The organism is Pseudomonas syringae CC1557 (genome assembly GCF_000452705.1).
GTDB lineage: Bacteria > Pseudomonadota > Gammaproteobacteria > Pseudomonadales > Pseudomonadaceae > Aquipseudomonas > Aquipseudomonas syringae_F.
Genome location: NZ_CP007014.1, coordinates 4,692,690 through 4,737,500 on the forward strand (window position 1 = coordinate 4,692,690; position 44,811 = coordinate 4,737,500).

At 58.0% G+C, this 44,811-nt stretch carries 35 protein-coding genes, 2 rRNA genes and 2 pseudogenes (2 of these 39 running past the window's edge); 15 read left to right on the plus strand and 24 right to left on the minus strand.

Translation table 11 applies throughout. The features are described from left to right. From N018_RS20780 to N018_RS20830, 11 genes are all read right to left on the minus strand, one after another. Window positions 1-715: the start of a cellulose biosynthesis protein BcsC gene (locus N018_RS20780; RefSeq protein ID WP_025390635.1), read on the minus strand. The gene continues 3,161 nt to the left of window position 1, outside the view; the window shows 715 of its 3,876 coding nt (coding positions 1-715); it begins with the start codon at window positions 713-715; its stop codon lies beyond the left edge, outside the window. After that, window positions 691-1,902 (minus strand): cellulose synthase complex periplasmic endoglucanase BcsZ, encoded by a 1,212-nt coding sequence (gene bcsZ, locus N018_RS20785; RefSeq protein ID WP_025390636.1) that lies wholly within the window; start codon window positions 1,900-1,902, stop codon window positions 691-693. Before bcsZ ends, N018_RS20780 begins: the two co-directional genes overlap by 25 nt. A 3-nt stretch (window positions 1,903-1,905) precedes the next feature. Continuing rightward, the gene (gene bcsB / locus N018_RS20790) at window positions 1,906-4,161 is read right to left on the minus strand and encodes a cellulose biosynthesis cyclic di-GMP-binding regulatory protein BcsB (protein WP_025390637.1); all 2,256 of its coding nucleotides are present in this window, start codon (window positions 4,159-4,161) and stop codon (window positions 1,906-1,908) included. Between the two features lie 14 nt (window positions 4,162-4,175). Then, window positions 4,176-6,395 (minus strand): UDP-forming cellulose synthase catalytic subunit, encoded by a 2,220-nt coding sequence (gene bcsA / locus N018_RS20795; protein WP_024644862.1) that lies wholly within the window; start codon window positions 6,393-6,395, stop codon window positions 4,176-4,178. Further along, window positions 6,392-7,516 carry a cellulose biosynthesis protein BcsQ gene (gene bcsQ / locus N018_RS20800; protein WP_024644861.1) on the minus strand — a complete coding sequence of 375 codons (1,125 nt, stop codon included), beginning with the start codon at window positions 7,514-7,516 and terminating at the stop codon, window positions 6,392-6,394. The genes bcsA and bcsQ overlap by 4 nt, the downstream gene beginning before the upstream one ends. A gap of 285 nt (window positions 7,517-7,801) precedes the next feature. Continuing rightward, complete coding sequence (mltA, locus tag N018_RS20805) at window positions 7,802-8,992, minus strand: murein transglycosylase A (protein WP_038401495.1); 1,191 nt, start codon at window positions 8,990-8,992, stop codon at window positions 7,802-7,804. A gap of 127 nt (window positions 8,993-9,119) precedes the next feature. Further along, complete coding sequence (locus N018_RS20810; RefSeq protein ID WP_025390639.1) at window positions 9,120-10,361, minus strand: phospholipase D-like domain-containing protein; 1,242 nt, start codon at window positions 10,359-10,361, stop codon at window positions 9,120-9,122. A 64-nt stretch (window positions 10,362-10,425) separates the two neighbouring features. Next, on the minus strand, window positions 10,426-11,076 hold the full coding sequence (locus tag N018_RS20815; RefSeq protein ID WP_003365740.1) for a MotA/TolQ/ExbB proton channel family protein: 651 nt from the start codon (window positions 11,074-11,076) through the stop codon (window positions 10,426-10,428). A 25-nt stretch (window positions 11,077-11,101) separates the two neighbouring features. Further along, window positions 11,102-13,384: a TonB-dependent receptor gene (locus N018_RS20820; RefSeq protein WP_025390640.1), complete on the minus strand. Its 2,283-nt coding sequence runs from the start codon at window positions 13,382-13,384 to the stop codon at window positions 11,102-11,104. Window positions 13,385-13,404: 20 nt separating this feature from the next. Then, the gene (locus N018_RS20825) at window positions 13,405-14,175 is read right to left on the minus strand and encodes an energy transducer TonB family protein (protein WP_025390641.1); all 771 of its coding nucleotides are present in this window, start codon (window positions 14,173-14,175) and stop codon (window positions 13,405-13,407) included. Between the two features lie 2 nt (window positions 14,176-14,177). Then, complete coding sequence (locus tag N018_RS20830; protein ID WP_024644856.1) at window positions 14,178-14,585, minus strand: ExbD/TolR family protein; 408 nt, start codon at window positions 14,583-14,585, stop codon at window positions 14,178-14,180. Window positions 14,586-14,787: 202 nt separating this feature from the next. Here N018_RS20830 and N018_RS20835 point away from each other — a divergent pair, with 202 nt between their 5' ends. Further along, a complete protein-coding gene (locus N018_RS20835) occupies window positions 14,788-15,351 on the plus strand; it encodes a GNAT family N-acetyltransferase (RefSeq protein WP_025390642.1) in 564 nt (187 codons plus the stop codon). Continuing rightward, complete coding sequence (locus N018_RS20840) at window positions 15,348-16,919, plus strand: alkaline phosphatase D family protein (protein WP_025390643.1); 1,572 nt, start codon at window positions 15,348-15,350, stop codon at window positions 16,917-16,919. The genes N018_RS20835 and N018_RS20840 overlap by 4 nt, the downstream gene beginning before the upstream one ends. A gap of 190 nt (window positions 16,920-17,109) precedes the next feature. Here the strand turns inward: N018_RS20840 and N018_RS20845 are convergent, their stop codons facing one another. From N018_RS20845 to N018_RS28810, 4 genes and pseudogenes are all read right to left on the minus strand, one after another. Further along, window positions 17,110-17,970, minus strand: coding sequence for an SH3 domain-containing protein (locus N018_RS20845; protein ID WP_025390644.1), 861 nt, complete (start codon window positions 17,968-17,970; stop codon window positions 17,110-17,112). A gap of 25 nt (window positions 17,971-17,995) precedes the next feature. Then, window positions 17,996-19,264 carry a hypothetical protein gene (locus tag N018_RS20850; protein WP_025390645.1) on the minus strand — a complete coding sequence of 423 codons (1,269 nt, stop codon included), beginning with the start codon at window positions 19,262-19,264 and terminating at the stop codon, window positions 17,996-17,998. Window positions 19,265-19,439: 175 nt separating this feature from the next. Next, complete coding sequence (locus N018_RS28805; RefSeq protein WP_438826901.1) at window positions 19,440-19,946, minus strand: methyl-accepting chemotaxis protein; 507 nt, start codon at window positions 19,944-19,946, stop codon at window positions 19,440-19,442. Window positions 19,947-20,027: 81 nt separating this feature from the next. Beyond that, window positions 20,028-20,792 (minus strand): annotated as a pseudogene (locus N018_RS28810) (PAS domain-containing protein); the annotation flags it as partial. A gap of 221 nt (window positions 20,793-21,013) precedes the next feature. Here N018_RS28810 and N018_RS20860 point away from each other — a divergent pair. Continuing rightward, window positions 21,014-21,973 (plus strand): GDP-mannose 4,6-dehydratase, encoded by a 960-nt coding sequence (locus tag N018_RS20860; RefSeq protein WP_025390647.1) that lies wholly within the window; start codon window positions 21,014-21,016, stop codon window positions 21,971-21,973. A gap of 77 nt (window positions 21,974-22,050) precedes the next feature. On the opposite strand, the gene gmd is transcribed toward N018_RS20860, so the two are convergent. After that, window positions 22,051-23,097, minus strand: coding sequence for a GDP-mannose 4,6-dehydratase (gene gmd / locus N018_RS20865; RefSeq protein WP_024644849.1), 1,047 nt, complete (start codon window positions 23,095-23,097; stop codon window positions 22,051-22,053). A gap of 414 nt (window positions 23,098-23,511) precedes the next feature. Here gmd and N018_RS20870 point away from each other — a divergent pair, with 414 nt between their 5' ends. From N018_RS20870 to pcsA, 4 genes are all read left to right on the plus strand, one after another. Then, window positions 23,512-24,732, plus strand: a complete 1,221-nt coding sequence (locus tag N018_RS20870; RefSeq protein ID WP_025390648.1) for a GGDEF domain-containing protein — start codon at window positions 23,512-23,514, stop codon at window positions 24,730-24,732. Window positions 24,733-24,995: 263 nt separating this feature from the next. Next, window positions 24,996-25,433, plus strand: a complete 438-nt coding sequence (locus tag N018_RS20875) for a GNAT family N-acetyltransferase (RefSeq protein WP_024644847.1) — start codon at window positions 24,996-24,998, stop codon at window positions 25,431-25,433. Window positions 25,434-25,697: 264 nt separating this feature from the next. Further along, window positions 25,698-27,710 (plus strand): alkaline phosphatase D family protein, encoded by a 2,013-nt coding sequence (locus tag N018_RS20880; RefSeq protein ID WP_025390649.1) that lies wholly within the window; start codon window positions 25,698-25,700, stop codon window positions 27,708-27,710. A gap of 87 nt (window positions 27,711-27,797) precedes the next feature. Then, on the plus strand, window positions 27,798-28,517 hold the full coding sequence (pcsA, locus tag N018_RS20885) for a phosphatidylcholine synthase (RefSeq protein WP_024644845.1): 720 nt from the start codon (window positions 27,798-27,800) through the stop codon (window positions 28,515-28,517). 65 nt (window positions 28,518-28,582) lie between these two features. Here the strand turns inward: pcsA and N018_RS20890 are convergent, their stop codons facing one another. The 3 genes from N018_RS20890 to N018_RS20900 form a co-directional block, all read right to left on the minus strand. After that, window positions 28,583-29,803 (minus strand): sugar transporter, encoded by a 1,221-nt coding sequence (locus N018_RS20890; RefSeq protein ID WP_025390650.1) that lies wholly within the window; start codon window positions 29,801-29,803, stop codon window positions 28,583-28,585. 268 nt (window positions 29,804-30,071) lie between these two features. Further along, the gene (locus N018_RS20895) at window positions 30,072-30,503 is read right to left on the minus strand and encodes a thiol-disulfide oxidoreductase DCC family protein (protein ID WP_024644843.1); all 432 of its coding nucleotides are present in this window, start codon (window positions 30,501-30,503) and stop codon (window positions 30,072-30,074) included. Between the two features lie 130 nt (window positions 30,504-30,633). Continuing rightward, window positions 30,634-30,975, minus strand: a complete 342-nt coding sequence (locus N018_RS20900) for a zinc ribbon domain-containing protein YjdM (RefSeq protein ID WP_024644842.1) — start codon at window positions 30,973-30,975, stop codon at window positions 30,634-30,636. 153 nt (window positions 30,976-31,128) lie between these two features. Here N018_RS20900 and N018_RS20905 point away from each other — a divergent pair, with 153 nt between their 5' ends. The 3 genes and pseudogenes from N018_RS20905 to N018_RS28720 all read left to right on the plus strand — a co-directional run bounded on the left by N018_RS20905 (window position 31,129) and on the right by N018_RS28720 (window position 33,569). Beyond that, the gene (locus tag N018_RS20905) at window positions 31,129-31,788 is read left to right on the plus strand and encodes an HD domain-containing protein (RefSeq protein WP_025390651.1); all 660 of its coding nucleotides are present in this window, start codon (window positions 31,129-31,131) and stop codon (window positions 31,786-31,788) included. Between the two features lie 149 nt (window positions 31,789-31,937). Further along, window positions 31,938-32,486 (plus strand): annotated as a pseudogene (locus tag N018_RS28715) (MCP four helix bundle domain-containing protein); the annotation flags it as partial. Between the two features lie 378 nt (window positions 32,487-32,864). Next, entirely contained in the window at window positions 32,865-33,569 is a 705-nt protein-coding gene (locus tag N018_RS28720) for a methyl-accepting chemotaxis protein (protein WP_418903490.1), read from the plus strand. 57 nt (window positions 33,570-33,626) lie between these two features. On the opposite strand, the gene can is transcribed toward N018_RS28720, so the two are convergent. Further along, entirely contained in the window at window positions 33,627-34,265 is a 639-nt protein-coding gene (can, locus tag N018_RS20915; RefSeq protein WP_003345939.1) for a carbonate dehydratase, read from the minus strand. A gap of 131 nt (window positions 34,266-34,396) precedes the next feature. Here can and N018_RS20920 point away from each other — a divergent pair, with 131 nt between their 5' ends. After that, complete coding sequence (locus N018_RS20920; RefSeq protein ID WP_025390653.1) at window positions 34,397-34,801, plus strand: hypothetical protein; 405 nt, start codon at window positions 34,397-34,399, stop codon at window positions 34,799-34,801. A 9-nt stretch (window positions 34,802-34,810) separates the two neighbouring features. Here the strand turns inward: N018_RS20920 and rimI are convergent, their stop codons facing one another. Beyond that, the gene (rimI, locus tag N018_RS20925) at window positions 34,811-35,266 is read right to left on the minus strand and encodes a ribosomal protein S18-alanine N-acetyltransferase (RefSeq protein WP_025390654.1); all 456 of its coding nucleotides are present in this window, start codon (window positions 35,264-35,266) and stop codon (window positions 34,811-34,813) included. Continuing rightward, window positions 35,259-36,065: a hypothetical protein gene (locus N018_RS20930; RefSeq protein ID WP_025390655.1), complete on the minus strand. Its 807-nt coding sequence runs from the start codon at window positions 36,063-36,065 to the stop codon at window positions 35,259-35,261. The genes rimI and N018_RS20930 overlap by 8 nt, the downstream gene beginning before the upstream one ends. Before the next feature lie 144 nt (window positions 36,066-36,209). Between N018_RS20930 and mksB the strand changes: the two genes are divergently transcribed. The 4 genes from mksB to N018_RS20950 all read left to right on the plus strand — a co-directional run bounded on the left by mksB (window position 36,210) and on the right by N018_RS20950 (window position 42,420). Further along, window positions 36,210-37,487, plus strand: a complete 1,278-nt coding sequence (gene mksB, locus N018_RS20935) for an Mks condensin complex protein MksB (protein ID WP_024644836.1) — start codon at window positions 36,210-36,212, stop codon at window positions 37,485-37,487. Continuing rightward, window positions 37,477-38,184: an Mks condensin complex protein MksE gene (gene mksE / locus N018_RS20940; protein WP_024644835.1), complete on the plus strand. Its 708-nt coding sequence runs from the start codon at window positions 37,477-37,479 to the stop codon at window positions 38,182-38,184. The genes mksB and mksE overlap by 11 nt, the downstream gene beginning before the upstream one ends. Next, window positions 38,181-41,000: an Mks condensin complex protein MksF gene (mksF, locus tag N018_RS20945; protein ID WP_025390656.1), complete on the plus strand. Its 2,820-nt coding sequence runs from the start codon at window positions 38,181-38,183 to the stop codon at window positions 40,998-41,000. Before mksE ends, mksF begins: the two co-directional genes overlap by 4 nt. 172 nt (window positions 41,001-41,172) lie before the next feature. After that, entirely contained in the window at window positions 41,173-42,420 is a 1,248-nt protein-coding gene (locus N018_RS20950) for a right-handed parallel beta-helix repeat-containing protein (protein ID WP_025390657.1), read from the plus strand. A gap of 77 nt (window positions 42,421-42,497) precedes the next feature. Here the strand turns inward: N018_RS20950 and rrf are convergent. Then, window positions 42,498-42,613 (minus strand): 5S ribosomal RNA (rrf, locus tag N018_RS20955). A gap of 156 nt (window positions 42,614-42,769) precedes the next feature. Then, window positions 42,770-44,811 (minus strand): 23S ribosomal RNA (locus N018_RS20960); it runs 852 nt beyond the window's last position.

The window sequence follows — 44,811 nt, forward strand, 5'->3', positions numbered from 1 at the left end:
GCAACTGCGCCGCCGTGGGCGGTCCGGTCCAGACCAGCGCCATGCGCCAGCTCTGATCGGCGTCACCAGCGATGTCCGGATGAGTGCTCAAGCGCGCCAATGCGGCGATACCTTCGGCGCGACTGTCTTCGCGACGCGCCAGATGCTTGGCAAAAAACAGTGCAAGGATCGAGTCGTCCGGGTTCTGCCGCATCAGGCGCTCAAAGCCTTTACGCGCCTCGGGCCAGTCTGCATTGTTAAAGCCCAGGTTGGTGTAATACTCGCGCCCCACGCTGCCTTCGGGCAAACGGCCGTTGAACAGCTTGCGAAATACTCCGGTCGCCTTGTCGCGCTCACCGGCATCGGCGAGGCGTCGGGCCTCATCGAGCAGCGCCTGATTCTGAGGTTGGCTCAGGGCGATGTCTTGTTCCAGTTGGACGGCTTGCCAAGGCAACGGCGACAGTGACTTCAGCCGAGCCAGATAGGTCTGTGCCTGTTGCGGTGTGTTCTGTCTGACGCCGATCAAGCCCATGCCATACAAGGCGTGTACTTGATAGGGGTCAATCTGCAGTACTTTCTGCCAGATCTCGGTGGCGCGAGCGGCGTTCGAGCGAGCCTGCCAGTATTGGCCCTGCTCGATGAGCTGCGCCTCCACAGCATTGTCTTGAGCATGAGCGACGCTGGCTGCGATAGCGGCAACCAGTCCGATGACTAACGTATGGCGGCGCGCGGGCATGACGTCTCCCAGGACAATGTGAGGGTTCCGTCTTCACGGAACTGATAGCGTTTTTCGACCCAGCCCAACGCAAACAGGCTGAGCATAAGGTTGTAATAAGCGGGTTCGGTGCGGTCTTTCGGATCGCGGGCGAGCGCCTTGCTGACACCGCTTTCAACCCGGCGCTGTTGCTGGTCTACCAGCCAGGTCTGGCCCTTGGCCTGGAAGTACGGCAGCAGCGCGGCTGAATACCCAAACGGTCCCCGGCCCTGGCTCGTACCACCGATGACCTGGACTTTTTCCGGCGGCACACCTTTGGAAGCGGTGCTGCTCGACATCCCGTCGAGACGCGCCAGCACGCGCGCAGCCAGCGGGTCGGAGGCAGGCGTCATGCCCGCCCAGAGGTAGACGCGAATTGCGTCGTAGCTGCCTAGTTCGCCCGTGGCCGGGTCGACCACGAACAGGCCGGTTTTCGGCGAAGTGCCGCGATAACCTACCCAGTCAGCGATAAAGCCTTTCGGGCTCGACGCCTCGATCAGCTTCGCGGTGTTCTCGGCGACTTCCCGCCACGGGCCGTTGGGCACTTCCTTGCTCAGCCGTCGTAACAACGGCATGGGCAGGTAGCTGGGGTTAAGACGCCACAAGTGATCAGGTTGCGCGAAACCTTCAGGACCGGGCAGGAGCATTTTGCCCAGCCCCGGCAGGTTGACGATAAGCCTCGACTCGACGGTCTTGAGCAGCGCCAGCGCATCGTTTCGATACGCCGGGTGCTGCCAGATGCGCGCGGCTTCCAGCAGCGCGTAAATGATCCACAGGTCGGCATCCGAGGCTGAGTTGGCATCCTGAAGTTTCCAGCTGCCATCCGCGCCCTGCCCCCATAGCCAGCCCGGCAGTCGGGTCTTGGGCTCTGCGCCCATCATGTTCGCGACCGTCCACGTCCAGAGCTTGTCGAAGCGCTCGCGGTCATTGGCGACCAAGGCGAACAACATGCCGTAGGACTGGCCTTCCGAAGTACTGTGGTTGGCTTGCAGGCTGGATTCCAGCATGCGCCCGTCCGGCTGCACATAACGCGTTGCATAGTCCTGCCAGAATGGCCAGGCCGGACTGTTGCACGCGGCGGATGCCAGCGCAGGCGTCAGGGTTGCCGACGCCAGCAGACCGGTTATCCAGCCTGCGGCACGGCGCAGGTTCATGGTTAAGACCGGCATGGCTTATTCATGCTCCAGACGACGCTTGGCAAGCGAACGCAGGGTCAGGTAGGCAACGCCGGTGACCAGGACTACGCCAATGGCCATGACCAGCAACAGCCACAACACGTTGCGCGACATCAGCCACTGCAAGCGCTTTAGCGGACCAAGATCACCGACGAAATAGGTTTGTTCGGCAACCAGCGCATCGACCGAGTCGCCATGCACCACTACCAGACTACCCTGCACCTTGTCGCTGCTGCTCAACGCCTTGGCCACATCGGTCAGCCCGCCGGGCTGACCGGCAGAGATCAACACGACGCTGCGGCCTTTGTGCAACGGTGATTCAAAACCGGTCAGGAAGGTGCTGTGTGCGTCGCTGGAAAAGGCAATTTTGACTTTGGCGCGGCGCTGGTTTTCATCCGGGTCCGGACTCATCCAGTCACGCAGGCGGAAGGACAGATCGGAAAGCTCGAAGCCCTGCTGCTGACCATTATCAGAGGTTGGCAAGCGATCGGCCCATTGCTTGAGCAACGGCTGATCGGAGCCCGAGGACATGACCAGAATGTCCTTGTCGGCGGCAGTGGCAATCTGCGCAGCCTGAATCACTGAAACGCCAGTCGCCGGATACCCGGTCGACTCACCGAAACGCCCCAGCACATTGAGGTAAGCGCTGATATCGGCAGCGCTCGGCTGGTCAGCCAGCACAACAGCGGTCTGCGACAGGTCTGCCATGCGGGTGAACGGGAAACCCGAGTCCTTGAACACGCCCAGGTTCGGCATCGCCATGAAGTGGTCGTAACCGCTGAGATCCAGCGTCGATTCCGGGTCGATACTGCCACGCATGTTATCGATTATGATGTCGCCGCACTCGCCCTGCTTGAGGTAATCGAACATGTAGCGCAGTTGCAGGCGAGATTGCAGGGCTACGGCGTTAAGCGGCAGATACACCCGCGCTTCACGGCTGACCGAGTCGTTGCCACCGGTGAGGCGGGACAGAATCGAATTGCTCAGATTATCAATGGACGGCAGCGGCTCGGCCTTGATCAGGGTGTCGTTGAGGCTGACCATGATCGACGAGTTGTTGGAGCGCTCTTGTGGCGTGTAGCTGTATTTGAGTTTCAGCGGCACGCCATCTTCGCGCCAGCTGAACAGATCAGGCGGCAGGTTCAGCGGTACGGTGATATCGCCAGGATCGTAGCCGGAGACGTTCAGCTTGTTGGCAGGCATCAGTTCGCCGAGCTTGACCGGTCGATCACTGGGCAACCAGTTCGGCGCGTCGTAGGGCTTGCGTGGCTGGAGCATGTCGACACGCTCGATCAGTGCGCTGCTGCCGACCAGGCTTTGCCCGCCGACCACCAGTGCATTGACCGCACGTTTGAGCTCGGCCGAATTGCGCCCGGTAATGACCAGCAGTTTGCCGTTCGGGTCATTGGGATGGGTCACCATTGTCAGGCTCGGGCCCTTGGGGGCGGGCATCGTCAGCGCACCGAGTTGCAGCGGCCCGTCGCCCGTGAGCAGTACCAACGCGTTGCCTTTGGCCGGCAGCTCATTGAAATGCGCCGGGAAGCTGGCCATACGCGAGCGGGTCTTGGCTGCACCGATCCAGGAGGCCAGCGCACCCGCAGCTTCCATCGTGGCGTTGTCGGGAGCAGCACCCATCACCACCGGCAGGCTCACGTCACGGTCATCACGGCGGTCGAAAAACGGCAGCGGCAGAATCGACAGATCGTTTGGCAATGCGAATGGCGTAACCCGTATATCCAGACGCGTCTCGTTATTGATTCGCGCCCAGAGACTGGAGTGCTTCGGGTCTTCGCAGCTCATCGTATAGTGACCGATGAACTGCAAGCTCAGGCGGTTGAACTCGGTAATCATTTGTGGAGGAAGCTCGATCACCTGAGTCTGCGGCTTGCCCGCACCGTCCTTGGGCAGCGGTAGGGTCGCGGCCACTTCGTCGTTGATCATGACGTTGATCTGCGACAGATCTGCCAGCAGCGACGGTGAATAGCTGTAGCTCAGGGTCAGGCTTGCGCCGGTCACCACCTGATCGGCACGCACGTTGAAGTTGACGCTGTCGGTGGCATCGACGCCGCGCAGGTTCATCGGGTAATTGCGCCCCAATTGCTGCAGCGTCACGCTGTAGCCGTCGTTTGTGGTTGCCGGTTGAGCAGCTGCTGCAACACCACCCGTGGAGAGAACGGACAACGCACAGGCCAACAGCGCCCATGAGCGGCGAACGGCGAACCGCTCGGCACCGAGAAAATACCGTTTAGTCATGACTATTCAATCCATCAGTTTGCAGGAGGTGGGGAAGGTCTTTTGCGTGTTGGCAATAACCGGCTGAAATCCTTGTGAGTAGCCTTGAGCAACTCGATGACGCCGCGGACACCGATATGACTGACTTCGCGCAGCGCAGCCAGGGGTGAATCCGGTTTGCCATGCCCCCAGGTAGAGGCCCAGGTGTCGGCACGGCCGAATGTAAGGCGTACCAGCTCGCTTTGCTGTCGCAGCGACAAATCACCGAAATGTGTGCCCAGGTAGCCATCTCGGCAGAACATCACCGTGGCCGGGAACTCATTGACCTGCGCACCGCGATACAGCGCCACAGTGATGTGGTCGCCAGCGCCAATACCCGAGTCGGCAGGCAGCAAAAGGCCCAGACCGGTCTGCGAAAAATCCTGGGTCACGGCGTTGAACATCACACCGTCGGTACGGGTGACGCGAATCGGCAGTTTTGCCTGTACCCGGGGCTCAGTGCGCACCTGGCGAATCTCGCTGGCTACTGCAATGGCGGCACTGGTGATAATGATGTTGTAGAGCGTCCAGGCCATGTTGATCACGATGGTCAGAGTGATCGCATCATTGTTCCAACCCAACTGATACAGGCTGTAGATACCGAGCACAAAAACCACAGCGTTCAGCGTCAGCAACACGATATAAGGCCGCGCCAGCGCCCAGTCGAAAAATTTCTCTTCGACCACACCGCCCTTGTCGGTGACGTTGAAACCACCGAATTTCGGGTTGATCATCGCCATCAGCACCGGCCCCATGATGTACCAGGCCAGCACTGCCTCGTAGACCTCGTTCCAGAACGAATGCCGGAAGCGGCCCTGTATCTTCGAGTTGGTCAGGCTGGCGTGTGCAAGGTGTGGCAACACATAGGCAGTGATCATCAGCGCCGATGCGTGCATGACTTCGGCACCAAACAGCAGGTAGGCCAGCGGCGCGGTGAGGAACACCAGACGCGGCAGGCCATAAAAGAAGTGCAACATGGAGTTGGCGTAGCACAACCGCTGGCCGATCGACAGGCCCTTGCCGAGCAGCGGATTGTCGGTGCGGAAAATCTGCGCCATGCCCCGCGCCCAGCGAATGCGCTGGGCCACATGGCGCGACAGGCTTTCGGTGGCCAGACCTGCGGCCTGCGGGATAGCCAGATAGGCCGTGTTGTAACCCGCACGGTTGAGCTTGAGCGCAGTGTGCGCGTCTTCGGTCACGGTTTCGGTGGCAACACCGCCGACTTCCAGCAACGAGGAGCGACGCAGCACCGCACAGGAGCCACAAAAGAACGTCGCGTTCCACAGGTCATTGCCATCCTGCAGCAAGCCGTAAAACAGTTCACCTTCGTTGGGCACACTGCGGAACGTGTCGAGGTTCTTTTCAAACGGGTCCGGCGAAAAGAAAAAGTGCGGCGTCTGCAACATCGCCAGCTTCGCATCCTTGATAAACCAGCCCATGGCGACTTGCAGAAAAGAACGGGTCGGAACGTGATCGGCATCAAACATGGCGATGTATTCGCCGTCGGTGCTCTTGAGCGCCTCGTTGAGGTTGCCGGCCTTGGCGTGACGATTATTGTCGCGCGTCAGGTAGCCCACTCCGATCTGCTCACAGAACTCACGGAAGTCTTCGCGACGGCCATCATCAAGCACATAGACCCGCAGCTTGTCGCGTGGCCAGTCGATGGACTGTGCAGCAAAAATGGTCAGCTTCACGATGCTCAGCGCTTCGTTGTACGACGGGATGAACACATCCACGGTCGGCCACTGGCTGGAATCACTCGGCATGATCACCGGCTTGCGGTGCAACGGCCAGGCTGTCTGTACATAACCCAGTACGATCACGATCAGCGTATAGCACTCGGCAACGATCAGCCCGTAACCCAGCAGGCTGTCCAGCCAGTTCTCGAAATCCAGGGTCGACGTCAGGCGCCAGTACATGTAACGAAACGAGGCCAGCAGCGAAAGCGTCACCAGTGCCAGCACTGACAGACGTCCCGGTATCTTGCGAATCAACAGCATTGCGGCAAAGCATGCCAGGGCAAAAAAGCACTGCGCGGTGAGGTCGAGTGGCGCGGTGACGACCAGCGCCATCAGCAGTAAGCCGACCACAATCGAGGTGATTTTCAGAACCCGGCGCAAGGTCTTTGGCAGGCCGTCGAACCCTGCCGTTAAAGCATTCAGCCACGACGATGTGCGCGTCCGGGGTACGGACGCGTCGAGCGACAGGTTGGTCATGACAATTGAGTCTCTTTTACTTCCTGAGCCAGCAGTCGGGCAATCAGTACATGACTCATCGCGCGCAGGTCCTGAGTACCGGGTGAGGCACTTGGCACCTGAACCGGGTTATGCCCGTAAGCCAGGGCTTCTGCGAGCGCATCATCCTTGCGTATGACGCCCAGCAGGCGCTTGCCCAGGCGCCGCTTCAGCACGTCATGCATGTCGCAACTGAACGTGCGCGATGCATCGAACTGATTGATGACGTAATGACAGACTGGCGGTTGCGGGCGTGCCAGCACCGGCGCGAGCCAACCCTGCAGTTGATCCAGCGTCAGGTAACACGCCGCATCGGCGGTGAGCACGGCCAGCACCTGGTCGGCGGCATTCAATGCCTGCTGGAGCATTTGCAGATCGCCGCACGGCACGTCAAGAATCACCACATCACGCGGATTCAACTGCATGCGGGCGATCTGGCGAACCAGCCAGTTTGTGTCGTTTTCCTGAAAGCGCTGAAGAGAGTGGCGTTCATCCGGCTGCAGCGCGTCATAGGGCAGCAACTGCGTGTCGGCAGACCCACTCAGCAGCAGTGCGCGCCAGTTTTCACCGAAGAGACTGGCACCACCAGGACCTGCTACATCCGGGCTGGCGTTGAGGTGATGCTGCAAGGCGTTCTGAGGGTCGAGGTCGATGGCCAGTGTCTGCCCGCCGGGTACTCTGACCAGACTGGCAAGTGCCGCACTCAGGGTACTTTTACCGACCCCGCCCTTGGCGGATATCACCGCGATGACATGCGCCGGAGTCCTTGATGGTTGATCCTTGCCCTTCGATTGAACCAGCGCTTCGTTGTTGCGTACCAGCGCTTCAGTCTGTCGCGCCGTGGCCGCCTCGGCGAGCAGATTCCCCAGTGGACCCGATGTCGTACGTTTGGCCACCAGACTCAAGGCTGGATCAGACTGAACAGGCAGCTCTGTAAAAAGCTGCTCAACACTCGGTTGAAGAATCACGCTGTGCAGCGCAACAGGGGTCTTACCGGAAGCCGACGATTCCTGGTAATCCAGGCTGCTGTCCATTTCCAGATAACCTTCAGAACTTGCGCCAAAATGTCGAAACAAATTAGCTACGTCGTCAGTTCGGTTCATCCTTTACGACCTCAGATAGGGGCCGTAACGCACGGTCCTTGTGAAAAAGCATTAACACTAATGTGTGGTATCACTTTGATACTGTCAATAAATTGATGCAAATTGACTGAACTTTCTCGATAAGCGGTATTTTTCTCAAAATATGACATTTAATTGGCGATTGAAAACGGTGATTCGGTCGTTTTCAGTGAGACAGGGGGGTGGAGAAACATCCGGCAGATAGCGGACTATGCATCTATCAAGATGCTATAACCGTCTATCTGCGAGAAAATTGATCGGAACCGATCAGTGACTGGTTTGACTCTGAGCTGTTTCCGCTGACTGAGGTAACGCCATGCCCTTGGGCCACAACAGCCAGATGTTGCCCTTCTGCTTCATGTCTCCAGCCAGCTTGCCGGCTTCGTCGCCGGTGCCCCAGAAAAGATCAGCGCGTACTTCACCGGCAATCGCACCACCGGTGTCCTGCGCCGCAACCGGGCGCACCACGCTGCTGCCGTCCGGACGCGTGGTGGACAACCAGAGCAGGCTGCCCAGCGGAATCACCTTGCGGTCGATGGCCACGCTGTAACCTGGCGTGAGCGGCACGTTGAGCGAGCCGCGCGGGCCTTCATTGCTGTCAGGGTTGCGGGCAAAAAACACGTAACTCGGGTTGCTGGCCAGAAGCTCGCTGACCCGCTCCGGATGCGCCTTGGCCCAGGCCGCGATGCTGCCCATGGTCACGTCTTCCTTCTTCACCTGCCCCTGTTCTACCAGCCAACGACCAATCGCGCGATACGGACGACCGTTCTGATCGGCATAGCCCAGACGCAGCTGCGAGCCATCCTCCAGACTCACTCTTCCGGAGCCCTGGATCTGCAGGAACTGCAGATCCATAGGGTCGGTCAGCCAGGCAATCACCGGCGCGTTCAAGCCTTGCGTGTTGATCGTCGCAGCATCGTCGTAGGGTTTGAGCACCCGCCCTTCAAGCCGTCCACGCAGACGCTTGCCCTTGAGTTCGGGGTAAATACTGTCCAGATTGACTACGATCAGGTCATCCGGAATACCGTAGACCGGCACGTTAGCTGTTGCCGTCTGAGTCAGGCTGCCGGGGTAGACTGGCTCGTAATAGCCAGTGATCAGGCCATCGGCACTGCCGCCATCGGAACGCAGGCTGTAGACCTGCAACTGGCTCTGCAAAAACGTACGGATCTGAGCCGCATCAGGCGCAGCCGCGAGACTCGCCGCCGCAGCACACGTCGGCCCCCACACTGCATCAGTCTTGAGGCGGACGCAGGCGCTGCGCCACGAGGCAAAACCGGCCTGCAGGTCGGCATCCGAAACCGCTGGCAGTGCTTCCCAGGTGGCCTGGGTGTAAGTGGTATGCGGCGGCGCAGGCGGCGTCACCGGCTTGTCGGACTTGTCACACGCGGTCAGCAACGCAGTCATTGGCAAAGCCAGCGCCAGGCCCCGCAACCATGGCTTGAAAGAGAGCATCATCAGTAGCACCAATCCTTTTACAGCCCGCAGCAGGCTGGTGGGTGAAGGGTGTCATTGTGGCTGAAGCGGGCGTTGGGTCCTAGGGGGCCGCGCTTTATTGCCCGACAAGCCATTCACCCAATGCCCCTCAAGGCTGGCCCGGATGTGGTTCCGGGTAGTCGCGATTGATGTCGATGGGTTTGGCATAGGGTCCATCCCACAGCTGCTCGTGTAATTGGCCGATGCGTTTGGCCATCGAGCCGTCGTGCATCACCACTTCCAGATTGCGCGAGTTGTCGAGGTAGCCGCCGAGCCAGTTGCTGGTGCCGACCCAGGCAACCTTATTATCAATATCCATGGTCTTGCTGTGGATCACGCGTGCGTAGGGGATAAAGCCCTGAGCTGCCATCGGCAATGTGACGATACGCACCTGCACGTTGGGCACCAGGGCCAGACTTTTGAGGTAGGCGACTTCGGGCATGCCGGTGTTCCAGTCGGACACCATGAGCTTTATCGAAACGCCGCGGGCGGCTGCGCTGCGCAGAGCATTATCGATGACCGCATAGTAAGGCCGGGTTTTGTCGGGGCCGTAGGACAAGGGCGCGTAATCCAGCAACTGGACACGAACCTCGCTTTTGGCTTGCGCCAGCAAACGGGGCAGTTCGGCCTGAGAGTCGACGACCCCTGGCGGGTTATAGCGCTGCGGGCTGGCGGTCAGGTAGTTGCCGTCGGGCACTGTGCTACTGGCCGGGCGCGGCATCGGCGCCGGTTGGCCCTCGGTAATCGCAGCCTGGGCAAGCCAGTCCTGATCGAATATGGCTTGCGTCTGACCCACTACGGTTGCTTCGTCAATGCGCAGGCCGGTTTCGTGGATATGCTCCAGTGAGCGCCAATCGAAGTTCTGGCTACCGATGAACGCCTGTCGGCCATCCACGACCAGGAATTTGGCGTGGATAATGCCGCTGCCGGTGAGCTTGGCGTAGGGCAGCACACGCAGAGTCAGGTTGGGGATGGCGCGCAGTCGCTCAAGGGTCTGCGGGTCGGACAGTTTCAGGCCCTTTTCTTCCAGCAGGAAACGAATTTTCACTCCGCGCAGCCCGGCTGACGTCAGGCTTTCAAGCACCTTGTCCATAACCGAGCCTGCGTGGTCGGCAACGTAGAACTGTTCGATATCGATACGCTCGCGCGCCCCGTCAAACAGCTCGCGCCAGACCTCGCCGGGTGCTCGCAGGTCAGGCGTCTGCAGGTCAGACCCGAGCGGCACGGTGTGTACCAGCTCGAAACCCGGGATGGAGAAGTCTGCTTGCGCGCAAGAACTGCCCAGCAGTAACGCTGCGATCACGGCGCGGTAGCTCTGGGACAGTCGACGATACGAAGGGTAAAAGGGCATTGCGAACCTCATCGCCAGACACAGACAAGATGGCGCATGCCAGAGGCACGCGCCGTTAAGTTGATCAGGCCGTCCGATATTTCGGTTGAGCCGAAGCAGCCGGATGCTCGGCTTCGTCATGAACACGTGCCCCGCTGGAGGCGCGGATCAACAGGATCTTGAGTTGGTCATTGATGCGTTCCAGGCTGTCCTGAAAGTAGTTGTGAAAGACCACGCAGAACAAGGCGATTGCGATACCCAGACCTGTTGCGAACAACGCCGTGCCAATACCGGCAGAAATCTGCCCGGGATCGGACACCCCAGCACTGGCCAGGGCCTTGAAGGTATCGATGATGCCCAGAATAGTCCCCAGCAACCCCAACAGTGGTGCTGCCGTGGTGATGGTCTCGATCAGCCAGAGGCTTCTGGCCAGCGGTGCGCGAGTGCTCAGGTATTGGGTTTCGATGACATCATCCAGGTCTCTGCGCGAGCCCTGCGCATTTTTTTGCGCAAGCACCGGCAGGACCATTTCCAGTGGCAGGCTGGTCCGGCGCGTCAGCGTCTCCGGCAGATCCTTTTCACTGTGCACCGAAGCACCGAGTGCCGTTTGCAGCGCCCGCGACTGGCGACGCACGTAAGCAAAGTAGATGCCTCGTTCGATCGCGACAAAGATCGCTATCGCGATGGCGGCGTACATCACATAGAAGGTGATGTCGTGAAGCTGATTCATGTCCATGGCACGGACCTCTGGTCAATGAAGATTAGAAATTGGCTTCAAGAGAAACGGTAACGGTACGCTCGACCCCGACGATGTAGGCCGGGTCGCCATCGCGGAAACCGCTGTAGGTGGCCGCGTTGGTTTTGGTGGTGTACACGCCGTCGAGGTATTCCTTGTCGAACAGGTTGTCGACGTTCAGACGCAAGGTGGCATCCTTGACGATTTTCTTGTCCACCGGAAGGTAGATCCCTGCGCCCAGATTGAAGATGGTGCGCCCCGGAATACTTTCGTCGTTGGTCAGGTCGCCATACAGCTTGCTGGTGAGCTTGGCGCCAAAGGTCCCGTAATAACTGCCGTCGTCGTAGCCGATGTTGGCGGCCAGCATGTTCTTCGGCACGTTGGAAAACTGCTTGCCACTGGTGGGCAGCTCGATGGCTGCGCCGTTATTGAAGACGGTCAGGTCATCTTTCTGTTTGGCGCGGGTGTAGGTGTACGAGGTGTAGTAATTGAAATGGTGCGGCAGCAAGCCACTCCATTCCAGTTCCAGACCGCTGTTGTCGACTGCACCGGCATTGATGTCGGCAAAGTCGCCGTTGATATCTTTTGATGACACCTGACGGTCCTTGAACTGCATGTAAAACAGCGTGGCCGCCAGCGTCATGTCTTGTTCGGTGTAGCGCCAGCCCAGTTCATGGTTCCAGCTGGTTTCCGGCTTGCTGTCGATGGAACCGGTGCCCGGGTCATAAAGGACGTAGTTCTGCGGCACGCGCATGTTGCGTGACAGGCTGTAGAACAACTGGTCGCGCTCATCCAGCTGATATTTGAGGCCGACGTTAGGCAACAGCTTGTTGTAGGTCTGGTCGCGTTTTTCCGGCCGCTCGGTCAGGCTGCCGTGGTTGGTGCCTTCGCGCTCGACATTCATGTAGGCCAAACCGCCTACCAGCGTCCAGTCCGGGGCGAAATACCAGGTGTCCTGAGCCCAGACTTTTTGTGCAGGCGTCACGGTATAGCGGTCACGGCCCTGGATTTCATTGCCGTTGGCATCGACCATGTAATCCGAATCCGGCTGGATACTTTCGGGCTTGCCATTGCTCTTCAGACGGATGAAAGGCTGAGTCTGCGACTGGCGGGCGCGTTCGTACCAGTAGCCGACCTGTACGCTGTGCTCGTCGTTGACGTCCCAGTTCAACTTGGTGGTGATCCCCGGACGCCATGTCTGCGTGCGCGAAGGCCGGTAATACACGCCAGTGGTCGATGATCCGTCTGCGTTATAAGCCGCCGCCGTCGGCAGGTTGCTCAGGTCGAATAAACCGTTCTGATTCGAGCCGCGATTGAGCGCATAGGAAGAACTGTTCACGCCGCTGCCGTTACCCCAGAAATAATAGGGGATGACTGAAAGAGACAGATTGTCGGCCAGTTTGAATTGGGTATTGAGCACGCCGGTGAACGTCTGGAACGGGTTCTGCGCCAGCTCGTAGTAGCTGGACAATTTGCCGTTGCTGCCCAGCGCAGGCGTCGAAGGATAAGGGTCAAACTTGCGCCCGTTCTGCTGGAACTGACTCTTGGTGAGCTGGCTATAGCTGTTGTTGTCTTGCTCGTGGTACTTGAGGATCAGATTGGCGGTATTGCCCGAGCCCATGTCGAAGAAGCTGTTCCACTCCACTTTGTCGGCGCGCACAGCGCCATCGCCGCGCCACTTCTGACCTTCGGTATGGGACATCGACAGCCAGTTGCTCAGCCCGTTTATCTCGCCGGTATTGAGCCGCGCAAACGTTTTGTAAGTGCCGTTGCTGCCCGCCACCTGTTTGACGAATGCGCCGGTTTCCTTGGTGGGACGAATGGTGACAATACCGATGTTGCCGCCGCTGGAACCGATATGCGGGCCGTCACTTTCGGCAGAGCCTTGAGTCACGAAAATCTGATCGATGTTTTCCGGGTCCCCCAGCAGATTGGAGTACAGCGCGTAGTTACCGGAGTCGTTGATCGGCATACCGTCTACCGACATGCCTACCTGATCGGAGTTGAGCCCGCGCATGGTGAACTTGAAACCAGAAAGGCCCGTGGCGTCTTCGCTGGAGATGTTCAGGCCCGGCGTGTACTTGAGCTTGTCGATCGCATTCCCGGTCGCGGTCTGCTTGTCGAGCGCTTCCTTGGTGACAGTGGAGCGCGCCTTGATGCTCTCCTCCTGCACCATGTAGCCACCCCCGACTGTCGCCTTGCCTTGCACACCAATGGTGCCGACATCACTGGCATTCGAGTCGGCCATGACCATGCCGTGACTCATGCCCGCGGCGACCAACGCAAGGTGAATTCTGGAAAGCTTCATCACTCTGTTCCTTGTCAGTGCTATTGCACGCTGTAGTTGAAGGTAGCGGTGAAGCGCTGTTCGCTGCGTCCGCCAAAGGCTTGCTCGGGAAACGGCTTGACCTGCTTGATGCGGCGCAGACTGTTGGCGGCGGCGCGGTTGAGCAGCATGCTGGAGGCCTGGGTCTGAATGCCGGAGTCCAGCACTCGCCCTTGGCGGTCGACCAATAACCACACCACAACCTCGCCACTCGGGCGCTCCAGTGAGGCCTGGCGCCCCGTCGGGTATTGTTTGTAACCGTCCAGCTCACTGCGCAGTCCTTTGAGGTAGCCCCCTTCCATACCCTGGGTGTCGACTTTCGGCGGTGCGGGTGGCGCAGGCGGTGAAGGCGGCGCAACCGGAGCGCTGGCTATCGGCTTGCTGGGTGCCTGAACCGGCTCGACGGGTTTTGCCACTGCCGGTTTGGGCAAGGGTTTAGGCCTTGGTTCTGGCTTGATCTCCGGCTTGTTTTTTGGCTTGGGAGCAGGCTTGGGAACAGGCTTGGGAGGCGGTGGCGCCGGTTCGGCGTCTTCGCTCTCTACAACAGGCGGCGGAGGTGGCGGCTCGTCAGGTTGTATGGGAGGCGGGTCGGGCTGCGTCAATGGCTCAGGGGCGGGCTGTTCGGGCTCGACCAGCGCCAGCTCGACGGCCGACTCGTCGTACACCGGCTCCACCTTCAAGGCACGTGTTTGCAACCCCATCACAATCACGATGAGCGCCACGAGCGCTGGGAAGCCACCAAGCCACTGACGTACACGAAACAGGAAATACATAGTCAGGATTTGCGCGTGGCGATGGAGACTGACGTGAAACCACCCAGACGCAGGGTGTCCATGATCTCGACCAGACGGGCGACTTCCACGCCCTTGTCACTGTTAACGATGATCGTGGTTTTGGTGTCGGGTTTTTCCAGTGCTTTCAAGGCAGGCACAATGGCGTCGACCGTGGTCGCCTTGCCATCGAGCTGTAATTCGCCGTTGAGTCCCAGAGTCAGGATCGATTTGTTCTGCGGCTTAAGCTGCTGTGAACTGCTGGCACTCGGCAACTGGGTTTTCATCCCCAACGCCGGAATCACGTTCAGACTTACCAATACGAAAAAGACCAGCAGGAACATCATCACATCGATCATGGGGATCAGTTCGATGTGCGCCTTGCGCTTTTTAGGTTCATCCCACGTTCTCATGCCCGGCCTCTCGCTCTCTTGTTAGAGGCCGAGAATCTAGCAACCAAACATGACCGATCGGTTGGTTTTACAAGACCGATACGTGACTGTTACATGGCTGTTACCTGTACATTTCATGGCACTTAAATGATTATTGAGCCTGTCACGGAAATGCCATAACAACGCGGCAGCGTTTGAGCATTCAACCCGACGGAAAATACGGATGAGTCACCCGCTGCCCACCCTCAGAACATCACGTCTGCTGCTAGCCGCGTTGCAGCCTGAACAGGCACTTACCTTCGCGCGCCTGGCCGACGAGCCGACGATTGCGGCCATGACCTCTGCACTGCCCAGTCCCTATACCCTTGAGCATGCGCAGGCATTCATCGCCGAGACCCATGAAAAATACGCCGCCGGTGAGGCGGTGAGCCTCGGGGTTCACCTCCAGGAAACCGGAGAGTTGACCGGGATCGTGTCGCTGCGCCTTTCGATGTCGCATCGCAGCGGCAATCTGGGTTACTGGACAGGAATCCAATACCAAAATCGGGGTTATGCCTGCGAAGCGGCCAAAGGCTTGCTGAGGCATGGCTTCACGGACATGAACCTCAACCGCATCGTCGGCCAGTGCTTCAGCGAAAACCTGGCCAGCGCCAGGGTCCTGGAGAAGTGCGGGCTATCCTATGAGGGCTGTAGCAGAGAGGCATTTCTGAAAAACGGTGTGTTCAAGAACATGTTGCTGTTCGGACTGTTGCGCTCGGAATACGAATCGTCGGAGGCCACGTCATGACAGATTTCAACCCGGACCGTCGACGCATCATTACTGGAGTAGCCGGTGCAACGTTGCTGTCGATCCTCAGCCCGTTTGCGCGCAGCGCGGGGGTCGATTATCCATTCACGCTCGGCGTGGCGTCTGGCGATCCGTTGCCGGACGGCTTCGTGATATGGACACGTCTGGCACCAAAAGTGATGACTCCCTCGGGTGATGGCGGTCTGAACAAACCTGTTGAAGTGCGTTGGAAGATCGCCAGCGATGCGGCCATGGTTCACATAGTCCGCACAGGACAGGCCACCGCCCACCCGCGACTTGCCCATTCAGTGCATGTCGAAGTGAGCGGTTTGCAGCCCGGACGTCCGTATTGGTATCAGTTCGAGAGCCTGGGGGCGCAAAGCGCTGTCGGGCAGGCGTGTACTGCACCGCCGGCAAGCGCCATGGTCTCGGCGCGGTTCGGCTTCGTGTCGTGTTCGCACTGGGAGGCAGGATACTTCAGCGCCTATCGACACCTGGCGGCGGAGCGCCCGGATCTGGTGTTCTTTCTTGGCGACTACATCTATGAGATGAACGTATCCGCGGAAAACCCTCGGTTCCCGCGTCACCACGCTACACCTGACCCCATGGACCTGGCGGGCTATCGCAATCGATACGCGCAGTACAAGACCGACCCCGACCTGCAAGCTTTGCATGCTTGCGCGCCGAGCGTCGCCACGTGGGACGATCATGAAGTGCAAAACGATTACGCCGCTCAGTGGTCACAGGACCCCGGCGTGCCTGTGGACAGTTTTCTGCGCCGCAGGACCGCCGCTTATCAGGCGTTTTACGAACACATGCCGTTGCGCGCCAGCAGCCTGCCCAAAGGACAGGAAATGCGTATCTACCGCAACCTCGACTACGGGCGTCTGGCTCGTTTTCACGTGCTGGACGGTCGACAGTACCGCTCCGAGCAACCCTGCATCCAGGCCAACGGCAGCCGTCGAGGTCACGTCGCGCCCAGCGACTGTCCGGATCTGCATGACCCGAAACGCACCATGCTCGGCTGGGAACAGGAAGCCTGGCTGGACCGCAGCTTCGCCGAGTCTCCCGGGCAGTGGAATGTCATTGCCCAGGATTTGCTGGTCGCGCCACTGGAACAGCGCGATCTCAAGACCCAGGCGCTGGGCCACTGGACCGACGGCTGGGACGGCTACATGACCACCCGCGAGCGCGTGCTGGCCTCCCTGCAACGCCACCAGACCCGCAACCCGGTGTTCTGGGGTGGCGATATCCATTCGTTCTGGACCACCGACCTGCACGCCGACGCAGGTAATCCGGATTCAGCCATCGTCGCCACCGAGTTCGTCGGCACTTCGGTAACCTCCAGCGGACCACCGTTCGACGCTTTCAACAGCATTCTGGGCCTCAATCCACATGTGAAGTTCTTCGATAGCCGTCAGCGTGGCTATGTGTCCGTGGACCTGAGCGAGCAGCAAATGCTGACTCGCTTCCAGGTTGTTTCGGAGGTGCTTGACCCTGCCGCCAGCGTGTCGACGCTCAAGCAATTTGCAGTGGAGGCTGGCAAGACCGGGGCTGTACCTGGCTAGGTGACTCTTTGGATACGCGAGGTTGGGGACGTTACTGTCCACTGTGAAGAGAGAGTAAATGCTCCCTGACGCGCCGCGCATTGCCAGGCCTTGCCCGATGAACAGCTATTCGGTAATGACCGCCAACTGAGTAACACTGAGTTGCATGAAACCGGTATCTACAGGCCTCGTGTACACGTTACGCCAATCCTTAAATCAACTCCCACGTATCGTTGGCCTGCCTGCAAAATGTGCTGTCCTGCTTCTCGGTAGCGCCACCTTCGGTTTTCAGGTTCACCGCTACCGGCCGACAGGTGGTTTCGGCTGCGGTTTTGCCGGACGGCAGAGACGAGATCGAGCCCAGGTCAAATGCCTCGGTCTCTTTGCTGGCCGACACGTTCATCTCATCGAGCTTGACCGGGGACCGCCTCTTTATGGCATCGGCGTCGGACTTCGTCATCACGTAATCCTTGTGCACATAGCCTACCGTCACCCCCCTGCGCCCGACCAGAATCCAGTCGCCGGTAGAGCCTACTGCAGTGAACTGGGTATTGCCCGGCAGGCTGCCTACCTTGTCAGCCCTCATGTCGGGTGCCGAACGCACATTCAGACCGGAGCGAGTGAAGTAAGGCTGGTTTATAAGCTTCATTGACGGCACGGCCTGAATGTTGGGTGTGCGCTTGATCTCGATAGTCCTGGTTGCCCTGTATTCCGGGCCTGGTGTAATAACAGCGCTGGCCTTGGAGTGATCGGAACGCCAGACGGCAGTGGGCTGCGCCACAGTGGTGGCTGGCTGATTGAGAACTTCTTGAGTGCGCAGCGCCAGCGCCTGTTTATCCTTGTCGTCGAGCATCTGGCCGATACGGTTGCCAATGTAGCCACCAACGCCAGCAACGATCAGCGCCGCAGCGATCTGGCCATTGCCTTTGCCCATCGTCGCGCCAACCGCCAGACCGGCAATACCGCCGATCACAGTACCTGCCTGCTCTTTGCTGATGCCCATCTGCGCACATCCGGTGACGGAGGTGGCGACCGTTACTGCCAGGACTGATACAACGAATTTCTTGCGCACTGGATTTGCTCCCTTTTAAAACGGCTCACTCCGCGTCGAGCAGAGGTCTGGTCAGGTTGTACAACATGGCTTGCGCAGACATCGCCCAATGAAAGACACCAGCCATCAGGGTCGGACCTGTCTCGATGCTCTTGAACGCGGTGCGATAACCTGGCGATTGAGTGATCGCGTTGCTGGCAAGCAGGGGGACCACCACAATCAGCGCAATCGCCGCGACTCTGATAGCCAGAAGCCTCTTCTGTATGAACGCGCGCCGCTCGATGGTCGATAGCAGCAACCCGACGATATTAAGGGCCCCCGTGAAAAGACCGCTCAGCAACGACCAGGGCACGAACCACATGTTTTTCAGAACGCTCAGGCTCTGCTCCCCATGCACGTCAGTGTTCGCCACGTCGCTGGCCATGTTGCCGGCAATGCCGTTGAGGTACGCGTTGAACTGGTGGCGGGTCGCGAGCAGGTCCATACCTTCGACGTAGCGCGGGCCAAGCGTGTGCCTGGCCAGTTGGCGGACCTCGCGGGTGTCGGCCATTGCTTGCCGGCTGCGCAGGCCCGATGGCATCGCCAGCGCGTAGTCCTTGGCGCTTGGGAGGGCCTTTGGTTGATCAGTGTTTGAGGAGGCAGCAAGTGGCTCGCGTTTGTTGCCCGGCACACCGGAACGTCTCGCGGTCTCTATCCTGACGTACTCACGGGCGATATCGTCAAAGACCGGAATGAACTCTGCTTGCAGACGCCCATAAAGCACATCGGCATTGCGTCGCGTATAGCCCTTGAAGACGGCTTGAGCAAAACCCTGAAAATTGCGGTCGATCTGCTCGACATACGAGCCTTGAACACTCATCAGCACGCCAAGGTTGGCGATGAAGGCTTTACCCTCGCCCTTGTCGCGGTATTCCTGATAAGGGATGCCGGGGATTTGCAACGAATCGTAGAGCAGACCTTTTTTCGTCACGTAGGCATACAAGCTGTAAACCCGCAGATCAGACGGGAACTCTTCGGCAATGACGTCAGGGACCACACCCTGGACCCACCATGTTACCGGGGCCAGAACCAAGGTGCTGAGCATGATGGAGCGCAGGAGATGCTGCTGATGCCCCCATTTACCGTGGGCCCAGATGCATACGCGCCAGGCCACCAGACAAACACTGACCGACGCCAGGCTCTGACCGTATATCTCAAGGGTCTGCAGGTTCTTGAGGGGGATGTCGGCGCCTGCCTTGTTCAACAACTCCGCGTTGAAAAGCAAGCCGCCCAATAGGCAGAAGGCGTTGAGAACAGCAAGTACAGCAAGCAGCATCCAACCAGTCCTTGTCAGAGCGGAATCAGCCATTCAGAGCACCCAGGTGCAGCTTGAATCACTGATCAACCAATGCTGCATTTTGCCTGTCGTCCAGAGACGATGCCAGAGCTATCAGGTATTGCCGGCCATCCCGGCCGCGCAACACCTCAACCATAGCCATCGACGTCAGGTGCTACTTGAGCTGGTTGGCAAACCGCCCGACGGCACCCACCACCTGCTTGGCCCCTTCCTGAATTTCAACAATCACCGCGCCCGCCTCGTTGGCCAGCATAAGGCCCTGCTCCGCCTGCGTGCGACTGTTGGCCATACCGCGCACTGCCTCATCGGCCAGCGCCTGATTCTGCTGCACGACGCTGACGATTTCTTCGGTCGCTGCGCTGGTACGACCGGCCAACTGGCGAACCTCATCAGCCACCACGGCAAAGCCCCTGCCCTGCTCACCGGCCCGGGCGGCCTCGATGGCAGCGTTGAGCGCGAGCAGGTTGGTCTGCTGAGCGATACCGCCAATGGTTTGCACGATAGAGTTGATCAACAATGACTGTTTGCCCAACGCTTCGATCCCGGACGCTGCCGACTGCATCTCTGCGGAGATCTTGCGCATGGTCTCGACAGTGTTTTGCACAACATCGGCCCCACGCTGGGCGCTGATGTCAGTCTTTTGGGATATTTCGAAAGCCACGCTGGCTGCCTGACTGACGTCCTCTTCGCGGGCGACCTGATCGGTGACCAGCGTGGCGAACTTGACGACCTTGTAGAGATTGCCCTGAGCGTCATGTACCGGGTTGTAGGTCGCTTCCAGCCACACCTCACGGCCATGGCTGTCGATACGTTTGAACCGACCGGCGACAAACTCGCCACGGTTGAGCGTGGCCCAGAAATCACGGTACGCCGTCTGCGATGTTTCCTGCGGATCACAGAACAGGCTGTGATGCTTGCCTTTGATTTGCGTCAGGTTGTAACCCATGCCGCGTAGAAACTGGTCGTTGGCAGTCAATACATGCCCGCTCAGATCGAACTCGATCACCGCACTCGAGCGCAACAGTGCCTGAATGAACGCGGAATTCTCGGCGGCGGTTTCGACGACCTGAGTGATATCAGATCCGTAACACTGAAGATGCGCCAGCTTGCCTTGCTCATCCAGCACCGGCTGCCACATTGCACGAATCCAGACCAGACTGCCGTTGGCGTGCAGAAAACGGTATCTATCAATAACCGACTCGCCGTTCTGCATCGATGACTTGAGGTCACGGTAGCAACTGAGCTGTCTGACGTAACTCGGAATCAAATGGTCCAGGTCACGGCCCACAACCTGATCGAGCGTATAGCCAAGCGTCGTCAGGAAGTTTTCATTGGCATGAGAAATACGATTGCTGGCATCCAGCGTCAACGACAGCATTCGCGCGTCGATCCCTTTCTGCATTTGCCGGTACATGGATAACTCGGCCTGCTGTGCCTGTAATTCCTTTTTCAAGCGAGTATTGAACATGGCTGCACCGATTGTGGGGTTGTACGTATATATCGGCATAAGCGTAGACGTAGTGAGTGTGTTTCGTCGGAATATGACAGGTGAAATTTAAAGCGTTCCTTACTGATTGCTGTATGTCACCAGAAAACCTTGAGTGAGCTAGCCTTGCAATGGAAACCATGTTGGCGATGCTGATGTCAATGAGCAGCAGGCGAGGACTGCCAAGTCAAAAGTGTCTGTTAAGCTCCGCGGCCTAGAGCAGGGATATCGAGGAAGCCATGATGCAACGCATTCTGATCACTGGTGCCAATGGGTTTGTCGGCCAGACGCTGTGCAGCATGCTGCGACAGGCAGGGCATCATGTGATTGCCCTGGTAGGCGCCGAGTCGTCTATTCCAACGAATGCCGACGAGTTTATGCGTTGCGATATACGCGATGCTGCCGGCCTGGAGCACGCACTGTCAAAGACAGCCCCTACCCACGTTGTGCATTTAGCCGCTGTAACTCATGTACCTACCAGCTTCAAAGACCCAGTCCTGACTTGGCAAACCAACGTCATGGGCAGTGTGAACCTGCTACAGGCATTGCAGCGAAACGCTCTAGAGGCTTTTGTGTTGTTTGTAAGCTCATCGGAAGTATACGGTGAGGCATTCAAGCAAGGTAACGCGCTTGGCGAAGACAGCGTTTGCAAGCCCATGAATCCATACGCAGCCAGCAAGCTTGCCGCTGAAAAAGCCTTCGACGAATATTTCCGCCAGGGTCAGAAAGGTATTGTTGTACGTCCCTTCAATCATATTGGTGCCCGGCAATCGCCTGATTTCGCAACAGCCTCGTTTGCCCGGCAGATCGCCTTGATTGAGGCGGGTAAGCAGCCTCCGCAATTGAAAGTCGGCAACCTGAAAGCGGCTCGGGACTTTCTTGATGTGCATGATGTGTGCGATGCCTACATCGCACTGCTGAAACTGGCCGACCGCCTGGAAGACTATCCGAGATGCCTGAACATCTGTAGCGGCGAGCCCACAAGCCTCGATACGATACTTAATCGGCTTATGGCGCTGAGCTCAAGCGCCATCGACATCACGATTGATCCTGAGCGCATGCGCCCTTCAGACATACCCAGCGCATACGGCGATAACTCTGCCATACGACGCGCCACCGGCTGGAAGCCGGCCACAAAGTTGAACGACACACTCACGACCTTGCTCGATTACTGGCGTCACGAGGTAGCTTCGACTGTCTGATTCGTCGGACACTCAAGCAAGGCGGCATACCCTATAACGTTTTGACGCGCATTTAATCCTGCACGCAGCGGGGCAAATCAGAACGAGCTCCCTTTCTGATTGCGCTTCAGATCGGCGTCAACCATTAGCCGGCAAAGCTCTTCAAGGCCGGTTTTGGCCTCCCACCCAAGCACACGCCTGGCTTTTTCGGGATTGCCGATGAGCAACTCAACTTCGGAGGGCCGGTAAAACCTGGGATTGACCTGCACGAGGGTCTTGCCGTTGCTGACGTCTATACCCTGTTCGTTTTCCGCATTGCCCACCCAGTCAAGGGTAATATCGACCGCCTTGAAAGCCATTGACACAAAGTCACGAACAGTTTCAGACCTATTGGTGGCCAGAACGAATGAGTCGGGCTCTTTGGCTTGCAGCATGCGCCACATGCCTTCGACATATTCTTTGGCAAATCCCCAATCGCGTCTGGCGTCCAGATTGCCCAGCTCCAGAAGCTCCGGTTTGCCCAATGAAATACGAGCGGCTGCGTCGGTGATCTTGCGGGTAACGAACTCTTTACCACGCAGCGGCGACTCGTGATTGAAGAGAATGCCGCTGGCACCAAAAATACCGTAGGACTCCCGATAATTGATCGTCATCCAGTGTGCATACAGCTTGGCCACACCGTAAGGGCTGCGCGGATAAAACGATGTGGTTTCAATCTGCGGAACCTCCTGCACTTTGCCGAACATCTCCGAAGTAGATGCCTGATAAAAACGTATCTTGGGATTTACGATACGTATCGCCTCGAGCAGGTTGACTGCACCCAACCCGGTAATTTCGGCAGTTGTTATCGGCTGATCAAAGGAAACACCGACAAAACTCAGTGCTGCCAGGTTGTAAATCTGAGTGGGCTCAGCTTTTTGCAACAGGCGAATGCTGGCGCTCAGATCGGTCAGATCGTGCTCAACCAGATGCAAATTCGGATGCCTGGCTACGCCAAGTTCTTCAAGGCGCCAAAAGTTGACGGAGCTGGTACGGCGATAAGTGCCGTAGACTTTATAACCTTTTTCCAGCAGAAGCTGAGTAAGGTAAGCGCCATCCTGGCCCGTGATGCCAGTGATAATTACGGATTCTTTGGGTGCATTCATTAATGTCGGTTCCGGTCTGGAGCTGGCTCGGTTTGTTTTTTTGCGCGGCCGTACGTTCAGTCTTTCAGCACGCTTGCTTCACACATAAACCACGAGTTCGAGTCGAAGCACATCACTACTATAGATGGTAACTTGAAGTGCAAGCAGCCGATTTAGGCGTCCAGGCTTTCCGCCATCCTGAACGAAGGAAGCAGGCTGTCCCGAGTCAGAAAACCCGAGCCAGGGCTTCATCTTTCTCACCGCGTTAGCGCCTGAACCTGGGCGAGGGTGGCAAAAAATGGAAATCCCAATGTGGGCTAACGCCAGTGCAGATACCGCTTGTCGACACGGTAAGTTACCCCTTTGCAGATTGCTGGCACTAAGACATCATCTTTAATGTCCTAATGGACTCGATGTGAATGCCCCCGGTGCAACATGCTCGCTTCTGCCCTTGATCGTCCCAGCCCTGAAGACTCGAAAACCCTCGCCGAGGTAGAGCAGATGATTGCTTCAGGTGTCGGGGGGCTGCGTTTTGGCCGGGATCTGGAGCGGCGTTATGAAGCAGACACCCACCAGCAGCGTGTGCAGTTCATTACCGCTGTCGGGATAGCCGGCGCTCTGATTTACAACCTGTACCTGATCAGCGACTGGCTGATGTTAAGGGATGTATTTTTCTACGCAGCACTGAGCCGGCTATGCCTGATCACACCGATGTTCATCGTGATGCTGTTGTTCGCACCGCGCATTACCTCTCGCAGGGTTCTGGAAACGACCGCCGCGATCGGCACGGTTATGGCGTCGCTGATGCCACTGATTGTGATGATCAACAGCAACAGCCCGTACCAGCTTCATTATCAGTTGGGGATGCTGCTGCTCATGGTCTACTGCACCATGATCCAGCAGCTCCCGGTACGCTACGCGACAGTCGCCATCCTGTGCATGCTGGCCATTCAACTGGTAACGACCTACATAGCCGGCTTTGCGGACTTTCTGACCTGGCAAGCCAATGCGGTGCTGTTTGTCTCAACTGCAGCCCTGCTATTGATGGCCTCCTACTTTCTGGAACGCGGCAGCCGCTTGAGTTACCTGTTCGCCTTGCGCGGTCGTCTGCTGCAAGCGCAATTGGTAGAGATCGCGCGTATCGACGCGCTGACTCAATTATTCAACCGGCGCTATCAGGATGAGGTGATCACTTCCTTCTGGGAAAGCGCACAGAAAACGCCGACAAACGTGGCGATAATCCTGCTGGACATCGACCATTTCAAATCCTACAACGACAGTTATGGCCATCCCCAAGGCGATACCTGCCTCAAGCTACTGTGCGAGGTCATTCGCCAGAAAACCCAGGAAAACGAAGCCGTGGCGTTTCGATTCGGTGGCGAAGAAGTTCTGATATTGATGAATGCCGATGCCCGTCAGGCCAGAAAACTGAGCGAGACGCTGCAAGCTTCGGTCGCAGCGCTCAAACTCCCACACCCGGTACTGGGCGAAGGCGCACTCGTCACCATCAGCCTTGGCATAGCTTGCGCAACAGCACCCGACACTTCGCCCGAGAGCCTGATAAGCGCTGCAGATAACGCTCTGTACGCGGCCAAGCATGCAGGGCGCAACTGTGCCTGTTTCGCGCGCAATGACGCGTTTGAGTGTCAGGTGTAGCGGGCTGCCAAGCCAGATTTCGAGGTCCTGCGAGGATCAATATCAACAGGTGTTCAGAAAACCATTTCTGATGTCTCCTGGCGTTTATTCAGGTTTCTGTTGCGCTTGCGGGTCTCGCCTTCACAGCCGCCACGTTCATAAACTGATTTTTGACCTATTTGTGCACATGCGGATTTTGCCGTTTTAGCGCGTACGTTTACCCTTTACCACACTTACATCCCGCTTTAATCTCGGCACGCATTCATTTGGCTGGGAGCCATCGCATGAGCATTCACATTGACGTCGACACCAACCCTACGGAAGAGGATCGTCTGGCGATTCTGGAGCCGTTGAAGCGTTTCAATGCTGAACAGGCGGGGGACGGAAAATCCGAAAAGGTGGCGATGTTCATTCGCGATGACGAGACGCGGGAGATTATCGGTGGGCTGCACGCTCGCATTCTGTTCGAGTGGCTGTTCATTGAGCTACTGGTTGTACCGGAGCAGGCCCGAGGCCAGGGCATGGGCTCGCGTTTGATGCAGATGGCTGAAGACCTGGCGATAGAAAAAGGATGCGTCGGCATCTGGCTGGACACCTTCGACTTTCAGGCGCCGGACTTTTATAGGCGTCACGGTTACACCGAATTCGGCCAGATCGACGACTATCCACCGGGGCACAAGCGCTTCTTTTTCCAGAAGCGCTTGTCGAGCGGGCAGCCCTGACGCTGGCTTCAGACCTTGAACTTGACCATCAGGTTATCGAAGGATAGGGCCAGGCGAGAGCGTTACTGACTTGGAGGTACCGAGATAACAAAGTATTCCTCTGGCCGAGGCACGACAGCTGAAACGTGCAATATGCGAAACGATTCATCTGCTTTGTAACGTTCAGAAACACGGCGAGAATATTCCCACGCCGTGTAACAGGAATTTTCCGCGCCTGCTGCGTTAGTATTTCCCGCTTACTCTCAATCAGAGCTTTGAATCAGGATGCCCTCCTCGTCCGCCGAACATGCTGCGCCTTTGCCGTCCGTCCTCGCGGGCCCGTTGTTACGTCGTCAGGAAACCAATCGTCTGGTGCTGTGGCTGGTGGGCTCACGTCCGCTTGGGCTGACCCTGCGTTTGCGACCGAATGCCAATGCGGCGGCCGAAACGTTCGACGACTATCGGCTCGACGGGCAGCAAGTGCAGGTAATCGCGGTAGGCCGCCATGCATTCATTCATCTGATTGACCTGCACCTGGACACCGCACTGCCCACCGATGAATGGATCGAGTACGACCTGCTGGTGGATGGCGAGCCAGATGGCATCGCCAAATGGGCGCCTCACTTGCTGTACCAGGGCGCCCGCTACCCGAACTTTGTGGTGCGCAGCAGCATCGATCACTTGCTGCACGGCTCTTGCCGCAAGCCACACCATTGCGCAGCGGACGGCCTGCTCTGCGTTGACCGGTTGCTGGCCGACACAAAAGAACCGCAGCAACGTCCTGCCCTGTTGATGATGAGCGGCGACCAGATCTATGCCGACGATGTCGCAGGGCCAATGTTGCGCGCCGTTCATGCGCTGATCGAGCGCCTGGAACTGTTCGATGAGCTTCTGGATGGCGCCGTGGTCGAGGACAGCGCCAGCCTTTATAAGCATCCGGCGAGCTACTACCAGCGCGCCGACCTGCTGCCTGCGCTGAAAAGCAACGAAACATTGCGCGAGCGCTTCTTCGGTGGGGCGAGCAAGCCGGTGTTTACCAGCAGTACTGCGGACAACCATCTGGTGACGCTGGCGGAAGTGTTGGCCATGTACCTGTTGGTCTGGTCGCCGACGCCGTGGAGACTGATCGAACCGGACATGCCGCAGCTCGAAGCAGAAGAGCTTGAGCGTTACGCCAGAGAGCAGCAGGTGATCGGCGACTTCGTCGCCGGGCTTGGAGACGTGGCTCGTGCGATGGCGCATGTGCCCTGCATGATGATCTTCGATGACCACGACATCACCGATGACTGGAATCTGTCAGCGAACTGGGAACACACCGCCTACAACCATCCGTTTTCAAAACGCATCATCGGCAACGCCTTGCTGGCCTATCTGCTGTGTCAGGGCTGGGGCAACAACCCCGATCCGCTCAATGACCTGATCCGGCAGGCTAATGCGCTGAGTGCGCAGGCCGTCGGCAATGACAATCAGCTGGACAGCCCGTCTCAGGACGCGCTGATCGATCAGTTGCTGAAGTTTCAGCAGTGGCACTACGTTCTGCCAACCAGCCCGGCGTTGGTGGTGCTGGATACGCGTACGCGGCGCTGGCGCAGTGAATCGAATTTCAACCACCCGTCCGGTCTGCTGGACTGGGAAGCACTTTGTGAACTGCAGCAGGAGCTGATCGATCACACATCAGCGATTATCGTGTCGCCCGCGCCGGTGTTCGGGGTCAAGCTGATCGAAGCAATACAGCGAATTTTCGCCTGGTGCGGGTATCCGTTGCTGGTGGATGCGGAGAACTGGATGGCGCACCGGGGCGCAGCGAATGTCATTCTGAACATCTTTCGCCACTCCAGAACCCCAGGCAATTACGTGATTCTGTCAGGCGATGTGCACTACTCGTTCGTCTATGAAATCCTGATTCGCCACCGCAGTGGCGGGCCCCATATCTGGCAAATCACCAGCAGTGGTATCAAGAATGAATTCCCTCGACGCTTACTGGATACTTTTGATCGGTTGAATCGCTGGTTATACTCCCCTCGCTCACCGCTGAACTGGTTTACCAAGCGACGCCTGATGAAGGTCATCCCGCGCACGCCCGAGCACAGCAAAGCTGGTGAACGCTTATGGAATTCGGCAGGTGTCGGTCAGGTTTTCTTCAATGAACAAGGCCAGCCGACCCTGATCAACCAACTCAATGCCAATGGTGAATCACCTACCTGCTTCGTCGAACCGGAAGATTACCGTGACGATCGGTCTGGAATAGATCGCAGTTTTCTGGAAAGCGACCGGAAAACAAGGGATAGTCACCGCTAAACTTATCGGCAATTGCCGGGTCGATAGTTGCTACCAGTCAGGTTTGCGGCACACCCTGGCAAGCATTATTTCCTGGAGAGCGCCCCCGTGATAACCAATCAACGCATAGCCAGACTCAACGCCTGGGGCGCGCATGGCTTCACCGCCACCGGCGTCGTCCTTGCGTTTCTGGCTACCATTGCCCTGTTCAACAATGAACCAAAAGCCTGCCTGCTGTGGCTAGGCGCAGCTCTGATTGTAGATGGAGTGGACGGTTCACTGGCGCGCAAGGTCAACACCACCTCGGTACTCCCGCACTTCGACGGTTCAGTGCTGGACCTGGTGATTGATTACCTGACCTACGTGTTCATCCCGGCACTGTTCATTTATCGGTACATTCCGGTCCCGGACTACACGCTGCTGCTGAGCATTTCGGTAATTCTGGTCTCGTCGCTGTTCTGCTTCTGCAATGTCGACATGAAAAGCAAGGACAACTACTTCCAGGGCTTCCCCGCTGCATGGAATGTGGTTGCGCTGTGTCTCTATATACTGTCGCCAGCTCCATGGCTGACGTTTGTCACGATCATAGCCTTGGCATTGCTGACCCTGACCCGCATGAAGTTCCTGCACCCATTCCGCGTGCGCCGCTTCATGCCGATCAACATTGCGGTCACCACCGTATGGCTGCTGTCCAGCGCGCTGCTGATCATCAATCATCCGCACAATGGTCCGGTGGTCATGGGCCTGTGGATGACCATGTCGGCGTACTTCCTCGGGATCTGTATCTGGAGAACGTCGCTGGAATGGCTGGGCCGGCTCAAGGCCTGACGCTGACGTTTGCATAAACAGCTCGCTGATCGCCTTGCGCGGTCAGCGAGCTTTTTTATGTGGCGTCAGTTGCCTTCAGCCTGCGCCTCGGCAGCAGGCCGGACCTTTCCAAAGTGATGCGTTGTGTAGCAACACAGGCCTAACCCGCCAAGGGCCAGCAGGCCGCCAACAATGCCGACATTCGCAACCCCAAGCTGGCTGCTCACCACACTGCCGAGCAACGCACCGCCGCCGATACCGATGTTGAAGATGCCCGAGAACAGCGCCATCGCCACGTCGGTCGCATCCGGTGCCAGCGCCAGCACTCGCGCCTGCAACAGCAGCCCGAAACACATGATTGCCATGCCCCACACCACGGTCAGTGTGCCGAGCATCGTGGAGTCACCGGAGAGTGGCAACAGCATCAGCAGGCACAACGTCAGCGTGCCGATGGCAGTGATCAGCAGCCCGTTGGGGAAGCGATCACTGAACAGGCTGAATATGATCGAGCCCATGATCCCGGCACCGCCGAAGACCAGCAGCAAGATCGTGGTCATTTCGCCGCTGAGCCTGGACACGGTTTGCGTGAACGGCTCGATATAGCTGTAGGCGGTGAAATGGGCGGTGACCACGATGGCGGTCAGCAGGTAGATCGCCATCAGACGTGGACGCTTGAACAGAATCGGCAGGCTGCGCAGCGAGCCGGAGTTCTGACTCGGCAGCAACGGCAATGCACGCGCCAGCAGGAACACCACCAGCGCAGCGACCCCGGCGATGCCCAGGAATGTGGTGCGCCAGCCCAGGGCTTCACCCAGCACGCGCCCCAACGGAATGCCCAACACCATTGCCAGTGAAGTACCGGTCGCCAGCAAGCCAAGCGCCTGAACCTGTTTGCCCGGCGGCGCGATGCGCACTGCCAGCGACGCCGTGACCGACCAGAACACCGCATGCGCAAACGCAATACCGACACGGCTCACCAGAAGAATAGCGAAGCTGGAGGCCATCGCAGAGATCACGTGGCTGACCACAAACAGGCCGAACACGAACATCAGCAGCTTGCGGCGCTCGATATTGCGCGTCGCCAGCATCATCGGCAGCGACATCAGCGACACGACCCAGGCATAGATGGTGAGCATCAGCCCGACCTGTGCCGGCGTCATGTCAAAGCTCTGGCCGATGTTACTCAGCAAGCCAATCGGCACGAACTCGGTGGTATTGAAAATGAAGGCCGCCAGGGCCAGCGCGAAGACGCCAAGCCAGCTACCTGCGCTTTCATTTTCAGTGGCGTTCGGAGGTATCGTTATCAAGAATTTACAGCTCTCTAAAAATGTTCCAGCCCGGAGGCCAACCGCCACGCATGAAACTCACGCCTGACACCTGTACAGAAACCACAGCCCGCCCCCATTGAAAAACCAACGCAAAAACGCTCCGCTCGACTGTCAGAATCGGGCGCAGTGTGCAAAGTGGATTATTGTGAATATGGGGGATACAGCCAGATGGCACGAATTCTACGGACCGCCAAGGTGGATCACAACCCGTCCATGGCTCTGGGACTTTACAAGTGACCGCCGGTCGTCAGTCGCCAAGGAAACGCTGCTGGTGCTCAGGCGACGGCAACAGGCAGTGATCATAGCGCCCGAACAGGCGGTAACGGTTGAGTGCGATACGGTTGTAGGCCCAGTCACGCAGAAAACGCGGAAAGACACGCAACACTTTGAGCAGCGGCCACGGCGCGGGCAATAGCCCCATGATGTGCAGGAAAGCGTCCGAGCGAACGAACACACGATTGTTGACGATGACCGCGATGGTATGGAATTCGTCCAGCGGCAGCCCGGCCCACTTCAGCAGTGCCTGGCCTTCTTTCGACTGCACGGCTGCCAGCCGCAGGCGCTGATGCGGGTCGTGACGAATCAGAAACCTGACCACGCCATTGCACAGCTTGCACACGCCATCGAACAGCACGACGCATTCATCAGGCTGCAAATAAGGTGCGGGGGTTGTCGACATGATTCACCTGCCTTGGAAAGAGCCAGTGCCTGTTGCAGCAGGACACAGGCGTGGCGCGTCCGGAAACCTGAACACCTCGTCTGTCGATTGACCAACGAGGCATTCACGTTAAAGCGATTGTGCTGCCGGATCAAACTTTCCGGACGAACTCGGATTTGAGCTTCATGGCGCCAATGCCATCAATCTTGCAGTCGATGTCGTGATCGCCGTCGACCAGACGGATGTTCTTGACCTTGGTACCCACCTTGACCACCAGCGAAGAGCCTTTGACTTTCAGGTCCTTGATAACGGTGATGGTATCGCCGTCCTGCAGCACATTGCCGGTGGAGTCCTTGATCACCTTTACGTCGTCGGATGCATCAGCGCTCCCCGCGTCAGCGGACCACTCATAGGCGCATTCCGGGCAGATCAGCAGGCTGCCATCTTCGTAGGTGAATTCGGAATTGCATTTCGGGCAGGACGGTAAGCTCACAGTGGTTCTCGCATCGAAGGGAGGTAAAAACCATGAATTATAAAGGGCTTTTCCGGTTTCAGGTTAATCGCCCAGTGATAGCCCTCTGCCCTGCGGTGCTTTTCACCAAGCTTTCTGCAATGCTTGCGTCAAAACCAAGGCTCGGGAACCCTGATGATCGCCGCCCAGTTCGCCCCATTCGAAGATCTCGCCAACCGGCTGATTGCACACACTCACGCCGAGAAAATCGACGGTTCGCACGATGTCTCGCACTTGCTGCGCGTCTGGAACAACGTCTGTGCCATCAGTGACCATGAAGGCGGCGATGCGCGTGTGTTGATCGCCGCCACACTGCTGCATGACTGCGTTACGGTCGAAAAGGATTCACCGTTCCGGTCTGGCGCATCGCGACTGGCGGCTGCGCGGGCCAGCGAATTGCTGGCCGGGATGGGCTGGAATGAAGAACACATCGCGGCGGTGGCTCACGCTATCGAGGCGCACAGCTTCTCGGCAGCGATAACTCCGTTGACGCTTGAGGCGAAGATTCTGCAAGACGCTGACCGGCTTGACGCTATAGGCATGCTCGGCGTCGCGCGAACCCTCTATGTATTAGGCCGTATGGGGCGATTGCTCTATGACCCGATAGACCCTCACGCCGGCCAGCGCCCGTATGACGACAAGAACTTTGCCGTTGATCACTTTCATACCAAGCTGCTGCACCTCGCTGACAGCTTTAAAACCCACACAGGTGAGCAGATGGCGAAGGTCAGACACACTCGCTTGAAGCGCTTTCTGGATGAATTGATGGAGGAAATTGGCGCACCTCTATCCTGAGCCTTTGCCTCATGCAGATTAAACACGGGATGTCATAAAGACATCACACAACTGCCCTATAAACGGCTCTCCGATAAGGTCCGTGTGTTTTATAGGGGTCGTGCGCCGTGAAAAGATTTATGCCTGGTGTTTTACGTCGGCGAACCACAATGACGCTACTGCGCCGCTTCCGGATCACCCCGCGGCTGGTGATCTGCTTTGGCATCAGCTCGATGCTGATGGTCGCATTGGGCGCGTTCTGTCTGCTGCAAATGCAAGACATCCGCGAGCAAGGCGAAGCCGTCGAGAGCGGTGCGCTGCCCAGTATCGCCATGGCCGATGCTATTGCCATCGGCCTGGTAAAACTGCGCAGCGAAACCACTCGCCTGATCGCCAATGCCGATGATCCAGGCGCGGTCATCAACAGCAAAATCAACGTCGAACAACTCAAGAACGAAGTCGAGAAAGGTTTCTCGGAGTACCTGGCCCGTGTCCAGTCCGGCACTGAGCACGATTCCATCGTAGCACTGCAGGATGCCTACAAAGCGTTCATGCCGGGATTGCAGGATCAGATCGCACTGATCGAGCAGAACAAACTGGATGAAGCCAGAATGCTGGCCAACACCATGCTTGCGCTGCAAGGCGACCTGATGGACATGCAGGTGCAACTGCTGCGCGAGCTGAACAAACAGAGCGCCGCCAGCGCCGTCGAGGCTGCCGGCGCCAGCTACGAACAAGCCCGAATCATCGCGCTGAGTGCCATTGCAGTGGCCCTCGCGCTGACCCTGCTGCTGGCCTGGCGTCTGAGCGTCAGCATCATCCATCCGGTTCGTCAGGCCCTGCACATCGCCAGCACCATCGCCGATGGCGACCTGAGCGAGCATCAGATTCCACAAGGCAAGGACGAGACGGCACAACTGCTGATAACGCTGGGCCGTATGCGCAGCAATCTGCACAGCACCATTGACCAGATTTACGCAGCGGCGACCCAGTTATCGCAATCGGTGCAGGAGATGGGCAGCATCGCCGAGGCCAGCGCGCTCAATCTGCAATTGCAGAACGACGAAATCGAACAGGCTGCCGTTGCCGTCAACCAGATGAGCCAGGCGGCCGTGGAAGTGGCCGGCAACGCCAGCAATACCGTCACCGAATCCGAAGCCTCGACCCAGGCGGCGGCACAGGGTAAGGACAAACTCTCGGCAACCATCATTTCGATCAAGGAACTGACCGAAAACGTGCTCGACTCATCGCATCAAGCCGAAGGGCTGGCCGAACGTACGCAGAGCATCAGCAGCATTCTCGATGTGATCCGCGCCATCGCCAATCAGACCAACCTGCTGGCGTTGAACGCAGCCATTGAGGCGGCACGTGCGGGCGAGGCAGGACGCGGGTTCGCCGTGGTGGCCGATGAAGTCCGTTCGTTGGCGCAGCGCACCAGCGCTTCTACAGCGGAAATTGAAGGCTTGATCAACGGAGTGCAGCAGAGCACGCAACAAACGGCAAGTTCACTGCGGCATACGGCTACTCAGGCGAACCTCACGCTTGAACAGGCCGCCGCGACCGGTGAGGCGTTGAACGTCATCATCAGCTCGACGGCCACCATCAACGACCGCAACCTGCTGATCGCCAGTGCCGCCGAACAGCAGGCGCAGGTCGCGAGCGAAGTGGATCGCAACCTGAGCAGTATTCGTGATCTGTCGAGCCAGACGGCTTCAGGGGCACAGCAGACCACCGTTGCGAGCAATGCCTTGTCGATGCTCGCGACTGACTTGAACCTGATGGTGCAGCGGTTTGTCTTGTGATGGCCTGACTATCGCCCGCCAGCCGGCGAGCGATAATGGCGCCTCAAGAGGCGGCAATCAGTCCTGCGGACGCAGGCGGTATTGCGGCGGCAATTGCTCAAAGCCACTGATGGTCACGTCGAGGCTCTTCCAGCGGCCATCCTTGATGCCGTAGATGCAGCCATGCACAGACAGGCTCTGCCCACGGTGCCAGGCGTTCTGCACGATGCTGGTATGGCCGACGTTAGCCACTTGCTGAATCACGTTCAGCTCGCACAGACGGTCGACACGCTCCTCTTCGGTGGGCAGTTTGGCGAGCAGTTCGCGGTTTTCGTAATACAGATCACGAATCGTGCGCAGCCAGCCGTCGATCAGGCCGAACTGACGATCCTGCATGGAGGCGCGCACGCCGCCACAGCCATAGTGGCCGGTGACCAGGATGTGTTTGACCTTCAACACATCTACCGCGTACTGAATCACTGACAGGCAGTTCAGATCCGTGTGCAGCACGACGTTGGCCACGTTGCGGTGGACGAACAGATCACCGGGCAACATACCGACGATCTCGTTAGCTGGCACGCGTGCGTCCGAACAACCGATCCACAAAAATTCTGGCGTTTGCTGGCGAGCCAGCTTGGCGAAGAACTCAGGGTCCTCCTGCTTTATCGCATCGGCCCAGCGTGCATTGTTATCAATCAGGTCTTGTAGCTCGTTCATGCTTTGACGCCTCGATAATGATGCCCAGCCTTGGACTGGTGTCCGATCCTTCAAGTCACGGTCAACAAAAAAGGAATCTTCAAAGTCATGGCCGGTCAACTTTTTACGACTACCTGAAATGAGGATTTCTCATGAACGATTCACGCCGTCCGTTCGGTGCTACCGAACCGGAACCTATCGACGATAACGAAGACCGTATGGGCTCCATGGAAACTCTCGATTTCGACGAGGAAGAACCGGGCCGTATCGGCGATCTTATCTCTGAAGGCGAGCTGCAACATGAAATTCCGGATCAACGTGTGCGTGAGGCAGGCCTGACGGGGGCATCGACGGATGACCACCACTCGACTGACGATGATCTGTCTCCAGAAACCCTGATCCGTGAAGACGGCGCTCGCTCACCGTCCGAGCAGGGCGATGGCGACCCGGCTGACCTGGACCTGACCGTAGTGGATGAAGATGACATTGGCGGTGGCAACGGGCTGGATGAGGAAGAATTGGCAATCATCGACCCGCTGGACGGCAATCATCGCTGATCCAGACAGCTAGTCCAGCAGCGTGCAGGCCATAACCACTGCGTCTTCACGGCCGCCGTCCGGAGCCGGATAGTAATCACGACGCCGGCCTATCTCGTTGAAACCATAGTTTTCATACAGATGATAGGCTGGCCGGTTGCTGTCGCGCAGCTCCAGAAAGCACTCGCGGGCGTTGAGCTGGTAAGCGCGCTTCATCAGATGATCCAGCAGCAGCAAACCCAGGCCACGGCCCTGGTTTTCCGGTTTGACGGTGATATTGAGCAGGTGCGCCTCATCGATGATGACCTGGATCACACCATGGCCGACCTGCTGCGCGCCTTCGAACATCAGCCAGATTTCGTAGGATTTGAGCCCGTCGAGGAAGATCCCGCGTGTCCACGGATGGGTGAACGCCGCGTATTCGATTTTCAGCACCGCATCCATGTCGGCTTCGGTCATGCGGCGGAAGGTTACGGCGTTACTCATCAATCGATTTCCAGCGCGTCATCAGCCGACGCATGGCTTTCCAGACGTCCGCCTTGCGTTGCGGCTCGTCCATCATTAATTCAAGACCTGGCAGCGCCCAGGCAGCCCCCAGGCCTTCGACCTGAAGTTCCAGAGTGTACGACTCGGCATCCACTTCACCGGCGTATTTCATCGAGGGCAAACCGATCAGCCACAGGCAGGCGCAGGCTTCGTCTTCCAGCCGTGCGCCGACAAAACCCTGCACGAAATCACGTGCAGCTTCCGGCCCCTGATCCATTTGGCCGCGCACCAGCAACGGCCAGCGCACCGGCTCGCCGATAATCTGCGGACTGTCGGGCAGACCGGCAGCGCGCAGCATGTCCTTGAGCAGCAGATAGGAAGGATCACGGCTCTGAAATGGCTGACCGGTCGTCAGTTCGACCAGCAACAGGCAGCGCCCGGCACGCAGCAATTGCAGGGCAAAACGCGGCGGCGGCACCGCCACAGCCTTGGGCGGCGCAGGCTCGGTTTCTTCAGCGACCGGCGCAGCCGTACGGGTGCTGGCCAGCGACGGACGCGGCACCTCGATCTTCGGCCGCTCGGGCTGTCGTGCAAGCGGCAAAACGTTCGAAGCTTCAGCCGGTGCAGCCTGCTCGACCGGCGCGGCGGCAGGCACAACGCCGTGCACCTCGACCGGCGGCGGCAACGGCGCAAGCAGTTCCGGGCGTGACGGAGCGGCGAATGGCAGTTCTGTGCGCGGCAGCCAGTTGACCACCTGCATGGCGGTCAAATAAGCGCGGCGACGGGACTCATTGAGCAAGGGTCAGCCACCTGTGGATAAGTTGAGCGCGCAATTCTAGCGTTGTTCGTCTTTTCGCGCTGCAGCATATCGCTGCGAGGTGAAATATCAGGCGACTGATGCAGTACAATCGCCGCTTTTCACTTGCCAACAGTCGGCCTAACGATGATCGAACCCAAGCGCGTCCTGCGCGCCCTCGCCGAGCACTGGGCGCTACTCGAGCCCTTATGCGAACATTTCGACCAGGGCACGCTGAGCCTGAGCGAGCTGCGGCTGCAACTGGCCGCACAGCAACAGGACAGCACCCCGCAAGACATCACCAATCTGCTGGATGTGTGGATTCGTCTGGACATTCTCGTGCCCGTGGCGAAAAGCCCGAACCGCTTCGAACTGAATGCGCAGATTCACGACTTCCTGTCCTACCTGCGCCGCGAGCACCGGTTGGGCCTGTGCCTTGAAATCGAAGCCTATCTGCGCCACCTGGAACGCCTGGCCGGTTACATTCAGGACGCGTTCGATGTGCGCGATGCCAACGATCTGGCCAGACAGCTACGGCTACTGGACATGCGCGTGCGTGACGTGCTCAAGAAGCTGGCCAACGACGAGCAGGCGCTGGTCGCGGTGGCTGACCGGGCCAAGACCAGTGACCGGCAAATCCCACTGCGCCAGCGCTACGCAGAAGTGCTGGCCACCTGGGACGAATACGTTGAGCCGATGATCCAACTGGTCAACGCTGACGGTGCTTTTGAACAGGGCGTGCGCAAGGTCGAAGTCGTCCTGCTACGCCTGTTGACCGAACAGCAGCGGCTTGGCCATCTGGTCGACGACGACATGCTGCTGCGTACCCACGCGCGCATTCTGGAAATGCAGACCAGCGCCCAGCTAACCCTGCGCCACGCTCGTGAGCTGCTGCTGCCGCTGCGCGAAGAAGCACGTCGCCATAACGCCGTGACCCGAGGCGCCGCACTGGCCTTGTCGGCGATTCGCCGCAAAGGACTGGACGCGGTGCCACAGGCGGCCATGCCGATGTTCACTCGCCCGCAGAGCACTTTTCTCGGCAGCGCGAGCCAGGTTGAAGCGTATGTCTATGCCCTGGCGCGATTCGAACCCAAGCCCGCGAAGTTTCCCAAGGCCAGCGGCACCCGCAAGGGAGAGCCGCCGCGTGCGCCGCGCACGGTCAAGGAAATGCTTGAGCGCTGTGAAGACGCCCTGCCGATGCCGGACCTGATGGTCTGGCTGCTGGAGCAGGAGCCGACGGGCGAAACCGACGAGCTGTTGTACTGGTTTTCGCGACTCTCGCGTGACAAGCGCTTCGCCCGCGAACGCCTTGAGCGCCGCGAATACTTCACCCGGGAGCATCGCGTCAGCCTGCGCTCCTTTGCCCTGCTCGCTGCGCAAGACGAGCAGCCAGAGAATTCCGAGAGCCCTGTTCATGCATCTTGATCTATCCGAAATGTCCCAGCTCGCGCCGATCTTTCGCGAGCTGTTCAAGGGTTACCACATCAGCCGCCGCGACCCGGAGCTGTACGCTCAATTGTCCAACTGCCAGGACCAGTACCGTACGCTGTTCAAGGCGCTGGGCTATGAACTGGTCTGCGACACCCGTGGCTTTTATTACTTCGTGCCTGAACTGGCGGCCGCGCAGGTCAACAAGACCGCGCAGCGTCTGGCGCTGTTTACTTTCATCCTTGTCGAGCACCTGGCTGATCAGGGTCGTGACCCGATGTCGGTGCTGGATGGCGGCAGCCTGGGACGTGATGAACTGCCTTCGATGCTGGAAAAGTACCGCGATCTGTTTCTCCAGGCTGAGGTGCAGACCCAGGAGGAACTGGAAGAGAAAATCATGCGCCGCATGACGCAACTGGGGTTCGCCAGCGAAGAAGTCGGTATCTACCGCTTCCTGCCGCCGATGCACCGTTTTCTCGATGTCTGCCTGTCGGTACAACAGGACCGCGACCTGGCGGCCAGCCTGCACAGCGCCTTGCCACTGCCGACGCCAGTGCTCATTGATGACGACAGCGACGAAAAGCTGCTGGAAACCGATGACCCGCTGGACTTGGATGAATTCAGCGAAGAAACCGAGGAAGACGCGCTGGCCCGGGCAATCGCCGATGAGCAACGACAGGAGATGGACACATGAGCCAGGAACGTTATGGCATCCGCCGCTTCGCTCTGCTGAATACTGCCGGTTACAGCCTCGGCCTGTTTCCGCTGGAAAATCCGTTGTCGGTGTATGGCGCGAACAACCTGGGCAAGAGCGCCTCGATCAACGCCCTGCAATTCCCGATTCTGGCGCGCATGTCGGACATGAGCTTTGGCAAGTACAGCCTTGAGCAGTCGCGGCGCTTCTACTTTGCGTCTGACACCAGCTACATCCTGGTGGAAGTCTCCCTGCCCCACGGCCCGCATGTGATAGGCGTCGTAGGGCGCGGTCCGGGTGGCGGCTTTGGCCATCAGTTCTTTGCCTATGCTGGCGAACTGGATCTGGTTCACTACCAGAAGAACGACACCTGCCTGCGTCAGAAAGAGCTGTTCAGCAATCTGGAAAGCCAGGGCCTGAAAGCCTATGAGCTCAAGCCGGATGAGCTGCGTCGCTTGCTGGTCGGCGGCCATACCTCAATTCCGCTGGACCTGACGCTGATCCCGTTGCGCTCCACCAGCGAACAGAGCCTCAAGACCTTCCGCGCGCTGTTCATCAACCTGCTGCACATGCGCGAAATCACGGCGGCCAAACTCAAGCAGCTGTTTCTGGATGCGTTCGAGCACAGCTTGCGCTCGGGCAGCGTCGATTACATCGCGGCCTGTGAGGAAGCCTTCCGTGACGTGCGCCGCATGGAGCAGGATTACAACTCGCTGGTGCTGGCCGGTCCGCTGGTCGAAGCGTTGGCTGCGGGCGTCAAACAACGCGACCTGCTGCGCGGCAAGCTACATCGCCTGTCACCGATTCTCGATTCGTTGCTCGGCACCTGGTCGGACTACTCCGGTGCGCGCAAGGAAGAGCTGGTCATCCAGGCCGAGCATTACCGTGCCCAGCAGGATGAAATGCAGAACGACCAGCGCAGCAGCACTCAGGAGCTGATGCGCCTGGAGCGCGAGATCAGTAGCCTTCAGCGCTGGATCGGCGAGCTTTCAGTGCTCAAGAATCGCTTCGCGCTGGTCGATGACGTGAAAGTGCTGGAGCAGCAACTGCTGGCGGCCAAGGACGCTCACGACGAACTCGCCGGAGCGCTGGCACAGTCCCGGCAGTTCAGCGCCGAGGATCTGGGCGAGCGTTTACGGGATCTGGAGCAACGCCTCAAGTCGGTCAAGCAGCAACTCGATCATGCCGACAACAACAGCTATGCCCGTTTGCGTGAAGAGTTTTCACAGCCGGACGTAGAGCGCCTGATGCGCCTGTTCAACAGCGCCCTGTTCAGTTTGCCGCTGGGCGAGCAAGGCATTGCGCTGGACGACGACGGCGCCTGGGTCAAATCGCTGGAAACCATTCTGGACGGCTTCAAGGGCGATCAGTTTGCCGTACCGGGGTTGAACATCAATCTGTCGAGTATCGAACCTCCAGCCTTGCAGGCACTGGCTGATCGTGCCGCGCTGCGCGATCAGAAAGAACGTCTGGAGAAAGAGCTCAAGCAACTGAAAACCCAGCAGGCGGTGGCTGCCGACCGTTCGGCGAGCAAGATCCAGACCGAAGCGCTTTATCAACAGGTGCTGGATGCTCAAAAGGCGCTGGAAGATTTCCGCCGCTGTCAGACACTGAGCGCCGAAGAGTCCGGCAAGCTGGAAGAGCTGGCGCAGATGGAGGCCGCTCAGGACGAACTTAAACGCTCCAGTGATGCATTCACTGAGCGCGTCCAGCAACTGTCAGCCAAGCTGCAACTGATCGCGCGCCAGATCGGTGATATGGAATCCAAGCAACGCACCCTGGACGACGCGCTGCGCCGCCGGCAGCTGCTGCCAGCGGACCTGCCATTCGGCACGCCCTTCATGGAGCAGATTGATGACTCCATGGATAACCTGCTGCCTCTGCTCAACGATTATCAGGACAGCTGGCAGGGCCTGTTGCGCAGCGACGGCCAGATCGAGGCGCTGTACGCGCAGGTACGCCTCAAAGGTGTCGCCAAGTTCGACAGCGAAGACGATATGGAGCGTCGTTTGCAACTGTTGATCAATGCCTATGCGCACCGCAGCGAGGAAGCTCTGACACTGGGCAAGGCTCGCCGCGCCGCAGTCACCGATATTGCCCGGACCCTGCGCAACATCCGTAGCGACTACGACAGCCTTGAGCACCAGCTGGCGCTGTTCAATCGGGAGATCAACAAACGTCAGGTGTCGAACCTGGCAAGCTTCCGTATCGTGCTCGCCCCTAACAAGGAAGCGCTCAAGCACATCGACCAGATCATCCACAGCGCCGGGCAATACGAAGAAGGCGAAACACTGTCGGTGTTCGATCTCAGCCAAAGCGCCGAGCAGGACAACAAGAACGAAGAAGCCAAGGAATATCTGGCGCGGCTTGTGGCTGCCAACCATAACCAGCTGGGTCTGAAGGACCTGTTCGAGCTGGCGTTCGAGATCACCAAGGTCAACGGGCAGCCGGTTATTCACACCGACATCGACGGAGCAGCCTCCAACGGTACGACCATGACCATCAAGGCGCTGACCAACATGTATCTGTTGCTGCACTTGATGGATCGCGATCAGGCCGGACGTGTGCGTTTGCCTTACTACCTGGACGAAGCGGCCGACATCGACGAGAAGAACCAGGCAGCGCTGCTGGAAACCAGTCTGCAACTGGGCTTCGTGCCAATTCTGGCAAGTGTAAAGCCTCAGGTCTCGGCACATGTGGCCATCGACCTGGAAGGCGGTAGCGGGCCCAACGGCATCTACATTGATGAAGCGGACTGGAAGTATATTCAGCGTCGTGATGAGGTGAAGCCTGAGGTGCCGGAGTTGGCTTCGTAAGAGGGATCGTTGTAACCAGAGGGCCGCATGAGCATGCGGCCCTTTTTTATGCCTTTAAATCGAGTGAGGTCTTTATACAGGCCTTCGGCGAACGAGCTCCTTGTTCATCGAATTCATAATGGGCTGCAGTAAACACGCATACGATTGCGAGAGGTAAGGCTGGAGTAACCTCATGAAAACGATACTGCTGACGGTCTTGCTGACCGTTGCTGCAACAGCCCACGCAACTGACTACTACGTTGCCCCCAATGGCAACGATCACGCTACCGGTACAAAAACCGCGCCGTTGCGATCCATCATGCGCGCACAGCAAACCGCAAAAGCCGGCGATACGGTTTACTTTCGCGGTGGAATTTATCGCTACACAACCGGCGTGAACAGCTGCGCTAGCCGCACAGACACTGTCAATGCCATTAACCTGGACCTCAGCGGCAGCGAAAACAAACCTATCCGTTACTGGGCCTATCCGGGTGAAACACCGGTCTTCGATTTCTCGGCAATGAAAGACGATTGTCGTGTCAAAGGCTTCAACGTGACCGGCAGCTGGTTACACCTGAAAGGGCTGGAGGTGACGGGCGTACCGCAGCAGCCGGAAAACCATCTTAATCACGAATCCTGGGGGATCTGGAACAGCGGCAGCCACAATACCTTTGAGCAACTCAATCTGCATCACAACATGGGACCGGGCCTGTTCATTCAGAACGGCGGCTACAATCTGGTATTGAACAGCGACTCGCACCACAATTACGACCCCTACACTTCGAATGGCGCAGGCCAGAGCGCCGATGGCTTCGGCGCCCATATCAAGGCAGGCCATCCGGGTAATATCTTTCGCGGCTGCCGGGCTTGGGCCAACTCCGACGATGGCTTCGACCTGATCAATGCCTTCTCGCCAGTGATCATCGAAAACTCGTGGGCATGGCAGCAAGGCTACCTGCCCGGCACGCATACGAAACTTGAGGCGGGTAACGGCAATGGCATCAAGGCGGGTGGCTACGGCGGGAAGTATGTAACTGACGGCGTCAAACACATCGTCCGCAACTCGGTTGCCTTCGACAACAAGTCCGCTGGTTTCTACGCAAACCACCATACCCTTGCACTGGACTTCATAAACAACACCGCCTTTTCCAACGGTGCCGACTACAACATGCTGGGCATCGCGCCAGACGGGTCACCGATTGCCCTTGGCAACTTGCTCAACAACATCGCTTACCAGGGGCGGTTGACGGTCAATACTGAGGGGCTGCAGATGGCACATAACTCATGGACATTGCCAGTGCCGATAACAGATGCAGATTTCGAAGATGTCTCACACCTGGGCTGGGATAAGCCGCGACAGCCAGACGGGAGCCTGCCAGTGCTGCGCAGTTTCCATTTGCGTCCTGGGAGCAAGCTGACTGGCATGGGGGCGTTCAACTGAAGCGCGTATTACAGCCGTTGAAAGCGCCAAAAACAAAAACCCTCAACGCGTAAGCGATGAGGGTTTTTGGAATTTAATCTTGACGATGACCTACTCTCACATGGGGAAACCCCACACTACCATCGGCGATACATCGTTTCACTGCTGAGTTCGGGATGGGATCAGGTGGTTCCAATGTTCTATGGTCGTCAAGAAATTCGGGTACCGAGTCGTGCCTTACGGCGCGCTTCAGCAAATCGGGTATGTGATAGTCAGTCGTTCAGGTGTCGTTCGTGACGCAAACCTTCGGTTCGTGTCATCTCCACAGTCACCGCAATCTGGCCTTTCGAACAAATTGCTTGGGTGTTATATGGTCAAGCCTCACGGGCAATTAGTATTGGTTAGCTCAACGCCTCACAGCGCTTACACACCCAACCTATCAACGTCGTAGTCTTCGACGGCCCTTTAGGGAACTCAAGGTTCCAGTGAGATCTCATCTTGAGGCAAGTTTCCCGCTTAGATGCTTTCAGCGGTTATCTTTTCCGAACATAGCTACCCGGCAATGCCACTGGCGTGACAACCGGAACACCAGAGGTTCGTCCACTCCGGTCCTCTCGTACTAGGAGCAGCCCCTCTCAAATCTCAAACGTCCACGGCAGATAGGGACCGAACTGTCTCACGACGTTCTAAACCCAGCTCGCGTACCACTTTAAATGGCGAACAGCCATACCCTTGGGACCGGCTTCAGCCCCAGGATGTGATGAGCCGACATCGAGGTGCCAAACACCGCCGTCGATATGAACTCTTGGGCGGTATCAGCCTGTTATCCCCGGAGTACCTTTTATCCGTTGAGCGATGGCCCTTCCATACAGAACCACCGGATCACTAAGACCTACTTTCGTACCTGCTCGACGTGTCTGTCTCGCAGTCAAGCGCGCTTTTGCCTTTATACTCTACGACCGATTTCCGACCGGTCTGAGCGCACCTTCGTACTCCTCCGTTACTCTTTAGGAGGAGACCGCCCCAGTCAAACTACCCACCATACACTGTCCTCGATCCGGATAACGGACCTGAGTTAGAACCTCAAAGTTGCCAGGGTGGTATTTCAAGGTTGGCTCCACGCAGACTGGCGTCCACGCTTCAAAGCCTCCCACCTATCCTACACAAGCAAATTCAAAGTCCAGTGCAAAGCTATAGTAAAGGTTCACGGGGTCTTTCCGTCTAGCCGCGGATACACTGCATCTTCACAGCGATTTCAATTTCACTGAGTCTCGGGTGGAGACAGCGCCGCCATCGTTACGCCATTCGTGCAGGTCGGAACTTACCCGACAAGGAATTTCGCTACCTTAGGACCGTTATAGTTACGGCCGCCGTTTACCGGGGCTTCGATCAAGAGCTTCGCTTGCGCTAACCCCATCAATTAACCTTCCGGCACCGGGCAGGCGTCACACCCTATACGTCCACTTTCGTGTTTGCAGAGTGCTGTGTTTTTAATAAACAGTCGCAGCGGCCTGGTATCTTCGACCGGCGTGGGCTTACGCAGTAAATGCTTCACCCTCACCGGCGCACCTTCTCCCGAAGTTACGGTGCCATTTTGCCTAGTTCCTTCACCCGAGTTCTCTCAAGCGCCTTGGTATTCTCTACCCAACCACCTGTGTCGGTTTGGGGTACGGTTCCTGGTTACCTGAAGCTTAGAAGCTTTTCTTGGAAGCATGGCATCAACCACTTCATGTTCTAAAAGAACACTCGTCATCAGCTCTCGGCCTTAAGATCCCGGATTTACCTAAGATCTCAGCCTACCACCTTAAACCTGGACTACCAACGCCAGGCTGGCCTAGCCTTCTCCGTCCCTCCATCGCAATAACCAGAAGTACAGGAATATTAACCTGTTTTCCATCGACTACGCTTTTCAGCCTCGCCTTAGGGACCGACTAACCCTGCGTCGATTAACGTTGCGCAGGAAACCTTGGTCTTTCGGCGTGGGTGTTTTTCACACCCATTGTCGTTACTCATGTCAGCATTCGCACTTCTGATACCTCCAGCAAGCTTCTCAACTCACCTTCACAGGCTTACAGAACGCTCCTCTACCGCATCATCAAAAGATGATACCCGTAGCTTCGGTGCATGGTTTGAGCCCCGTTACATCTTCCGCGCAGGCCGACTCGACTAGTGAGCTATTACGCTTTCTTTAAAGGGTGGCTGCTTCTAAGCCAACCTCCTAGCTGTCTAAGCCTTCCCACATCGTTTCCCACTTAACCATGACTTTGGGACCTTAGCTGACGGTCTGGGTTGTTTCCCTTTTCACGACGGACGTTAGCACCCGCCGTGTGTCTCCCATGCTCGGCACTTGTAGGTATTCGGAGTTTGCATCGGTTTGGTAAGTCGGGATGACCCCCTAGCCGAAACAGTGCT

Excerpts from the sequence above, each read along its gene's own strand:
- bcsZ (WP_025390636.1), bottom strand. The coding sequence starts at position 1,902 with ATGCCGGTCTTAACCATGAACCTGCGCCGTGCCGCAGGCTGGATAACC.
- bcsB (WP_025390637.1), bottom strand. The coding sequence starts at position 4,161 with ATGACTAAACGGTATTTTCTCGGTGCCGAGCGGTTCGCCGTTCGCCGC.
- bcsA (WP_024644862.1), bottom strand. The coding sequence starts at position 6,395 with ATGACCAACCTGTCGCTCGACGCGTCCGTACCCCGGACGCGCACATCG.
- bcsQ (WP_024644861.1), bottom strand. The coding sequence starts at position 7,516 with ATGAACCGAACTGACGACGTAGCTAATTTGTTTCGACATTTTGGCGCA.
- mltA (WP_038401495.1), bottom strand. The coding sequence starts at position 8,992 with ATGATGCTCTCTTTCAAGCCATGGTTGCGGGGCCTGGCGCTGGCTTTG.
- N018_RS20810 (WP_025390639.1), bottom strand. The coding sequence starts at position 10,361 with ATGCCCTTTTACCCTTCGTATCGTCGACTGTCCCAGAGCTACCGCGCC.
- N018_RS20815 (WP_003365740.1), bottom strand. The coding sequence starts at position 11,076 with ATGGACATGAATCAGCTTCACGACATCACCTTCTATGTGATGTACGCC.
- N018_RS20820 (WP_025390640.1), bottom strand. The coding sequence starts at position 13,384 with ATGAAGCTTTCCAGAATTCACCTTGCGTTGGTCGCCGCGGGCATGAGT.
- N018_RS20825 (WP_025390641.1), bottom strand. The coding sequence starts at position 14,175 with ATGTATTTCCTGTTTCGTGTACGTCAGTGGCTTGGTGGCTTCCCAGCG.
- N018_RS20830 (WP_024644856.1), bottom strand. The coding sequence starts at position 14,585 with ATGAGAACGTGGGATGAACCTAAAAAGCGCAAGGCGCACATCGAACTG.
- N018_RS20835 (WP_025390642.1), top strand. The coding sequence starts at position 14,788 with ATGAGTCACCCGCTGCCCACCCTCAGAACATCACGTCTGCTGCTAGCC.
- N018_RS20840 (WP_025390643.1), top strand. The coding sequence starts at position 15,348 with ATGACAGATTTCAACCCGGACCGTCGACGCATCATTACTGGAGTAGCC.
- N018_RS20850 (WP_025390645.1), bottom strand. The coding sequence starts at position 19,264 with ATGCTGCTTGCTGTACTTGCTGTTCTCAACGCCTTCTGCCTATTGGGC.
- N018_RS20860 (WP_025390647.1), top strand. The coding sequence starts at position 21,014 with ATGCAACGCATTCTGATCACTGGTGCCAATGGGTTTGTCGGCCAGACG.
- gmd (WP_024644849.1), bottom strand. The coding sequence starts at position 23,097 with ATGAATGCACCCAAAGAATCCGTAATTATCACTGGCATCACGGGCCAG.
- N018_RS20870 (WP_025390648.1), top strand. The coding sequence starts at position 23,512 with ATGCTCGCTTCTGCCCTTGATCGTCCCAGCCCTGAAGACTCGAAAACC.
- N018_RS20875 (WP_024644847.1), top strand. The coding sequence starts at position 24,996 with ATGAGCATTCACATTGACGTCGACACCAACCCTACGGAAGAGGATCGT.
- N018_RS20880 (WP_025390649.1), top strand. The coding sequence starts at position 25,698 with ATGCCCTCCTCGTCCGCCGAACATGCTGCGCCTTTGCCGTCCGTCCTC.
- N018_RS20895 (WP_024644843.1), bottom strand. The coding sequence starts at position 30,503 with ATGTCGACAACCCCCGCACCTTATTTGCAGCCTGATGAATGCGTCGTG.
- N018_RS20905 (WP_025390651.1), top strand. The coding sequence starts at position 31,129 with ATGATCGCCGCCCAGTTCGCCCCATTCGAAGATCTCGCCAACCGGCTG.
- N018_RS28720 (WP_418903490.1), top strand. The coding sequence starts at position 32,865 with ATGAGCCAGGCGGCCGTGGAAGTGGCCGGCAACGCCAGCAATACCGTC.
- can (WP_003345939.1), bottom strand. The coding sequence starts at position 34,265 with ATGAACGAGCTACAAGACCTGATTGATAACAATGCACGCTGGGCCGAT.
- N018_RS20920 (WP_025390653.1), top strand. The coding sequence starts at position 34,397 with ATGAACGATTCACGCCGTCCGTTCGGTGCTACCGAACCGGAACCTATC.
- rimI (WP_025390654.1), bottom strand. The coding sequence starts at position 35,266 with ATGAGTAACGCCGTAACCTTCCGCCGCATGACCGAAGCCGACATGGAT.
- mksB (WP_024644836.1), top strand. The coding sequence starts at position 36,210 with ATGATCGAACCCAAGCGCGTCCTGCGCGCCCTCGCCGAGCACTGGGCG.
- mksE (WP_024644835.1), top strand. The coding sequence starts at position 37,477 with ATGCATCTTGATCTATCCGAAATGTCCCAGCTCGCGCCGATCTTTCGC.
- mksF (WP_025390656.1), top strand. The coding sequence starts at position 38,181 with ATGAGCCAGGAACGTTATGGCATCCGCCGCTTCGCTCTGCTGAATACT.
- N018_RS20950 (WP_025390657.1), top strand. The coding sequence starts at position 41,173 with ATGAAAACGATACTGCTGACGGTCTTGCTGACCGTTGCTGCAACAGCC.